The organism is Nocardiopsis sp. CC223A (assembly GCF_030766825.1).
Classification (GTDB): Bacteria; Actinomycetota; Actinomycetes; order Streptosporangiales; family Streptosporangiaceae; genus Nocardiopsis.
On record NZ_JASFDV010000001.1, the window covers coordinates 55,367 to 109,739 of the forward strand.

General features: G+C 72.5%; 54 protein-coding genes and 1 pseudogene (1 of these 55 only partly in view). 31 read left to right on the top strand and 24 right to left on the bottom strand.

Going from position 1 to position 54,373, the window contains the following annotated elements; translation table 11 throughout:
- The 7 genes from QJS33_RS00290 to QJS33_RS00315 form a co-directional block, all read left to right on the top strand.
- A protein-coding gene (locus tag QJS33_RS00290; RefSeq protein ID WP_306365755.1) for a tyrosine-type recombinase/integrase crosses the window boundary here: on the top strand, positions 1-88 show its 3' portion. It extends 935 nt beyond the left edge of the window; 88 of the gene's 1,023 nt are visible here — the last part of the coding sequence; its start codon lies off the left edge, out of view; the stop codon is at positions 86-88.
- A gap of 538 nt (positions 89-626) precedes the next feature.
- On the top strand, positions 627-1,205 hold the full coding sequence (locus tag QJS33_RS00295; RefSeq protein ID WP_306365756.1) for a hypothetical protein: 579 nt from the start codon (positions 627-629) through the stop codon (positions 1,203-1,205).
- A gap of 502 nt (positions 1,206-1,707) precedes the next feature.
- Positions 1,708-2,292, top strand: coding sequence for a transposase family protein (locus QJS33_RS00300; RefSeq protein ID WP_306365757.1), 585 nt, complete (start codon positions 1,708-1,710; stop codon positions 2,290-2,292).
- Complete coding sequence (locus QJS33_RS00305; RefSeq protein WP_306365758.1) at positions 2,289-2,477, top strand: hypothetical protein; 189 nt, start codon at positions 2,289-2,291, stop codon at positions 2,475-2,477. The genes QJS33_RS00300 and QJS33_RS00305 overlap by 4 nt, the downstream gene beginning before the upstream one ends.
- Before the next feature lie 18 nt (positions 2,478-2,495).
- Positions 2,496-3,164: a transposase gene (locus QJS33_RS31320; protein WP_372339553.1), complete on the top strand. Its 669-nt coding sequence runs from the start codon at positions 2,496-2,498 to the stop codon at positions 3,162-3,164.
- A 62-nt stretch (positions 3,165-3,226) separates the two neighbouring features.
- Positions 3,227-3,745 (top strand): topology modulation protein, encoded by a 519-nt coding sequence (locus tag QJS33_RS00310; protein ID WP_306365759.1) that lies wholly within the window; start codon positions 3,227-3,229, stop codon positions 3,743-3,745.
- A 323-nt stretch (positions 3,746-4,068) separates the two neighbouring features.
- A complete protein-coding gene (locus QJS33_RS00315; RefSeq protein ID WP_306365760.1) occupies positions 4,069-4,521 on the top strand; it encodes a CoA-binding protein in 453 nt (150 codons plus the stop codon).
- Between the two features lie 11 nt (positions 4,522-4,532).
- Here QJS33_RS00315 and QJS33_RS00320 read toward each other — a convergent pair whose 3' ends face one another.
- The 4 genes from QJS33_RS00320 to QJS33_RS00335 all read right to left on the bottom strand — a co-directional run bounded on the left by QJS33_RS00320 (position 4,533) and on the right by QJS33_RS00335 (position 8,495).
- Positions 4,533-5,213, bottom strand: coding sequence for a potassium channel family protein (locus QJS33_RS00320; protein ID WP_306365761.1), 681 nt, complete (start codon positions 5,211-5,213; stop codon positions 4,533-4,535).
- Between the two features lie 204 nt (positions 5,214-5,417).
- The gene (locus tag QJS33_RS00325) at positions 5,418-5,984 is read right to left on the bottom strand and encodes a dihydrofolate reductase family protein (protein ID WP_306365762.1); all 567 of its coding nucleotides are present in this window, start codon (positions 5,982-5,984) and stop codon (positions 5,418-5,420) included.
- A 232-nt stretch (positions 5,985-6,216) separates the two neighbouring features.
- Positions 6,217-7,089, bottom strand: coding sequence for a DMT family transporter (locus tag QJS33_RS00330; protein WP_306365763.1), 873 nt, complete (start codon positions 7,087-7,089; stop codon positions 6,217-6,219).
- Between the two features lie 539 nt (positions 7,090-7,628).
- The gene (locus QJS33_RS00335) at positions 7,629-8,495 is read right to left on the bottom strand and encodes an LLM class F420-dependent oxidoreductase (RefSeq protein ID WP_306365764.1); all 867 of its coding nucleotides are present in this window, start codon (positions 8,493-8,495) and stop codon (positions 7,629-7,631) included.
- Between the two features lie 350 nt (positions 8,496-8,845).
- Between QJS33_RS00335 and QJS33_RS00340 the strand changes: the two genes are divergently transcribed.
- Both QJS33_RS00340 and QJS33_RS00345 read left to right on the top strand, forming a co-directional pair.
- Positions 8,846-9,475 carry a TetR/AcrR family transcriptional regulator gene (locus QJS33_RS00340; RefSeq protein WP_306365765.1) on the top strand — a complete coding sequence of 210 codons (630 nt, stop codon included), beginning with the start codon at positions 8,846-8,848 and terminating at the stop codon, positions 9,473-9,475.
- Positions 9,472-10,170, top strand: a complete 699-nt coding sequence (locus QJS33_RS00345; protein WP_306365766.1) for a hypothetical protein — start codon at positions 9,472-9,474, stop codon at positions 10,168-10,170. Before QJS33_RS00340 ends, QJS33_RS00345 begins: the two co-directional genes overlap by 4 nt.
- Positions 10,171-10,237: 67 nt before the next feature.
- On the opposite strand, the gene fusA is transcribed toward QJS33_RS00345, so the two are convergent.
- Positions 10,238-12,343, bottom strand: a complete 2,106-nt coding sequence (fusA, locus tag QJS33_RS00350) for an elongation factor G (protein WP_306365767.1) — start codon at positions 12,341-12,343, stop codon at positions 10,238-10,240.
- A 189-nt stretch (positions 12,344-12,532) separates the two neighbouring features.
- Positions 12,533-12,727 (bottom strand): DUF1918 domain-containing protein, encoded by a 195-nt coding sequence (locus QJS33_RS00355; RefSeq protein WP_306365768.1) that lies wholly within the window; start codon positions 12,725-12,727, stop codon positions 12,533-12,535.
- A gap of 188 nt (positions 12,728-12,915) precedes the next feature.
- Here QJS33_RS00355 and QJS33_RS00360 point away from each other — a divergent pair, with 188 nt between their 5' ends.
- Complete coding sequence (locus QJS33_RS00360) at positions 12,916-13,179, top strand: ATP-binding cassette domain-containing protein (RefSeq protein ID WP_372339554.1); 264 nt, start codon at positions 12,916-12,918, stop codon at positions 13,177-13,179.
- 29 nt (positions 13,180-13,208) lie between these two features.
- The gene (locus tag QJS33_RS00365) at positions 13,209-13,682 is read left to right on the top strand and encodes a hypothetical protein (RefSeq protein ID WP_306365769.1); all 474 of its coding nucleotides are present in this window, start codon (positions 13,209-13,211) and stop codon (positions 13,680-13,682) included.
- 10 nt (positions 13,683-13,692) lie between these two features.
- Here the strand turns inward: QJS33_RS00365 and QJS33_RS00370 are convergent, their stop codons facing one another.
- Positions 13,693-14,277, bottom strand: a complete 585-nt coding sequence (locus QJS33_RS00370; protein WP_306365770.1) for a TetR/AcrR family transcriptional regulator — start codon at positions 14,275-14,277, stop codon at positions 13,693-13,695.
- 80 nt (positions 14,278-14,357) lie between these two features.
- Here QJS33_RS00370 and QJS33_RS00375 point away from each other — a divergent pair, with 80 nt between their 5' ends.
- Positions 14,358-15,242, top strand: a complete 885-nt coding sequence (locus QJS33_RS00375) for an oxidoreductase (RefSeq protein WP_306365771.1) — start codon at positions 14,358-14,360, stop codon at positions 15,240-15,242.
- A 74-nt stretch (positions 15,243-15,316) separates the two neighbouring features.
- On the opposite strand, the gene QJS33_RS00380 is transcribed toward QJS33_RS00375, so the two are convergent.
- Together QJS33_RS00380 and fepB are read right to left on the bottom strand one after the other, a co-directional pair.
- The gene (locus QJS33_RS00380) at positions 15,317-17,854 is read right to left on the bottom strand and encodes a penicillin acylase family protein (RefSeq protein ID WP_306365772.1); all 2,538 of its coding nucleotides are present in this window, start codon (positions 17,852-17,854) and stop codon (positions 15,317-15,319) included.
- A 708-nt stretch (positions 17,855-18,562) separates the two neighbouring features.
- Positions 18,563-19,552, bottom strand: a complete 990-nt coding sequence (fepB, locus tag QJS33_RS00385; protein WP_306365773.1) for a Fe2+-enterobactin ABC transporter substrate-binding protein — start codon at positions 19,550-19,552, stop codon at positions 18,563-18,565.
- Between the two features lie 17 nt (positions 19,553-19,569).
- Between fepB and QJS33_RS00390 the strand changes: the two genes are divergently transcribed.
- Positions 19,570-20,076 (top strand): MarR family winged helix-turn-helix transcriptional regulator, encoded by a 507-nt coding sequence (locus QJS33_RS00390; protein WP_306365774.1) that lies wholly within the window; start codon positions 19,570-19,572, stop codon positions 20,074-20,076.
- Positions 20,077-20,104: 28 nt separating this feature from the next.
- Positions 20,105-21,418 (top strand): enterochelin esterase, encoded by a 1,314-nt coding sequence (gene fes / locus QJS33_RS00395; protein ID WP_306365775.1) that lies wholly within the window; start codon positions 20,105-20,107, stop codon positions 21,416-21,418.
- 10 nt (positions 21,419-21,428) lie between these two features.
- Here the strand turns inward: fes and QJS33_RS00400 are convergent, their stop codons facing one another.
- The 4 genes from QJS33_RS00400 to QJS33_RS00415 all read right to left on the bottom strand — a co-directional run bounded on the left by QJS33_RS00400 (position 21,429) and on the right by QJS33_RS00415 (position 27,389).
- On the bottom strand, positions 21,429-22,466 hold the full coding sequence (locus tag QJS33_RS00400) for a nitronate monooxygenase (RefSeq protein ID WP_306365776.1): 1,038 nt from the start codon (positions 22,464-22,466) through the stop codon (positions 21,429-21,431).
- 327 nt (positions 22,467-22,793) lie between these two features.
- Complete coding sequence (locus tag QJS33_RS00405; RefSeq protein WP_306365777.1) at positions 22,794-23,411, bottom strand: TetR/AcrR family transcriptional regulator; 618 nt, start codon at positions 23,409-23,411, stop codon at positions 22,794-22,796.
- A 10-nt stretch (positions 23,412-23,421) separates the two neighbouring features.
- Complete coding sequence (locus tag QJS33_RS00410) at positions 23,422-25,911, bottom strand: PEP/pyruvate-binding domain-containing protein (RefSeq protein WP_306365778.1); 2,490 nt, start codon at positions 25,909-25,911, stop codon at positions 23,422-23,424.
- Positions 25,908-27,389 (bottom strand): MFS transporter, encoded by a 1,482-nt coding sequence (locus tag QJS33_RS00415; RefSeq protein ID WP_306365779.1) that lies wholly within the window; start codon positions 27,387-27,389, stop codon positions 25,908-25,910. Before QJS33_RS00415 ends, QJS33_RS00410 begins: the two co-directional genes overlap by 4 nt.
- A gap of 173 nt (positions 27,390-27,562) precedes the next feature.
- Here QJS33_RS00415 and QJS33_RS00420 point away from each other — a divergent pair, with 173 nt between their 5' ends.
- Positions 27,563-28,324 carry an SDR family oxidoreductase gene (locus QJS33_RS00420; protein WP_306365780.1) on the top strand — a complete coding sequence of 254 codons (762 nt, stop codon included), beginning with the start codon at positions 27,563-27,565 and terminating at the stop codon, positions 28,322-28,324.
- Between the two features lie 74 nt (positions 28,325-28,398).
- Here QJS33_RS00420 and QJS33_RS00425 read toward each other — a convergent pair whose 3' ends face one another.
- Both QJS33_RS00425 and pfkB read right to left on the bottom strand, forming a co-directional pair.
- Positions 28,399-28,665, bottom strand: coding sequence for an HPr family phosphocarrier protein (locus QJS33_RS00425; RefSeq protein ID WP_306365781.1), 267 nt, complete (start codon positions 28,663-28,665; stop codon positions 28,399-28,401).
- Positions 28,666-28,697: 32 nt separating this feature from the next.
- The gene (gene pfkB, locus QJS33_RS00430; RefSeq protein ID WP_306365782.1) at positions 28,698-29,651 is read right to left on the bottom strand and encodes a 1-phosphofructokinase; all 954 of its coding nucleotides are present in this window, start codon (positions 29,649-29,651) and stop codon (positions 28,698-28,700) included.
- Positions 29,652-29,972: 321 nt separating this feature from the next.
- Here pfkB and QJS33_RS00435 point away from each other — a divergent pair, with 321 nt between their 5' ends.
- The 6 genes from QJS33_RS00435 to ptsP all read left to right on the top strand — a co-directional run bounded on the left by QJS33_RS00435 (position 29,973) and on the right by ptsP (position 35,716).
- On the top strand, positions 29,973-30,734 hold the full coding sequence (locus tag QJS33_RS00435; RefSeq protein WP_306365783.1) for a DeoR/GlpR family DNA-binding transcription regulator: 762 nt from the start codon (positions 29,973-29,975) through the stop codon (positions 30,732-30,734).
- A gap of 136 nt (positions 30,735-30,870) precedes the next feature.
- The gene (gene mtlA, locus QJS33_RS00440) at positions 30,871-31,986 is read left to right on the top strand and encodes a PTS mannitol transporter subunit IICB (protein ID WP_306365784.1); all 1,116 of its coding nucleotides are present in this window, start codon (positions 30,871-30,873) and stop codon (positions 31,984-31,986) included.
- Positions 31,983-32,291 carry a PTS lactose transporter subunit IIB gene (locus QJS33_RS00445; RefSeq protein ID WP_306365785.1) on the top strand — a complete coding sequence of 103 codons (309 nt, stop codon included), beginning with the start codon at positions 31,983-31,985 and terminating at the stop codon, positions 32,289-32,291. Before mtlA ends, QJS33_RS00445 begins: the two co-directional genes overlap by 4 nt.
- Positions 32,281-32,745: a PTS sugar transporter subunit IIA gene (locus QJS33_RS00450; protein ID WP_306365786.1), complete on the top strand. Its 465-nt coding sequence runs from the start codon at positions 32,281-32,283 to the stop codon at positions 32,743-32,745. Before QJS33_RS00445 ends, QJS33_RS00450 begins: the two co-directional genes overlap by 11 nt.
- Before the next feature lie 137 nt (positions 32,746-32,882).
- Complete coding sequence (locus tag QJS33_RS00455; RefSeq protein WP_306365787.1) at positions 32,883-33,923, top strand: zinc-dependent dehydrogenase; 1,041 nt, start codon at positions 32,883-32,885, stop codon at positions 33,921-33,923.
- A 113-nt stretch (positions 33,924-34,036) separates the two neighbouring features.
- A complete protein-coding gene (gene ptsP, locus QJS33_RS00460) occupies positions 34,037-35,716 on the top strand; it encodes a phosphoenolpyruvate--protein phosphotransferase (RefSeq protein ID WP_306365788.1) in 1,680 nt (559 codons plus the stop codon).
- A 561-nt stretch (positions 35,717-36,277) separates the two neighbouring features.
- Here the strand turns inward: ptsP and QJS33_RS00465 are convergent.
- Entirely contained in the window at positions 36,278-36,772 is a 495-nt protein-coding gene (locus tag QJS33_RS00465) for a hypothetical protein (protein ID WP_306365789.1), read from the bottom strand.
- Positions 36,773-36,930: 158 nt separating this feature from the next.
- Here QJS33_RS00465 and QJS33_RS00470 point away from each other — a divergent pair, with 158 nt between their 5' ends.
- Positions 36,931-39,924 (top strand): glycoside hydrolase family 38 C-terminal domain-containing protein, encoded by a 2,994-nt coding sequence (locus QJS33_RS00470; RefSeq protein WP_306365790.1) that lies wholly within the window; start codon positions 36,931-36,933, stop codon positions 39,922-39,924.
- Between the two features lie 355 nt (positions 39,925-40,279).
- On the opposite strand, the gene QJS33_RS00475 is transcribed toward QJS33_RS00470, so the two are convergent.
- The 3 genes from QJS33_RS00475 to QJS33_RS00485 form a co-directional block, all read right to left on the bottom strand.
- Positions 40,280-41,176: a carbohydrate ABC transporter permease gene (locus QJS33_RS00475; RefSeq protein WP_306365791.1), complete on the bottom strand. Its 897-nt coding sequence runs from the start codon at positions 41,174-41,176 to the stop codon at positions 40,280-40,282.
- Positions 41,173-42,009: a carbohydrate ABC transporter permease gene (locus QJS33_RS00480; protein WP_306365900.1), complete on the bottom strand. Its 837-nt coding sequence runs from the start codon at positions 42,007-42,009 to the stop codon at positions 41,173-41,175. The genes QJS33_RS00475 and QJS33_RS00480 overlap by 4 nt, the downstream gene beginning before the upstream one ends.
- Before the next feature lie 129 nt (positions 42,010-42,138).
- Positions 42,139-43,509: an extracellular solute-binding protein gene (locus tag QJS33_RS00485; RefSeq protein ID WP_306365792.1), complete on the bottom strand. Its 1,371-nt coding sequence runs from the start codon at positions 43,507-43,509 to the stop codon at positions 42,139-42,141.
- 178 nt (positions 43,510-43,687) lie between these two features.
- On the opposite strand from QJS33_RS00485, the gene QJS33_RS00490 reads away from it, so the two are divergent.
- The 5 genes from QJS33_RS00490 (at position 43,688) to QJS33_RS00510 (ending at position 47,556) form a co-directional block, all read left to right on the top strand.
- Positions 43,688-44,887, top strand: a complete 1,200-nt coding sequence (locus tag QJS33_RS00490; protein WP_306365793.1) for an ROK family transcriptional regulator — start codon at positions 43,688-43,690, stop codon at positions 44,885-44,887.
- A gap of 118 nt (positions 44,888-45,005) precedes the next feature.
- A complete protein-coding gene (locus QJS33_RS00495; RefSeq protein ID WP_372339555.1) occupies positions 45,006-45,764 on the top strand; it encodes a class I SAM-dependent methyltransferase in 759 nt (252 codons plus the stop codon).
- A 422-nt stretch (positions 45,765-46,186) separates the two neighbouring features.
- Entirely contained in the window at positions 46,187-46,444 is a 258-nt protein-coding gene (locus QJS33_RS00500; protein WP_306365794.1) for a hypothetical protein, read from the top strand.
- A 261-nt stretch (positions 46,445-46,705) separates the two neighbouring features.
- Positions 46,706-47,128, top strand: a complete 423-nt coding sequence (locus QJS33_RS00505) for a hypothetical protein (RefSeq protein ID WP_306365795.1) — start codon at positions 46,706-46,708, stop codon at positions 47,126-47,128.
- Positions 47,125-47,556, top strand: coding sequence for an ATP-binding protein (locus tag QJS33_RS00510; protein WP_306365796.1), 432 nt, complete (start codon positions 47,125-47,127; stop codon positions 47,554-47,556). Before QJS33_RS00505 ends, QJS33_RS00510 begins: the two co-directional genes overlap by 4 nt.
- 95 nt (positions 47,557-47,651) lie before the next feature.
- Here the strand turns inward: QJS33_RS00510 and QJS33_RS00515 are convergent, their stop codons facing one another.
- Both QJS33_RS00515 and QJS33_RS00520 read right to left on the bottom strand, forming a co-directional pair.
- Entirely contained in the window at positions 47,652-47,831 is a 180-nt protein-coding gene (locus QJS33_RS00515; protein ID WP_306365797.1) for a DUF397 domain-containing protein, read from the bottom strand.
- Positions 47,828-48,745 (bottom strand): Scr1 family TA system antitoxin-like transcriptional regulator, encoded by a 918-nt coding sequence (locus QJS33_RS00520; RefSeq protein ID WP_306365798.1) that lies wholly within the window; start codon positions 48,743-48,745, stop codon positions 47,828-47,830. The genes QJS33_RS00515 and QJS33_RS00520 overlap by 4 nt, the downstream gene beginning before the upstream one ends.
- Between QJS33_RS00520 and QJS33_RS00525 the strand changes: the two genes are divergently transcribed.
- Together QJS33_RS00525 and QJS33_RS31325 are read left to right on the top strand one after the other, a co-directional pair.
- Positions 48,687-48,971 carry a hypothetical protein gene (locus QJS33_RS00525; protein ID WP_306365908.1) on the top strand — a complete coding sequence of 95 codons (285 nt, stop codon included), beginning with the start codon at positions 48,687-48,689 and terminating at the stop codon, positions 48,969-48,971. The genes QJS33_RS00520 and QJS33_RS00525 overlap by 59 nt on opposite strands.
- Before the next feature lie 239 nt (positions 48,972-49,210).
- Positions 49,211-49,477, top strand: a pseudogene (locus QJS33_RS31325) (hypothetical protein); the annotation flags it as partial.
- A gap of 71 nt (positions 49,478-49,548) precedes the next feature.
- Here QJS33_RS31325 and QJS33_RS00530 read toward each other — a convergent pair.
- A complete protein-coding gene (locus QJS33_RS00530; protein WP_306365799.1) occupies positions 49,549-49,686 on the bottom strand; it encodes an LPXTG cell wall anchor domain-containing protein in 138 nt (45 codons plus the stop codon).
- Between the two features lie 826 nt (positions 49,687-50,512).
- Here QJS33_RS00530 and QJS33_RS00535 point away from each other — a divergent pair.
- Positions 50,513-50,689: a hypothetical protein gene (locus QJS33_RS00535; RefSeq protein WP_306365800.1), complete on the top strand. Its 177-nt coding sequence runs from the start codon at positions 50,513-50,515 to the stop codon at positions 50,687-50,689.
- A gap of 329 nt (positions 50,690-51,018) precedes the next feature.
- The gene (locus tag QJS33_RS00540; RefSeq protein ID WP_306365801.1) at positions 51,019-52,149 is read left to right on the top strand and encodes a serine hydrolase; all 1,131 of its coding nucleotides are present in this window, start codon (positions 51,019-51,021) and stop codon (positions 52,147-52,149) included.
- A 60-nt stretch (positions 52,150-52,209) separates the two neighbouring features.
- On the opposite strand, the gene QJS33_RS00545 is transcribed toward QJS33_RS00540, so the two are convergent.
- A complete protein-coding gene (locus QJS33_RS00545) occupies positions 52,210-53,205 on the bottom strand; it encodes a hypothetical protein (protein ID WP_306365802.1) in 996 nt (331 codons plus the stop codon).
- Between the two features lie 127 nt (positions 53,206-53,332).
- The gene (locus QJS33_RS00550; protein WP_306365803.1) at positions 53,333-54,265 is read right to left on the bottom strand and encodes an NAD-dependent epimerase/dehydratase family protein; all 933 of its coding nucleotides are present in this window, start codon (positions 54,263-54,265) and stop codon (positions 53,333-53,335) included.
- Positions 54,266-54,373: the final 108 nt, after the last annotated feature.

A 54,373-nucleotide genomic window follows, 5' to 3' on the forward strand; every position in this document is an offset into this window, starting at 1 on the left:
GGACTCCCGCCAGATGCTCCGCCACTACGGCCGCTCCGCGGCCGCCTCCCGCGCGGCCCGCAACTACGACCGCGTCATGGGCGCCTGATGACCCACCGCCCGTGGTGAGGGCTCCGAGCCCTCACCACGGGCCCACCTCGGCGGGTTGCCGCTCCCGTGCGCCTTGTAGCGTCCGACCCGTTCATTTCAGCCCATGCTTCGGATGCCGAGGCCCCGTAATGCAGGAAGTCAGACGAGAATCGCGACTGTAGGCCTGCCGGGCTACGTCGGTGTTGTGGAGTTCTGGCACTGATCTTGTGGTGTGGTCACGGTCAGCCACTCACGTGGGAGATGGATCCACTTCTCCCAGACCGGTTCGGGTGGCATCTCCCGGTCGACGCCGGGTGGCCTAACACCGGCCGGTCCTCGTTGGTGGAGGCTCGCCTTCTCAAAGTTATTTCATCGTCACTCTGTGTGTCTTTTTGGCGAATGGCTTGTCTCGCTTGCGCAACTGGATCGCTTGAGTGTCTTCCTGTGCTTCTCTTGTGATCCTGTTTGGTTTACGGTGTTTTGCGCGCGTCTTGAGCCACGGGAAATTCTTGTCCCCGACGAAAAGTTGCGTCCGGAAAATTGATGGAGTCGTATTGATGGATTTTGTTGATCGAATCACCTCTCTGGTTGGCCCGAGTCGCGTCTTCGATAAGGAGCCGATAGATTGGGGGTCGGTTGAGGAGGGCGTTGGCATTAAACTGCCGAAAGATTATAAGCGCTTGCTGTCTCGGTATTTTCATTTCTCTTGGGGGGAATTCTTTGTTTTCACTCCGAGAGGTGGAACTCGTGGTCAATCGGGGCCGTTGGAGGCTACGGCGGACCTCGAAGCGATCATTCGGGATCGACCTTTGAGTGAGAAAGCGATTAAAAGGATTAACAGGATTGTTGATGTCGACAATCGCCCGCTGATTTCCGTGTCACCACCGTTGGTTTTCTATCCTTCTGTGCCGGGGCTGCTGCGGTGGGGTATGGATGCGAACGGGTGGGATTATTTTTGGGCTGTTGATGGTCCGGCTGAATCTTGGCCCGTGGTTTCTCGGTCGGATCGTGGCGAGTGGTGGGATGAACATTCGATGACTATGAGTGAATACCTGTATCGGTTGAATGTGGAGGGTCAGATTTGTCGCGGCTGTCCGCGTCCTCCGCTGGGAAGAATGGTTTTCGATGAAATGTGAGGGCGATTGGTAAATCGATGATCTTGGGAAATTTTGATCGAGTGATGAGATTTTTTGACGCCCGCGGGGCGGCTCAAGGTGGCGCGAGTGGCAACTTGGAATTTTGTCATACTTGCCCTCATTTGCTGTTTCTACAAGCGCTCGCGAAACTCGATTTGGGCGGTCCCGGAAGAGTGCTGTATCAGTGCCTCCGTCTGCTCCACTCCGCCTTCTTCGCGCTGTTATTCGTTCTCATTCATTTTTATCCAAGAAGCTGTCGGCGGACACTTTTTCGGTGAGATTCGGCTTCGCTGATGTCAGGTCAAATGGGAGAAGGGGTCGGTGTCCCAGCCAGGGCGGTTTCAAAGTTGATCTTCGGGCCGCTGCTCCGCCCGGCAGGGCATGGCCCCATGATCGATGCACCGCGGACCCACAACAGCGCATGAAGGCGGGCGCGGCCCCGTGACCTGTGATGATGGGAGTTCTCTACGCTTCCGTCACCACTCGCCGAGGTACCGCGCCCGTGCCCCCGGTCTCCCCTACCCTGGCCCTGCCCGACCACCCCGCAGCGGCACGCAAGGTCCTGCGCGGACAGGTCGACGACCTGCTCCAAGCGTTCGCCCCGGTGGCCGACCCCCGCCAACCCCGAGGCGTACGGTTCCCCCTGCCGGTCGTGCTCGGCCTGGCACTGCCGGCCGTGACCTGCGGCGCGATCGGCTTCGCCGAGATCGCAGCCGACCTGGACCCCGACCTCAAAGCCGGGTTCGGGCCGGCGCGCTCCGCCCCGTCGGCGGCGACGTTCCGCCGCGTGCTCAACGGCATCGATCCACTCGCTCTGGACGAAGCCCTGTGCCGGTGGGCCGAACCGACCACCACCGCCCCCGCCCCCACCCCGGCACCGGCACCGGCGCAGATCACGCGGGTGGTGAGCGCGGACGGCAAAACGATGCGGGCCGCCCGCCGCCCCGCCCCCGAGGGCGGGGCCGTCCAGGACCAGGTGGTCGAGGTGCTGGACCATGCCACTGACGCTGAAGTGGTGAAGTTACGAAATCCCGACCTTTCGTTCCTGGCCGCTTTGACCTTCCCGGCGGTATCGCGGGACACATGAGGTACGCACACGGCGGCGGCTTCACCGCCGCCCAACGCCATCAACGCGAACTCGTGCGCCTGAAGGCCGCGGACCTGTTCGCCCGCCAGATCCCGCCCACCGTCGTGGCACACCGCCTGCGCGTGAGCCGCATGGTGTGTCCTGCGTTCTTCGGAGTCGGTTTTCTGGATCCTGGGGCCACGTGACCCTTGAAGGAGGGCATCGTGGGACGTCGTGGATATCCCGCCGAGTTCCGCCGCAAAGTGCTGGACCTGGTCCGGTCCGGGCGCAGCGTCGCGGATGTGGCACGCGATCTGGGCATCAGCACCGAGACGGTCTACGCCTGGCGACGCCAGGACCGCATCGACCAAGGCCTGGCACCCGGCCTGACCAGCACCGAGAAGACCGAGTTGGCCGCGGCCAACAAGCGTATCGCCGAGCTGGAGGCCGAACTGGCCCGGCTCCATGCCATGTCGGCGGATTTCGATAGCTCCGGCCAGGACACGACTCAGCTGCTTCCGGCCACTGTCCAGGGTCACGTCCCCGGGAGTGGTGTGATTTTCGCGCGGGTGCGTCCTTGCGGGTCATCGCGATGGTCGGCCGAAGCCGGGCGGGCCAGCGCGTACCGGGGGCCCGCTGACCGGGATGAAGAAGCCGCCGGAGGCGGCGGCGCACCGATCCGCCCGACACCGCTGACGCGCATCCGTGGGAACAGGGCCGGAAAAGTCACACCACTCGATGGGACACCATCCTGTCCAGGTGCGCTCGGCCCGTGTCCGCGGCGACCTGCACGCCCTGTTCGACTCCACCATTCGGTTGCATATGTCGACGCGGGCGAGGAACGTATCTCACCTGGTCCGGGGAACACCCGGACACCTTTGGCAAGAGCATGAAACCGCTGGTCACCACGCGGTCGAAGTTCGCCACGACTTCGCCTGGAGTAGCGTCAGGGCCCATGAGGATCGCGATCATCGGCTGCGGAGGCAGCGGCAAGACCACCATCGGCCGCCGCCTGGCGGAAGCCCTGCATGCTCCGGTGACGCACCTGGACGCCGTGTACTACGACGATGAATGGAACGCGCTGCCCAAGGAGAAATTCGCCGCTCTCCAGGAGGAGCTGGTGGCCCGGGACCGTTGGGTGATCGACGGCAACTACGCCGCCACCCTGCCGATCCGGTTGCGGCGCGCCACGACGGTGATCTTCCTGGATCTCTCCCCGTTCACCTGCTTGGCCGGTATCGCCCAACGACGGCTCAGGTACGGCGGGGGCCAGAACGACGCGACCGGTGTCTACGACCGCGTCAACTGGGGCTTCATCAAGTACGTGTGGACTTTCCGCCGGACCATGGGGCCGCGGGTCCGCAGGCTCATCACCGAACACGCGACCCACGCGGACGTGCACATCGTCCGCTCGCGTCGCGCAGCCGATCTGCTGGTCGACGAGATCATCCGTGCAGCGGACAGCAGAGGCTGACCGAACAGGAGGTGCACCTGCCCCGGCTGGATCCGGGCAGATCCATCATGGAACAGTTCTTTGGCAGAGCAGTTCCTGGATACGCGGAAACAGTGGTGCCCGACAAGGTCGAGACCCCTGCCCGCTTGGAGAGTTACCGCTCATGGCCTGCGCCGCCTCGGCCGGGGCCCGCGCGACCTGGCCGCCGGACCGCTGAGGCCGCGCGTTGACTCCTTCGTTCTCCACCCGCTAGCCGGAGGACGGCTCGTCGGCCGTGATGGCGCCCCCGCGGAGCGGCCGGGGCGGACGCCCCGCCCGGTGCGGGAATCGGTGGGGCGGCGGGGATGTTGTCCACCGACATGACCGAGCCGTGGCTGGACCAGAAGACCATCGACCACCTCCTCGACGACACCGGGACCTGGGCCGTCGTCGGCCTGTCGGCCGATCCGCGGCGCCCCGCCCACGGGGTCGCCCGGGTGCTCCAGGCGAAGGGCAAGCGGATCGTCCCGATCCACCCCGGGGCGGCGGCCGCGGGTGAGGAGGTCCTGGGCGAGAAGGCCTACGCGACGCTCGCCGAGGCGGCCGACGCCGTCGGCGGCATCGACGTGGTGGACGTCTTCCGCCGGTCCGAAGCGGCCGGGGAGTTCGCCGACCAGGCCGTGGCGATCGGTGCCCGGGGGGTGTGGTTCCAGCTCGGGGTCGTCGACCGGGAGGCGTTCCGCCGGACGGCGGAGGCCGGTGTGCCGATGGTGATGGACACCTGCCCCGCCATCGAGTGGGGCAAGCGCGGCGCCTGACCGGAGGACTCCTACCGGGCGGACTCGGGGGAGTGCGCGACGCCCTTCAGGAACCATGAGGCGACCGCCGCCGTCACCACGCCCATCAGGCCGACGCCCATGATCATCAGCAGCACGGCCACCAGCCGTCCCTCCAGGGTGACGGGGTAGAGGTCCCCGTACCCGACCGTCGCGGCCGTCACGATCGACCACCACAGGGCGTCCCCGAACCCGGTGATGTTCGCGCCGGGGGCGTCCCGCTCCGCGTCGAGCACGGTCACCGCGCTCAGGAAGATCATGAGGACCGCCGCGCCGGTGACGTAGACGGAGGTCTTCTCGATCACCGAGTGGCCGATCGTGGAGCGGTTCAGCAGGCGCACGAGCGAGAACAGGCGCAGCAGGCGCAGTGTCCGGAACATGGGGATCAGGACCAGGATCACGTCGTACCAGTTGCGCAGGGCGTACGCCACGCGGTGGTCGCTCAGGTAGATCCGGATGGCGAAATCGAGCGTGAAGGCGAGCCAGATCGTCCAGGAGAGGGCCTGGAGGACGTTGTACAGGTCCGGTTCCAGCCCGGGGTCGATGACCGGCCACGCGTAGGCCACGAGGAAGGCCGCGGCCAGCAGCAGCATCGGGACCTCCGCCCTGCGCTCCCACCGGTTCACGCGGGCGTCGTGTTCGAGGGGCTGGGGTGACGTGTCCTGTTCCGCCATGGAGGCACCGATCTGCGTCCGGGAGTTGGGCCGAGGGCTGCCGGTGCGCGCGGAGTACGCGGCGGTGGGCCACCGGCATTCGGGGCGAAACTCGCAAGATCGACCCCGCTGACATGGGAGGATACGCCAACGGTCGGCCGGTGCCGCACACCGGGCGGCGGGTGCGGCCGGATGTCCGGCCGTGCCCGCCGCCCCGGACCGGGGTCAGCGGACCACGTCGAACACCTGCTTCTGCACACCGTTGGAGTACACCTCGTGCTCCACGAGCTTCAGCTTGGTCAGGTCCTTGTCGGTGTCGCTGAACAGCCGCTTGCCCGCGCCCAGGAGCAGCGGGAAGACCAACAGGTGGTAGCGGTCGACCAGGCCCGCGTCGGCGAGGCCCTGGGCCAGGGTGGAGCTGCCGTTGACGATGATCGGCCCGCCCTCGGTCTCCTTGAGCGCGGCCACGTCGTCGAGGGAGCGCAGGATGGTGGCGGGCCAGCGCTCGTCCTGCTCGGTGAGGGTGGTGGAGACCACGTAGCGGGGCATGGCGTTGTAGCCCGCGAACTCCTCGGTCATCGTCGGCCACACCGGGGCGAAGGCCTCGTAGCTGCGGCGGCCGATCAGCAGGGCGCCCGCCTCGTCCTGCTCGCGGCCCTTGATCTCGTAGGCGGCCTCGTCGAACTCGACGGCCTTGAAGGTCCAGCCGGTGTTGCGGTAGCCGGGCTCTCCGCCCGGGGCCTCCATGACGCCGTCGAGGGAGACGAAGGCAGTGACGATCAGCGTGCGCATGGTGTGCTCCTTGTTTCCTGTTCGCACCTACACCCTCTCGTCGAGCGGCATCCGCGGGGATCGACACCGCGCCGGAATTCTCCCGGGATTTTTTTCGCCGGGGACGGATGTTCCCTCGCGCCGCCGTCCCCCGGTGTCGGTGCTGTGGCCGATGCCCGTGGCTCCGCGTCGGTCAGGGCCGCCCCGGCCGTCGCCGGGGTGAGCCCGGCCCGCGCACGAACGTGCGGACCGCTCAGTCGAGGTGCGGGGCGGGGGCGGGCAGGCGGGCGGTGAGCAGGGAGATGCCGTAGGCGCACAGGCCGGCGGCCAGCACCGCCGGGATGAGGCCGAGGGGACCGCCGAGGAAGGACTCGCCCATGAAGGCGATGCCGACGACGGACGCCGCGACCGGGTTGGCGACCGTCGTCACACCCAGCGGTGCACCGAGTTCCATGCCCTGGTAGGCGGCCTGGGCCAGGAAGAGGCCGAAGACCGCGATGACGGCGGTGCCCGCGCTCGCCGGATGCAGGAGCGCGGCGCCGCCGTCGGTGCCGACGACCGTGATGGTCGTCTTGGCCAGGGCCGAGGAGACGCCGAAGGCGATGCCGGCCACCGCGGCCAGCAGGTGGCTGCGCCACGTGGCCGGGCACCGTCCCGCCGCCCAGGCGCCCGCGATGAGCAGGGCCAGGGTGCCGACGGTGACGGTGAGGCCCTCCGCGGCGGTCAGGGGTTCGCTGTGGCCGTCGGTCACGGCCAGGGCCAGGAGCGCCGCGACGGAGACGACGGCCAGCAGCGCCCCGAGGCGTTCGCGGGCGGTCAGCCTCCTACCGCCGAGGCGGGTCGCCCAGGGGATCGCCATGACCAGGGTCAGGACGCCCAGGGGCTGCACCACGGTGAGCGGGGCGAAGGTCAGGGCGCCCACCTGGAAGACGGCGCGGCCGCCGTTGAGGAGGATCGAGGCCCACCACAGGGGCCGGGACAGCAGGGCGGCGAGGGGGCGCCGACCGGTGAGCGGTTCGGGGACCAGGACCGCCAGTCGCCACTGCGCCACCGCGGCCGCCGCATAGGAGGTGCACGAACCGACGCTCAGGAGCACCCCGAGCCACACCAGGGAGTTCATGCTCATGGACCCTTCCGTACGGAAGGGGGCCCTGTCGTCATACCAAGGGATGTTCCCGCCGGTCTTCGGTCGCGGCGGGGCCTCGGGCCCCGGAGGCCGGTGGGCGGGTGGGCGCGGACACGGAGGCCTTCTCCGTTCAGGGTCGGGCCGCGTTCTCCGCGCCCCGGCGCACGGTGTCCGGAGCGGTGGTCGTCGTCGATCCCCCACCCGGTGGGGAAGGGCCGGACGGGAGGAGGCGGCAGGGGTGTGGGCGGCGTGGAACAGGTCCCGGTCACCCGGGCCCGCCTCGCCTCGGGGGCGGGGGCGAACGCGGTGGCGCCGCGGGAGATCGCGCGGCGTCGCGGTCCGGTGCCCCCGGACCGTGCGGCGGAAGCGGCCGGGGTGCCGGCGGGCACCTCTTCGGTGAGGTGGCCGCCGTCGGCGAACCCTACCCGGTGCGGTCGCACGCGGGGCCCCGGCCGCCCCGCAGGGGGCGGTGCCGGTGGTGCGGGGCGCCGCGGACGGGTTCCACCGGGGCGCCGGGGCCGCTCCGTGCGGGCGGTGTCTCAGGCGTCGGCCACCTCCGGCAGGGCCGACGCCACCAGGTCCGCCGCCGCGCGTGGGTCGGGGAACCCCTGCCCGAACACGTACACCGCGGTGATGCCCGCCCCGCGCAGCTCCAGCAGCCGCTTGACCAGGTCGTCGCGGCCGCTGCCGACATCGGCCGAGATCGTCGCGGTCTTCTCGACCTCGTCGTAGGGGCGCCCCACGTCATCGCAGTGGCGCCGGAGCACGTCGAGCTTGTGCGGCACCTCCGGGCCGCCGAAGAGGTTGCAGGCGTCCGCGTACTGCGCCACCAGCCGCAGGGTGCGCTTCTCGCCCATCCCGCCGACCATCAGGTACGGGTGCGGGTCGGACAGCCCGCGCGGGTTGTTGAGCATCCGCTCCAGGCGGTGGTGCTCGCTCTCGAAGGCGCCCTCCTTCCCGCTCCACATCCCCAGACAGATCAGCAGGGTCTCCTCCAGCCGGTCGAACCGCTCGGACACCGGCGGGAACGGCAGCCCCAGGCCGCGTGCCTCTGCCTCGTACCAGGCGGCGCCGATTCCCAGCCCGGCGCGGCCGCCGGAGAGCGTGTCCAGGGTGCTGATCTGCTTGGCCAGCACCCCGGGCGGGTGGTAGACGACCCCGGTGACCAGGGTGTGCAGCAGCACCCGCTCGGTGTGCGCGGCCAGGAACCCGAGGGTGGTGTAAGCCTCCAGCATGGCGTTCTCGGGCGGCCCGATGGCGCCGCCCAGCTGCCAGTAGTGGTCCATCACGGTGATCCGGGAGATCCCTGACGCCTCGGCGTGCCGGGCGGTGTCGGCCAGGCGGCGGCCGAGCTCGGGGACACCCCCGTCCCAGGTGAAGTCGGCGATGTGCAGCCCGAGTTCCATGTGTCCTCCAACGGGTGGCGGATACGGCCGGGAGCCCCGACCAGAACCCAGTTTCGCCGCCGGACCGGGTTCACGCCAGCACCTTTCCGGACCTGTGGACGACCCGCGGTCCCCGGGGACGCGGACCGGCCCGGGAGGCGGACCGGTCCGCGTCCCCGGCGCGTTCGAGCGGGCGCGGCCGGGGGAGGCCCGTCGCCGCCGACGGCCGTGCCGATGGCGTGCCGGTGGCACGGGAACGCCCGGCCGGGCCCTGCCCCATGCGTCTACCGAGTGCTCGGTAGGTAACGGAAAAGCCGCAGCACCAAGGGTTGTGGGTCTTTCCACGGCCGCGGGACCGTAGACTCCTGCGGGTGAGCAGAACGAGTCCGGGTCGGCGCCGGGCACCGCGGGGCGATCGCGACCGGCGGCGGGAGGAGATCCTGCGGACCGCGACGGAGGCCTTCGCGACGCGCGGCTACCACAAGGCGTCCCTCGCCGAGATCGCCGACCGGGCAGGACTCACCCAGGCGGGCGTCCTCCACTACTTCCCGTCCAAGGCCGACCTGCTCACCGGGGTCCTGGACCTGTGCGACGCCACCGCGGAGCACGGCGGCGCGGATCGGCCGCGCGGCCTGGCCTTCCTGCGCCACCTCGTGGACATGGCCCGGTGCAACGCCGGGGCCGAGGGCGTCGTCCGCCTCCACACGGTGCTGTCGGCGGAGAGCGTCACCGAGGGCCATCCCGCGCAGGAGTACTTCCGGTGCCGCTACGACGGGCTGCGCGAGACGGTCGCCGAGGCGCTGACCGAGGCCCGCGAGGACGGGGAGATCACCGCCGAACTCGACCCGGGGCCGGTTTCCGCCTCCATCGTCGCCGTCGTCGACGGCCTCCGGGTGCAGTGGTTGCTGTGCCCGGACGCCGTGGACATGGCGGCCGCCACAGCCCACACCATCGGCCGCCTGATCGGCGTCGATCCGTTCACCGGGGAGGAGGTGCGGTGAGGGAGGCGGTCGAGCGGCTGTACGCGGTGTTCGCGCGCCATCGCCTGGCGGCCCGCATCGACGGCTGCCCGCACTGTGTCACGGACGAGGACCAGGACCTGCTGCGCCGCTCGCCCCTGCGCGAACTCGGCGAGGACGACCTGCACCGGTTCGTGGCCAAGGTCCTCACGACCTGGGGCGGCGTCGACGACCTGCGCCACTTCCTGCCGCGTATCCTCGACCTCGCCCTGCCCGGCGGCGGGCTCATCGACATCGACACGGTGGCCGCCAAGCTGGATCTGGCCCGCTGGTGGCAGTGGCCCGCCGACGAGCGCGCCGCCGTCCGCGCCTGCTTCGTCGCCCTGTGGGTGCGCACCCTGGACCGCGAGCCCGAGGAGCGCCCGGCCGTCCTGATCCTGGACACGCTGGCCACCGCCTTCGACGACCTGTCCCCGTTCCTGGAGACCTGGACCCACCGGCTGCGGCACTGGGAGGACCACCCCCGGGCCCTGCGCCAGTTCGCCGACACGGCGGGAACCGTGGTGGCCACCTCGCCGACCGTGCGCCACCCCCAGGTGGTGATCTGGCTGCTCGACCTGATCCCCCTGATGGAGACCCTGTTCAAGGAGTTGGAGGACGTGGACATCGGTCTGGCCGAATCCGTCCTGGACACCCACGACCAGCTCGTCCTGCTGCGCGCCACCCCCCATCCCTGACGGCACGGCTCCCGGGCGGTCCCCGCACGGACCGGGCCCCGCCCCCGTGACGGGGACGGGGCCCGGCCTACCGGCCGATCACCGCCGCGGCCACCGCGTCGGGCGCCTGCGCGTAGGAGTCGAACTCCATGGCGAAGGACGCCCGGCCCGAGGTCCGGCCGCGCAGATCGCCCACGTAGCCGAACATCTCCGCCAGCGGCACCGCCGCCGAGACCACCCGGGCCCCGCGCCGCTCCGCCAGCGACCGCACCCGGCCGCGCCGGACGTTGAGGTCGCCGATGACGTCGCCCATGCAGTCCTCGGGCGTCGTCACCTCCACGGCCATCACCGGCTCCAGCAGCGCCGGGTCGGCCCGCACCAGGGCCTCCTTCATCGCGTCCAGCGCCACCGTCCGGAACGCAAGCTCAGAGGAGTCCTCGGTGTGGAACGCCCCGTCCAGCAGGCGCACCCGCACCCCGGTCACCTCGTACCCGGCCAGGACACCGAGCCGCAGCGCGTCCCGGCATCCCCTGTCCACCGCGGGGACGAACTCCCGCGGCACCCGGCCGCCGGTCACCTCGTCCACGAACTCGTACCCGCCCTCGAACGGCTCGACGGCGATCCGCACCCGGGCGAACCGGCCCCGGCCGCCGGTCTGCTTCCGGTGCGTGCGGTCCACCGCCGCGACCGCCCGCCGGATGGTCTCCCGGTAGGCGACGCGCGGCCGACCCACCCGGGCCTGGACGCCGAACTCGCGCAGCAGCCGGGCGACCTGGATCTCCAGGTGCAGCTCGCCCATGCCGCCCAGGATGGTCTGCCCGCTCTCGGCGTCGGTGTGCACCCGCAGGGACGGGTCCTCCTCCGACAGCCGGACGACCGCCGACGACAGCCGGTCCCGTTCGGACCGGGACCGCGGCTCCACCGCGACCTCGATGACGGGATCGGGGAAGTCCATGGCGTCCAGCACGATCGGGTCCGCCGCGTCGCACAGGGTCTCCCCGGTGCCGGTCCGGCGCAGCCCCATGACGGCGACGATGTCACCGGCGACCGCGGTGGGGATCTCCTCGCGGGTCGCGGCGTGCACACGGTAGATCTTGCCGATCCTCTCCTTCTCTCCCCGCAGCGGGTTGTACACCCGGTCGCCGGTGTTCAGCGAACCGGAGTACAGCCGGACGAACGTCAGGCGGCCCAGGTGCGGGTCGCCCGTGATCTTGAAGGCCAGCGCCGCCAGTGGCGCGTCCTCGGACGGAGGGTGCGCGACCGCCGTACCCGCGTCCCCGGGGCGGACCCCGGACACCTCGCCCGCGTCGAGCGGGGAGGGCAGGTAGCGGACCACGGCGTCCAGCAGCGGCTGCACCCCCTTGTTCTTGAACGCGGTGCCGCACAGCACCGGCGTCACCGTGACGGGGCCGTCCACCGATCCGACGGTCAACCGCCGGACCGCCGCGTGCAGCTCCGCCTCGCCGGGTTCCTCACTCCGGACGTACAGCTCCATCAGTGCTTCGTCGTGCTCGGCGACCGTCTCCAGCAGGCGGGCGCGCCACCGCCGCGCCTCCCCGACCAGTGCGTCGGGGACGGCGGTGACCCGGTACGCCTCGCCCAGGCCGGCGTCGGCCGACCACACCAGGGCGCGCATGCCGACCAGGTCGACCACGCCGCGGAAGCCCGCCTCCGCGCCGATCGGCAGGTGCAGTACCAGCGGCACCGCGCCCAGCCGGTCGCCGATCATCTCGACGCACCGCGCCATGTCCGCGCCGACCCGGTCCATCTTGTTGACGAAGCAGATGCGGGGAACGCCGTAGCGGTCCGCTTGGCGCCACACCGTCTCGGACTGGGGCTCCACCCCGGCGACCGCGTCGAACACCGCGACCGCGCCGTCCAGGACGCGCAGGCACCGCTCCACCTCGACGGTGAAGTCGATGTGGCCGGGGGTGTCGATGAGGTTCACGGTGTGGGTCGCGCCGTCGACCGTCCACCGGCAGGTGACCGCCGCCGAGGCGATGGTGATGCCGTGCTCGCGCTCTTCGGGCAGGAAGTCGGTGGCGGTGGTGCCGTCGTGCACCTCGCCGACCTTGTGGGAGGTGCCGGTGTAGTACAGGATGCGCTCGGTGGTGGTGGTCTTGCCCGCGTCGATGTGGGCCATGATCCCGATGTTGCGGACCGAGGCCCGTCCCATCCTTGTGGTGGTGGCCATGTGTCCGTTCCTCTCTGCTTCGTCGGGGCGACCATCGGGCGGTGCGCGCATGCCTGTGCGGCCGTGGGTACGGCCTGCCGCCTGCTGGGAGAGTAGGTGCGGGAACCCCTGGCGGGCCATCGGTTTTCGGACGCCCGTACACGGCGAAGGCGGCGGGTCCGTGACCCGCCGCCTTCGCCGTGCACCCGGTCAGTCCACCGGGCGCCGGGGCTCCACGACCGTGTTCGGCCCCGGGTAGATGAGCCGTTCCTCCCCGTCCGGGAAGCGCACCAGGTAGGGCGGGCCGTCCTCGGCCCCGCGCACCTCGACGATCTCCCCGGTGTGCTGCCCGTCGCTGCTGGTGACCCCGTGCGTGTGCACGTGGTCGCCGATCCTCGCCCGCATCGTCCCCCCGTTCCGGCCGGTCCCCCGCCCGGCCCGTACCGGGGATCTACCCGGCCCCGCTCCCGCCCGAACCGGACCCCGGTGCCCCCTACGCACACAGGGGTGCCCGGGTCCCGACGAACCTCCGATGCGCAGGCGGTCCGCCCGGCCTCGGGCTGGGCGGGACGGACGACACGAGGAGGTCGCACATGCCGACGGTGCGGGAACCGACCGAGCGCTACGGGGACAGGACGGTGGTGGACGGTTTCACCTTCACGGTGGAGGCCGGCCGCGTCACCGGTCTCCTGGGGCCCGACGGGGCGGGCAAGAGCACCACGATGCGGATGCTGCCGGGACCGGCCGCGCCCACGTCCGGCGAGGCGCCGGTCGACGGCCGCCCCTACCGGGACCTGCCCCGGCCCGCCCCGCCCGTGGGCGCACCGACTCCGGTCTTCGTCCCCGCGGGGCGTTAACCTGCGGCGCGGATCCACGACGTTCAGGAGTGCACCATGGCCCGACCGACCTGCCCCATCCCGAGACCGAATCCCTCCGGGAGCTCTCCGCCGCCCTGCGCGCCCTGGCCGCCGACCACGGCGGAGCGGTCACCTACACCGTGTCGATGGGGGAGCTGTCGGCCTCCCCGTCCCTGACCGCCGCGGACGGCTCCCGGCCGTACGTGCCCCTGCGCCTGCCGGGCTTCGAGCTGCGCCGCGCCGAGGCCCACCCCGAGCACGGGCGCTGGTTCTTCCTGCGCGCCCGCGCCACCCCGGAGGCGGTGGAGGTCGACCGCGCCTACGACCACTGGCCCGCGTGGGCCGGGGAGAGCTTCGCGATCGGCGGCGGTGTGCCCGTCGGGGACGTCGCCGCCGAGATGGACCGCCGGGACCCCGAATGGCGGCCCGACTGGGTGTGGCTGCTGGACGAGGAGGTCGTGTACGACCCGCCCGCCGACCCCTTCACCCGGCCGGAGCGCTGACGGCCCGGGGTCAGCGGGGGAGGAGGCCGGTGGCCAGGACGTCGATGACCCCGGGCAGCAGGGCGTCGGCCTCCTCCGGTGCGGTGGTGGAGTTGAGGGACGCGAACCCGTGCAGGGTCGCCGCCATCGTGAACGCGATGACCGAGGGGTCGCCCGCGGCGATCTCCCCGGTCCGCTGGCCCTCGGTGATGATCCCCATCATGGTGTCCAGCAGGCGTTCGACCGCCGCCGTCAACTCCTCGGAGGACTCGGGGTCGTGCTTGCGCGAGTACATGAGGTCGAGCAGGGCGGCGTTGCGCAGGGCGAACGCCACGTACACGCGTGCCATGGCGAGCAGGCCGCTGCGGGTGTCGCCCGGTGCGGCGGCGGCCGCGGTCAGCTGTGCGGTGAGGCGCTCGAAGCCGCTGAGGGCGAGCGCGTCGAGCAGGGCCCTCTTGTCCCGGAAGTGGCGGCTGGGCGCGGCGTGGCTCACCCCGGCCTCGCGTGCCAGCTCGCGCAGGGACAGCGCGGCCGGGCCCCGCGCCGCCAGGGCGCGTTCGGCCCCCGCGAGCAGGGCGGCCCGCAGGTCGCCGTGGTGGTAGGGACGATCGGTCATGGGTCCAGCATAAACGGATGTTTGCATCGACATCATTGTTGTCGTTGACAACTTCGCTGGTCGGCGCCTACCGTGGGGCCATGAACAGCACACCGGTCGCACTCCCCGACCTCACCGGCACCACGGCCGTCGTCACCGGGGCCAACAGCGGGTTGGGTCTGGAGACCGCCCGCGCGCTGGCCCGGATCGGGGCCCGCGTCGTCCTGGCCGTACGCGACGAGGACCGGGGGCGGGCCGCCGCCGCGGACATCCCCGGCGAGACCGAGGTACGCCGCCTGGACCTGGCCGACCTGTCCTCCGTACGCGCCTTCGCCGGGGGCTGGAGCGGTGACATCCACCTCCTGATCAACAACGCCGGGATCATGGCCGTCCCCCGGTCCCGTACCGCGGACGGGTTCGAGCTACAGTTCGGCACCAACCACCTGGGCCACTTCGCCCTCACCAACCTGCTGCTGGAGCACGTCACCGGGCGGGTGGTCACGCTCTCCTCCGGGCTGCACGCCTCGGTCCGGGGGATCCGCTTCGACGACGTGGACCTCGAACGCGGCTACACGCCCTACCGGGCCTACGGCCAGTCCAAGCTGGCCAACCTCCTGTTCACCCTGGAGCTCCAGCGCCGCCTCACCGAGGTCGGCTCGCCGGTGCTGTCCGTGGCCGCCCACCCCGGCTACGCCGCCACCAACCTCCAGAGCCACGGTGCCAGCGCGGTGTTCCGGACGCTGCTCACCGGCATCGGCAACCGGCTGTTCGCGCAGAGCGCCGCGGCCGGGGCCCTGCCCACGATCTACGCGGCCACCCAGGACATGCCCCCGGCCGGGTTCGCCGGACCCCGGGGCGCGGGCGGCATGCGGGGCGCCCCCGGCCTGTCCTGGCGCAGTTCGGCCGCCGAGGACGAGGACGCCGCCCGCCGCCTGTGGGAGCTGTCGGAGGAGCGCACCGGCGTCTCCTTCCCGCTCAAGGGCTGACCGGGAACGGCACGGGGCCCGCGCCGGGCCGCTCGGATGCGAGCGGCCCGGCGCGGGCCCCCGGTGCGTTCGGGCTACGGCGCGAGTGTCAGCTCGTCCACCGCCGCCGCGCGCACCGCTTCCTCGCCGAACACGAACGGCATCGTCCCCCCGCGGCTCCACGGCTCCAGCTGGTCGTCGTAGTTCGGGTGGAACGCGTGCCCGGAGTTGCCGGTCAGGTGCACCCAGGTGGAGGCGTCCCGGTCCGACAGGTCGACCACCATCCTCATCGACGGCACCGCCGTGATCGCGTACCCCTCCTTGTCGTCCCAGCCGGTGGCGTTGACGATCGCCGCCCCGCCGGAGCTCTCCACCGGGCCCCGGTTGAACAGCCACTCCACCACCCCGATGCCCGAGGTGCCGAACGACTGGTGCGTCGCGGTCAGGGTGTGCAGGTCGCCCCAGCGCCAGTCGGCGGGGTCGTCGCCCAGCAGCTCCGTCAGCTCCTCGGCGGCGGCCTCCATCGCGGCGGCCAGCACCGCGTCGCGGCCGTCCGCCTCCTCACCCGCCCACCAGGTGGAGTCGGGGTCCTCCAGCAGGGCGCCCACCACGTACATGCCGCGCGAGTTGCCGGTCATCGCGACCGGGTCCAGCTCGTCGAACAGCACCGGCAGCAGGTGCCGCCAGGTGGCCTGGTAGAACGCCGCCCCGGCGGAGTCGGGCTCGGTGTACAGGTCCCAGTCGCGCAGCAGCTCCCGGGCCTGCGCCGCGGTGCCCGAGAGCTCGACGTCCAGCAGGTGGGGGACGATCGCCTCGGCGCCCAGGTGGTAGGAGTCCATGTGGATCGCCGACATGTCCTCGCCGGTCACCGGCCCCTCGGCGATCGCCTCCTCCAGCAGGTCGTTGATGCGCTGGGAGCGGTAGCCGTAGTCCCAGTCGTCGGTGAGCAGGTGCGGGTAGTCGGCGTCCACACCGGACTGGTTGGCGGTGACGACGAACCCCGACTCCGGGTTGTGGACGCTGGGCAGCTCCTCGAAGGGGATGTACCCCTCCCAGTCGTAGGCCGAGTCCCAGCCGGGCGCCGGGTAACGGCCGTCGCCCTCGCCCCGGACCGGGACCGTTCCGGGCGCCTGGTAGCCGATGTTGCCCTCGTTGTCGGCGTAGACGAGGTTCTGCGCGGGCACCGAGAACCCGCTCGCGGCCCGCCGGAAGTCCTCCCAGTCACGTGCGCGGTTCATGACGAACAGGGCGTCGGCGGTGGTCCCGGGCGACAGCGCGGTCCACTGGAGGGAGACCGCGTACTCGGCGCCCTCCTCGGCGCCCTCCACCGGCGGGGCCTCGGCGATCCCGGCCAGGTTCTCACCCGAGGCGGTGTCGGACAGCAGCGGGCCGTGGTGGGTGGAACGGACGGTGAACTCCACGTCCTCGCCGCCGGCGACCTTCACCGTCTCGGTGCGGGTCACGAGGGGGCGCTCCTCGCCGTCGACGATGTAGGAGTCGCCCTCGATCCGCTCGACGAACAGGTCCATGACGTCGGGGTTGAGGTTGGTGAAGCCCCAGGCGATCGACTCGTTCTGGCCGATGACCACACCGGGCATTCCGGAGAACCCGAACCCGGCGACGTCGAACGGGCAGGCCTCGCTCAGCTCGGTGCAGTGCAGGCCCACCTGGTGCCAGGTGGAGGGCATGGCCGCACCCAGGTGGGGGTCGTTGGCCAGCAGCGGCAGGCCCGACTCGGTGTGCTCGCCGCCCACGACCCACGAGTTGGAGCCCAGGTCGGGGCTGTTCCGCGGACCGAGCATCTCGGGCAGGGCCAGCGCGCGGTCGTACACGGCGCCGACGGCGGCCGCGGCCTCCTCGGGCAGTTCGGGGGCGCGCCGCGCGTCGGCGGGGTCGCTCTCGGGCCCGGTGGTCAGCAGCTCGTCGGTGTCGGTGATCGGCAGGTGCTCCTCGTAGGGGTACTCCGGGTACAGCTCGGCGATCTGCTCCTCGGTGAACCCGAGGCCGAGCAGCCGGGCGCGCTCGGTCTCCTCGCGCATGTTGCCGCCCAGGTCCCAGGCCATGGCCTTGAGCCAGGCCAGGCTGTCGACCGGGTCCCAGGGCTCGATGGTGTGGCCGCCGTTGAGCACGCCCAGCAGCGCGTACTCCAGGCTCGCCTCGGCCCCGTCGTGCTCCGCCAGCCAGGCGTTGACCCCGGCGGCGTAGGCGTCGAGGTAGCCCTTGGTGTCGGGGGCGAGCAGGTCGTACTCCTGCTCGGCGACGCGCCGCCAGCCCATGGTGCGCAGGTACACGTCGGTGTCCACCTGGGCCTCGCCGAAGAGCTCGGCGGTGCGCCCGGACGTCACGTGGCGGCGGAAGTCCATCTCCCAGAACCGGTCCTGGGCGTGCACGAAGCCCTGGGCCATGAAGAGGTCGTGTGCGTCGTCGGCGTACACGTGGGGGACGCCGTACTCATCGCGCAGCACCGTGACCTCGGCGTTCAGCCCGGGGAGGGCGATCTCGCCGGAGGTCTGCGGGAACGACCTGCGCACGGTCCACACGCCCAGCAGCGCGCCGACCAGTGCGAGCACCACGATGGTCGATAGAACGCCCAGAAGAACACGAATAAGGACACGCTTCCGCAATACACCCATGGCGGAACCTTAGGGTGTTGCAGGTCACAGGCTCTAGGGCAAGACGGCCGGGGAACCCAATTGTTACCTGCGGGTAAACAGATCTGGCCCCGACGGGCCCGCGCCGACAGCGCCACCGCCGGGAACACCGCCGCCGCCATGAACCCGAAGTGGAGCGGAGCGGACGCCTCCGGCAGCCGCCCGCCCGGCACCGGCCCGACAAAGAACCCCAGGTGGCGCAGCTCCGACAGGCCGAAGTAGGTGCCCTTGCGGTCGTCGGACGCCGGTGTGTGCACCGCGATGCCGGGCGGCGGCGGCAGGACCGCGCCACCCCGGGTCCGGAACGCCACCGCCGCGAACGGCGGTGGCGCGTGTACGGATGAGTACCGGAATGAGTACCGGAAGAGGACGAACGCCACCGCGAAATTCGTGCAGTCCGCAACCGTCGGTGCCCCGGCCAGGTCCGACGGCCGGATCACCGCCGGGCGGTGGCGGCAGGACCGCGCCACCCCGGGTCCAGAACGCCACCGCCGCGAACGGCGGTGGCGCGTGTACGGATGAGTACCGGAAGAGGACGAACGCCACCGCGAAATTCGTGCAGTCCGCAACCGTCGGTGCCCCGGCCAGGTCCGACGGCCGGATCACCGATCGCCGCCCTCAGCCCGGACCCGGGGCCGGATCATGGCACGGGCCGGTGGCGTTCTCGGGCGGGTGCGGCGGTCGGGCCGCTCAGGCCGTGGTGACCTCGACCAGCCGCTCGGCCAGCAGGGGAACGCTGTAGTAGTCCATCCGGAACGACGACGGGCCCAGGGTGAAGGCCCGGTCCTCCTCCCAGCCGGCCAGGCTCTCCAGGATGGGGGCCGTCTCCAGGTAGGAGTCGAGCTCGTCGCCCTGCGGGTTCACGAACAGCAGGGTCGCGTCGCCCAGGGCGTCGGCGTTCTCGGGGGCCACGCCGACGATGTCGGTGCGCGCGCCCTGCGTGCTGTCGGCCGCCGCGCCCTCGGGCAGCTCCTGGAGGGTCAGTCCCAGGTCGGTGGCGAGGCGGCCTTGGGCGGACTCGGCGGTGAACACGTTGAACCCGTTGGGCGTGACGCTGAGGATCACCACCGGGTGCTCGGCGGAGACCGCCGCCGAGGACTCCGCCACCAGGGCGTCGTACTCCTCGGTGACCTCCTGGAACCGGTCGGCGCGGTCCAGGGCCTCGGCGTACTGCTCGGTCAGGTCCACCCAGGAGACGTCGCCCTCGCCGTAGACGACGGTGGGTGCGATCTCGGAGAGCTTCTCGTAGGTCGCCTCGTCGATGGCGTCGGCCCCGAAGCCGTTGCCGACGATGAGGTCGGGTCCGGCGGCGGCGACCGCCTCCAGCGAGATCTCCGGGCCGGGCAGCGGTTCGACACCGCGCTCCTGGGCCACCGGGGCCCACTGGGCGAAGAAGCCGTTGTCGTCGGTGAGGGCGCTGGGGCTGGTGGTGCCCGCGGCGACCACCGGGACGTCCAGGCTGAGTAGGACGGGGGTGGCGGTGACGCTGGCGGCGACCACGTTCCGGGGGGCGGCGGGGATCTCGGACTCGCCGTAGAGGTGGGTGACGGTGCGGGTCTCCTCGGCACCGGCGTCCTGCGCCCCGGCGGCGTCGGTGGCGCCCCCGGTTCCACAGGCGGTGAGGGCGATGACCAGGGCGGAGCCGACGGCTAGGCTGTGCAGGAGCTTTGCTTGCTTCATGACAAGCATATTTAGGTATGGCTATCCTAAATGTCAACTTCACCGGAGGTGAGGAACGGATGACGGCGACGCCGTCGGCCGGTCCGGGGGCACCCGGACGGCCCGACCCCCGTACGCCCTCGACGCGGGACGCGGGTGAGGCGCTGCTGCGCGTCTCCCACCGGGTGGAGGGCCTGCTGTCCGAACTGGCCGCGGAACACGGACTCACCGCGTTCCAGGCCCGCGCCCTGCGCGCGCTGCACGACGTCTCCTCCCAGGGGGCGCTGGCCCGGCAGCTGGGCTGCACCGCCTCGCGGATCTCGGTCATCACCCGGGAGCTGGAGGAACGCGGCCTGGTGAGGAAGACCGCCTCGATCAGCGACCGGCGCATGCGCATGGCGCGGCCCACGGCCGAGGGCACCCGGATCGTCGAGGCCATCGGCGCGGGACTCACCGCCCGGTCCCCGCTCAGCGCCCTGTCCGAGGACCGGATCGTCGCGCTGTTCGACCTGATGTCCGAGATCGAGGGTGTTCCCGAGACCTGAACCGGAGTACGACCGAGGAAGGGGCCGCATGCGGACCCACACGATCCCCCCGCGCCTCAAGCGCACCGTCCGTCCCGAGCGCGTGCCCACACCCTGCGTGGCGCAGGCCGCCCGGGACACCGCGGGGTTCTGGGAGTCCGTCCGGCGCACCGGCACCCCGCTGGTGGGGGAGGCCGACGCCGAGGGCCGCCGCACCGTCACCTTCCTGTGGCGGGGCGGCGACGAGTACGCCGACGTCCTGCTGGTGGCCGACAAGGTCGCCGACGCCGACTCCTACGACCACAACCGCATGGAGCGCGTCCCCGGCACCGACGTCCGGCACCTCACCTACCGGATGCGCGGCGACTGGCGGGCCTCCTACACCATCGCGCCGATCCCCGCCGGCGCCGGGCCGGACGACCCCGCCGCCCTGCCCGAGATGCTGCGCATCCGCCGCGAACGCGCCCTCGCCGTCTCCGCACCCGAGGACCGCCCGGCCGTCGCCCGCTGGTTCGCCGCCCTGGCCCACGCCGTCCCCGACCCGCTGGCCCGCGAGCAGCCGGACGGCCGCCACTCCGTGGTGTCCCTGCCCGAGGCGCCCGCCCCACTGGTCGGCGACCCCGACGCCCCTGCGGGCCGGGTGGAGGAACAGGGGTTCGCCAGCGCCGTCCTCGGCGACGACCGCCCCGTGTGGGTGCACGAACCCGCCCGTCGGCCCCCCGGCGGCCGACCCTGGCCCGTCGCCCTGCTGCTGGACGGCCGGGACTGGTACGCGGACCTGCCCCGGGCCCTGGACGGGCTCGTCCACGCCGGGACCCTGCCGCCGATGCTCACCGTCATGGTGGACTCCCTGGGCTTCGCCTCCCGCAGCGAACAGCTGGCCTGCTCCGACGACTTCGTCCGCGCCCTGGGCGGCGAACTCCTGCCCTGGCTGGGCGAGCGGTACCGGATCACCGCCGACCCCCGGCGCACCCTCGTCGCCGGGCAGAGCCTGGGCGGGCTCAGCGCGATGCACGCCGCCCTCACCGACCCCGACCGGTTCGGCCGGGTGGTCTCCCAGTCCGGCTCGTTCTGGTGGCCCAACGTGGCGGTGACCGGCGGGGAGAGCGAGCGCACCACCGGCCGGGTCGCCGTCGCCGACCGCCTCCCCGACCGCGTCCACCTCTCCGCGGGCACCCACGAGTGGTCCCTGCTCGACCCCAACCGGCGGCTGCGCGACGCCCTGGCCGCCCGCGCCGCCGACCTGGGCGGCGACCCGGGCGCAGTGCTGCTGGAGGAGTACCACGGCGGCCACGACCGCGCCTGCTGGCGGGTCGGACTGCCGGCCGCCCTGGCCTTCGCCACCGACGACTGGGAACGCTGACCGGCGGGGGTCAGAGGCGGGCGCCCGCCTGCGCGGCCTCGCGGCGCAGGCGCTCCACCACCTCGGCGGCCGGGTCGTCGGTGGCACTCCGGAACCCCGTCCCGGCCCACAGCGCCATCCCGCCGGTGTCGGCGGCCCGCGCCGCGGCCGCGCGCAGCGGCCGGGTCATGTGGTGCAGCTCCGGGTACGCGTACGGCGCCTTGGGGTGCTCGGTGACGAACCGGTTGACCAGGCCGCGTGCCGGACGCCCGGTGAAAGCCCAGGTCAGGGTGGTCTCGGTGAAGCCGGGGTCGGTCAGCGCCAGCTTGTGCGCGGGCTGGGCCCCGCTCTCGGGGCAGCGCAGGAACGCCGTGCCCAGCTGTACCGCCGCCGCGCCCGCGCCCAGCACCGCCGCGGCCTCGCCGCCCGTCATGATCCCGCCCGCGCCGATCACCGGCACCTCGACGGCCTCGGCCAGCGCGGCCACCAGCTCCACCGTCGGCAGTTCCCCACCGAGCGTCGGGTCGAACGCGGCCCGGTGCCCGCCCGCCTCCACACCCTGGGCGCACAGGCCGTCGGCGCCCCGGGCCACCGCCAGCAGCGCCTCGTCCACCGAGGTGACCGTGACGACCACCGCGGCCCCGGCCTCCTGGAGGCGGCGCAGCACGTTGCCGTCGGGGCAGCCGAACGTGAAGCCGACGACCGGGACCTCCAGCCGCTCCAACAGGTCGATCTTGGCGTCCCAGGCGTCGTCGTCGTGGACCGGCGCGCCCGGGGCCGTGCCGTACCGCTCGGCCTCGGCGTCCAGCTCCCCGCGGTAGTCCCGCACCGCGGCGGGGTCACCGGCCGGGCCGGGCACGAACACGTTCACCCCGAACGCCGTCACCCCGCGCCCGCGCACCAGGGCGACCTGTTCCTCCACCCGCTCCGGCGCCAGGTACCCGGCGGCCAGGAACCCCAGGCCCCCGGCCCGCGCCACCGCGGCCACCAGCTCCGGGGTGGAGGCCCCGCCCGCCATGGGCGCCTGGACGAGAGGCCGCTCCCGCAGCAGATCCGACAGATGACTCATGATCCCCCCGCTCTCCGCCGACACGTGCAGGGTAGCGGACCCGGGTACGGCGCCCCGTGTCACTCCGCAGCCGAGCAGAACGGTGATGAACACCGCGCCGCAAGCGAGGTCCGCAGCGGTCGCGCCCGGTGGGAAAAGGGCGTACCCGAGGATCAGGGGCGGCCGCGGGGAGGTCGTCCGGCCTCCACTGCGGGCCTTCCGGAAAAGGCGGGTTCCGGAAAGCCCCGCGCGTCATACGCATCGGTTCCGGAAGGGGGGTCCCACGCCGGCACCGCCACCTTCTCCGGGGCCATCGGATTTCCCGGCCGCTCCGTCCGCCCGGCGCCGTCAGCCGATCTTCGGGGGCGCGTGGAACAGCGGCAGCAGGACCGTGTCCACGATCTCCTCGATCGCCCCGTCCTCGATCCGGCCCTGGTGGAACAGGAAGTGGTCGCGCAGCAGCGCCTGCCCCGTGCCCAGACGCCACGGCGAGACCGGACCGGGGGCGATCTCCCCGCGCCGCGCCGCGCGCTCGACCACCTCGGCCATCATCATGCGCCCCCGCCCCTGCGAGTGCTCGCGCAGGGCCGCGATGCGCTCCGGCTCGGGCAGCGCCTCCGCCATCAGCCCGCGCAGGGCCTCGCCCGCCGGACCGGCCAGGTGGTCGGCCACCATTCGCAGCAGCCCGAGGAGGTCCTCGCGCAGCGAACCGTGGTCGGGCAGGGCCGCGGGGTCGGGCAGCAGCGCGTACACGGCGTCCATGACCAGCTCGCCGCGCGTACTCCAGCGGCGGTACAGGGACGCCTTGCCCGCCCCGGCGCGTTCGGCGACGCCCTCCATGGTCAGCGCGGCATAGCCGTGCTCCCGCAGTTCGGCGACGGTCGCCGCGAGGATCGCCGCGACCAGTGAGTCGCCCCGGCGCCGGGAGCGCTTGCGGTGGTCGTCGGTGTCGGCGTCGGCGGTCATGCCGGGCATTCTAGGGCTCCTCCGTGATCAGACCGGTGTCCCCGTCCACGGTGACCCGGGCACCGTCGGCCAGGATCGAGGTCCCGTTCCCGGTGCCCATCACCGCCGGGATGCCGTACTCGCGGGCGACGATCGCGGCGTGCGATCCCATCGACCCGGTGTCGGCCACCACCGCGGCGGCGCGCCGGAACAGCGGCGTCCACGACGGGTTGGTGGTGGGGCAGACCAGGATCTCGCCCGCGCCCAGCCGGTGGAAGTCGTCCGGGCCGCGGACCACGCGCACCGTCCCGGTGGCCCGACCCGACCCGGCCGGCGCGCCGGCGGCCAGCGCGTTCCCGTCCGAGCGGCGCGGGTACACCCGGGCCAGGTCGAGCAGGCGCACCCCGGTCAGCTCCTCGCGCCGGGCGGAGCGGGCGCGCGCCAGCGACCGGAGTCGGTCGGCGGTCTCCACGGGGATCGACCCGGGGTCCCGCACCTGCGCCACCTCGGCCATGCGCAGGTGGAACACCTGGGACTCCTCCTCCAGCACCCCGGCGCGGGTGAGCCTGCGGCCCATTTCCAGCAGGGCGCGGCGCAGCGCGGGCAGCGGGGCGGTGAAGAAGAAGTGCGAGTCCTCGCGGAACGCCATCCCGTACTGCGCGGCGCGCACCCACCGGGTCATCCGCGCCCGGGCCCGGCGCCCGCGCAGCAGCGGGTGCCCCAGCAGCGTCGCCAGCGCCCGCTCCGAACGCGACCCGGGGTCCTCCTCGCGGGGTTCGTCGACCATGACCCGGACCAGGCCGATCACGCTCTCGGGCACCTCGCCCAGAGTGGGCGGGCTGACGAGCAGCGGGCTCACGGTCTCGCGGCGACCGAACTCGCGCAGGAAGGCGTCCAGCGCCCCGGCGAACCCGGTGCCCGCCCCGACCCGGCCGCCGCGCACCTCGGCCAGGACCTCCTCGGGGGAGGCCCCGGCGAACAGCTCCAGCAGTCCCGCGTCGCCGCGCACCAGGTCTGCCAGGTCCTGGAGGGCGCGGTTGGCGTCCTCGGTGCGGGTGTGCGCCCCGCCGGTCAGGTCGCCCAGCAGCCCGCGGCGGCCCAGCAGGGTGAGGGCCGCGGTGAGCCGGGCCAGCGAGACGGCCATCCCCGGCAGGTAGTCCAGCCGCAGCTCACGGCAGGGGTCCAGCAGGCCGATCGCCTCGTCGGGCACCGCCAGCAGCTCCGGCCAGGTCAGCGCGGCCGGGTCGCGGGCGTCCAGCTCCTCCACCCGGCGCAGGAAGTCCAGGAACCGGGGGTCCTCGCGCCAGGCGGTGATCTTGCGGGTGCGGGCCTTGTGCACGAGCCGGAACGGGGTGAGCAGGGCCCGCGGCACCGGGTGCGGCGCGGGCGGGACGAGTTCGACGACCACCCCGTCCTCCTCGCGCAGGAAGCCGTCGAACGCGCCGACGATCCCGTACTCGTGCGTGATGTCGCGCATCATCGCGGCCGGTCCCCGCCCCAGCCAGGTGTCGACGTCCATGGGGTAGGGCCGGACGGGTACGTATTCGCTGAGGGCGGTGGCCATCAGCCGCTGCCGCCGGTTCAGCGGCACCGACTCCGGGGGCAGGGCGGTCATCGGGCGCGACTGCACGATGCTGACCCGGCCCGCCGCCAGCGCCCACTCCATGTCCTGGGGGCGCCCGAAGTGCTCGGCGGCGGCCCGCCCGTACCGGGCCAGCTCGCGCAGGACGCCGTCCGGCAGCGGGCTCCGGCCCTCGTCCCCACCGGGGCGCTCGTGCACGATCCCGCCACCGGGGACGGGGCGTACGACCACCTCGGCGCGGCCGGGCCGGTGCTCCAGCACCCGCCCCTGCCGGTCCAGGGCGTAATGGTCCGGGGTGACCAGGCCCGACACCACGGCCTCGCCGAGTCCCCGCCCGGACTCCACGACGATTCGTCCGCGCTCGCCCGACACCGGGTCCGCGGTGAACATGACCCCGGCGGCCTCGGACTCCACCATGGCCTGCACGACCACCGCGATCCGCACCCCGGCCGCGTCGACCGAGCGGGCGCGGCGGTAGGCCACCGCCCGATCGGTCCACAGCGACGCCCAGCAGCGGCGGACCGCGTCGACGACCCCGTCCGCGCCGACCACGTTGAGGTAGGTGTCCTGCTGCCCCGCGAACGCCGCCCCGGGCAGGTCCTCGGCGGTGGCACTGGAGCGGACCGCCACCGGCACGCCGCCGAGCCGGGCGTGCGCGTCGGTGATGGCGGCGCGGATCCCCTCGGGAACGGGGGCGGACTCCACCGCGGCACGCAGCCGCGCCGGATCGGGGTCCCCGCCCGCGAACAGGTCGGCGAGGCCTGCGCCGTCCACCGCGGCCGCGTAGGCGTCGGTGGTCACCACGAACCCCGGCGGCACCGGCAGTCCGGCGCGCAGTAGCTCGCCCAGGTTGGCGGCCTTGCCGCCGACGGCGGGCAGGTCGTCGGCCCCGAAGGCGTCCAGCGGGGCGACCATCGGGGTCGCGGCGGTCGGGATCATCGTTTCTCCAGGAGGGTGTCGGTTTCGGTGCGCAGCGGGGTGCGGGGCAGCGCCAGCGCCAGCAGGGAGGCGGCGCCCAGCAGCGGCGCCATGAACAGCAGGGAGTCGGCGACGGCCCCGCCGAAGGCGGACGCCACGGAGTCGCGGACCGCCGGGGGCAGCGCGGCCAGCGCCTCCGGGGTCGGGGTGCCGACGTCGATCCCCGCCGGGACGCGGGCGGCGAAGGCACCGGTGACCAGGGCGCCGGTCACCGCGACCCCGGCGCTCGCGCCGATCTGGCGCAGGAACAGCACGGTGGAGGTGGCCGCGCCCAGGTCGGCGCGGTCCACCGAGTTCTGGGCGGCCAGCAGGACCACCTGCATGACCGCGCCCACGCCGACGCCGATCACGAGCAGGACGCCCACCAGGGCGACCGGGCCCAGGCCGGCGCCGAACAGCCCGAACAGGGCCAGCCCCAGCCCGGCCAGGGCCGTGCCCAGCACGGGGTAGCGGCGGTAGCGTCCGGTCCGGGTGATCAGCCGCCCGGACACGACCATGGTGGTCAGGGCGCCCGCCATCAGCGCGGTCACCGAAAGCCCGGCCGCGGTCGCGGTCAGACCCAGGGTGATCTGCGCGAACGCGGGCAGGTAGGTGAGGGTCCCGAACAGCCCGAACCCGACGACCAGGCTCAGCGCGGCGGGCACGGCGAACCCGCGCAGGCGCAGCAGCCGCGGCGGCAGCACCGGGTCGCGGGCCAGCCGCGCGGACACCGCCCACCCGGCCGCCCCGACCGTGGCGACCCCGGCCCAGACCGGCACCGCCCAGCCGGGGCGGGCGACGGGGGACAGCAGGGCGTCGCAGAGCAGGATCGCCCCGACCACGGTCGCGGCCAGGGCGCCCGCCCCGGCCAGGTCGAGCGGCGGCCGGTCGGCGGCGGGCCGGGTGCGCAGGCCCAGGGCGATCGCGATGAACGCCGCCGTCGCCGCGGGCGGGTGGACCAGGAAGATCCACCGCCAGGACAGCAGGTCGACCACGACCCCGCCGAACAGCGGGCCGCCCACCGCCGCCAGGACGTAGACCGCCCCGAACAGCCCCAGGTAGCGGCCGCGTTCGCGCGGGGGGACGAGCTCGCCCAGCGCGGCCTGGGCGCCGACCACGAGGCCGCCGCCGCCCACCCCCTGGACGACCCGGGAGGCCAGGAACGCGGCAGGGGACCCGGCGAGGGCGCAGCCCAGCGCGCCGACGCCGAACAGCACGACGGAGACGAGCAGCAGCGGTCCGCGCCCGTAGCGGTCGCCGAGGCGGCCGTGCAGGGGCATCGCCGCCGTCGCCGCGGCCACGTAGGCGGTGACGATCGCGGGCATCCACGCCAGACCGCCCAGGTCGGCGGCGATGGCCGGGAGCGCGGGGGTCAGGGCGGTCTGGTCCAGGGCGCCGAGCAGCATCGCGGCGAGCAGCCCGGGCAGGGCGCGTGCCACGGGGGTCGATGGCCCGGCCATGCTCTCACCTCCTTTAGAGAACGGTGCGTTCACTCAAGGCTAGGCCCATGAGTTAAGAAACGCAACGTCTCTTAGGAGGGAATGTGCCGGAGGACACCCGGGGGCACCCGGGACCCCGTCCGGCGGGCCCGGATACGCTCGGCGCGACAGCGACCTTGCAGGAGGATGACCACATGACAGCGACCGCCGTCGTCACCGGTGCCAGCAGCGGTATCGGCGCCGCCACCGCCCGGGGCCTGGCCGCCGAGGGGTACGACGTGGTCCTCGTGGCCCGCCGTGCCGACCGGATCGAGGAACTGGCCGCCGAGCTGGTCAAGGACGGGCACAGCGCCCGCGCGCACGTCCTCGACGTCACCGACCGCGACGCCGTGGACGCCTTCGCCGCGGAGCTGCCCTCCTGCGATGTGCTGGTGAACAACGCGGGCGGCGCCATCGGCACCGAGACCGTCGCCGCCGGCGACCCCGCCGACTGGCGCGCCATGTACGAGGTCAACGTGCTGGGCGTGCTCAACGTGACCCAGGCCCTGCTGCCCAAGCTCATCGACAGCGGCGCGGGCACCGTCCTGGTGGTCAGCTCCGTGGCCGGGCACGTCGTCTACGAGGGCGGCGGCGGGTACGTGGCCGCCAAGCACGGCGCCCACACCCTGGCCGCCACCCTGCGGCTGGAGCTGTGCGGGCAGCCCGTCCGGGTCCTGGAGATCGCCCCCGGCATGGTCAAGACCGAGGAGTTCACCCTCAACCGGCTGCGCGGCGACGCCGAGGCCGCCGAGAACGTCTACGCGGGCGTGCCCGACCCGCTCAGCGCCGAGGACGTCGCCGACACCATCGTGTGGGCGGTCACCCGGCCCCCGCACGTCAACATCGACCTGATGGTGGTCCGCCCCCGCGCCCAGGCGGCCCAGCACAAGATCCACCGGGTGAAGCAGGAGGGCTGAGACCCGCCCCCGGACACGCGGACGCCCGCCCCGCACGGCTCTGCGGGACGGGCGTCCGGGTGTGCTCGGGTCGCTCAGGCGTCCAGTTCGGAGGCCAGCAGCTCGGCCAGGGACTCCAGGGCGGCGTCGGCGCCCTCGCCCTCGGCGGCGATGGTCACCTCCTCGCCGTGCTTGACCCCCAGGGTCATCACGGCGAGCAGGCTGCCCGCGTTCACCGGGTCCTTGCCCTTGGCGGCGACGGTCACGGACAGGCCGGTGGCGGTGGCCGCCTGGACGAAGAGTGTGGCGGGTCGCGCGTGCAGTCCCTGGGAGGAACCGACGGCTACGGTGCGCTGGGGCATCTGGTGCTCCTTGTGAGGGGCCGGTGGGCCGGTCAGGGCCGGTCGACGAGCGAGTCGAGGGGCCAGGAGGGGTCGGGTTCGGTCACCACCTCGACGGCGTCCGGCTCGACGTCGTCGGGTGCGGGGATGGTCGTTCCGGGCAGGGACACCGCCGCGGTCCCCCAGGCCACCGCGTTGCGCAGGCGGTCCACCGGGGAGTCGGCGGGGGTGAGGAACCCGGCGAGGGCGCAGTCGCCCGCGCCCACGGTGCTGCGGGTGCGGACCCGGGGGCCGCGCGCCCACCAGGCGTGCTCGGGCCCCACGAGTATGGCACCGTGGCCGCCCAGCGTCACGAGGGCGGAGCCGTTGCCCCGGGAGAGGAGTCCGCGGGCGGCGGCGACGACCTCGCCGACGGTCGCGGGGGTGCGCCCGGTCAGCTCCGACAGCTCTTCCAGGTTGGGCTTGGCCAGGCCGATCGACCCGGCGCTCACCGCCGCCTCCAGGGGTTTGCCGGAGGTGTCCAGGGCCAGGGACACCCCGTACTCGGCGGCCAGTCCGGCCACCCGGACGTAGAAGTCCTCGCCGGCGCCCGCGGGCAGGCTGCCGCTGGCCACGATCCATTCCGGACGCCGGGACAGCTCGTCCTCCAGGGCGGCCAGCAGGGCATCGGTCTCGGCGGGGGAGAGCGTGGGCCCCGGGGCGTTGATCTTGGTGGTGGTGCCGTCGGCCTCGGTGATCGCGATGTTGGCGCGGGTCTCGCCGGTGATGGGGACGGTGAGCCGGGGCAGGTCGCCGAGCAGGGCGGTGAGCTCGGCGCCGCCGCCCCCGCCGACCGGGAGGATCGCGCGCGTGTCCACCCCGGCCAGGTGCAGGGCCCGGGCGACGTTGACGCCCTTGCCGCCCGCCTGGGCGCGCGTGGCGTCGACCCGCAGGACTTCGCCCCGGACGAGGCGGTCCACCTCCAGGGTGTGGTCCACGCTCGGGTTGGGGGTGAGGGTCAGGATCATGGGAGCTCTTTTCGCGGTCGCTGCGCCCGGCCCGGTCCGGATGTTGGACTGCCTTTGATTATGTGTGTTCATCTGCGCGTGTCAACACTGTTGTCCGATGGTTTCCGATTCTGCGGGTTGTCGTTGGGGTGTGCGCGAGGGGGGTGCGAGAGGGTCTGCGAGGCGTGCGGCCAGTGTCGACAGGAGATGCCCGCGCCGATGGCGGTGGTTCGGGTGTGGTCGCGGGGCCTTGCTGGGATATTGGAGGAAGGTACCCCTTGTGTGTCCCAGACAACACGATTAAACTCACCGAAAACCACACCGAAACACAGGTGATCCAACATGTACGCGGAAGAGCGCCAGCAGGCGATCCTCGAACGCGCCCGCCGGGACGGCCGGGTCGACGTGACGGGGCTCGCCGCGGAGTTCGACGTCACCTACGAGACCATCCGACGGGACCTCACGGCGCTGGAGCGCCACGGGGTCCTGCGGCGGGTCCACGGCGGCGCGATCCCCGTCGAGCGGCTGGGCTTCGAGCCCGCGCTCAATGTGCGCGACTCCGTGATGACCCAGGAGAAGGAGCGGATCGCCAAGGCGGCGATCGAGGAACTCCCCGAAGAAGGGGCGATCCTCCTCGACGCGGGGTCCACCACCGGACGCCTCGCCGAGCAGCTGCCCGCCGACCGGGAGCTCACCGTCGTCACCAATTCCCTCTCCATCGCCCTCACACTCACCACGCGCACCAACGTCAACCTGATGTTCCTCGGCGGCCGCCTGCGCACCCGGACCCAGGCCACCGTCGACGCGTGGGCCCTGAGGTCGCTGGCCGAATCCTTCGTGGACGTCGCCTTCATGGCCACCAACGGCATCTCCGTCGAACGCGGGCTCACCACGCCCGACCCGGCGGAGGCCGAGGTGAAGCGCTCCATGATCGCCTCGGCCCGGCGAGCCGTCCTCCTCGCCGACCACACCAAGGTCGGCAACGACCACTTCGCCCGATTCGCCTCCGTCGAGGACCTGGACCTGGTCATCACCGACCAGGGACTCGCCGGGGGACTCGCCGACGAACTGGAGGCCGCCGGACCCACGGTCCGGGTGGTCTGACCAGGCCCGGCGCCCGTCCGACCGAGGTGCGTGACCCGTCCGATCGCACCTTCCCGTCCAGTCGGCCGGGCGCCCCACCCACCACACCACCGGCGGCGCGGCCCAGGCCCGCCGCACCTCCCAGGAGGTCCCCCACATGTCCACCGAACAGCGGCAGAGCACAGCGCTCGCCTCGGCCAGGTCCGGAATCCAGCGCTTCGGCGGGTTCCTCTCCGGCATGGTCATGCCCAACATCGGCGCGTTCATCGCCTGGGGTCTGATCACCGCCCTGTTCATCCCCACCGGCTGGTGGCCCAACGAGTACCTCGCGGAACTCGTCGGACCGATGATCACCTACCTGCTGCCCCTGCTCATCGCCTACACCGGCGGCACCATGGTGCACGGGGCCCGCGGCGGTGTGGTCGGCGCGGCCGCCACCATGGGTGTGATCGCCTCCGTGGACATCCCGATGTTCCTGGGCGCGATGATCATGGGTCCGCTCGCCGCGTACCTCATGAAGCAGGTCGACAACCTGATCCAGCCGCGCGTCAAGGCCGGCTTCGAGATGCTCGTCAACAACTTCAGCGCGGGCATCCTCGCCGGCCTGCTGGCCGTCGTGGGCGCCTACGCCGTCGGCCCCGTCGTGGGCCGCATCGCCGACGCGCTCGGCGCCGGGGTGCAGTTCCTCATCGACAACAGCCTGCTGCCGCTCGTCTCCCTGATCGTCGAGCCCGCCAAGGTGCTGTTCCTCAACAACGCCATCAACCACGGCGTGTTCACCCCGCTGGGCACCGCCCGGTCCGCCGCCGAGGGCAGCGCGATCGAGTTCCTCATCGAGACCAACCCCGGCCCCGGCCTGGGCATCCTGCTCGCCTGCATGTTCTTCGGCCCGCGGATCAGCCGCGCGACCGCGCCCGGTGCGATCATCATCCACTTCTTCGGCGGAATTCACGAGATCTACTTCCCGTACATCCTCGCGCAGCCGAAGCTGATCCTGGCCGCCGTCGCCGGCGGCATGTCGGGCGTGGCCACCTTCATGGTGATGGACGCGGGCCTGATCTCCGCGGCCTCCCCGGGCAGCATCATCGCCCTGATGGCCGTCACCCCGCCCGGCGGGCACCTGTCCGTCCTGGCCGGTGTCACCGTGGCCACGGCGGTGTCCTTCGCGGTCGCCTCGCTCCTGCTCGGCTTCGGCCGGGCCGAGCGCAAGGCCGCCCGCGAGGAGGCCGCCGCCGAGCAGAACTCCGCAAGCAGCGAGGAGAGCGTCGCATGAGCAGCATCCAAGGTTCCGATGTCAAGAAGGTCGTGGTGGCCTGTGACGCCGGGATGGGCAGCAGCGTCCTGCTGACCACCCAGCTCAAGGGCAGCCTGGGCAAGTACGGGGTGTCCGTCGAGCACGCCCCCGTGGACCGCATCCCCGAGGACGCCGACCTGGTCCTGACCCAGGAGGGCCTGGCCGCCCGCGCCCGCAGCCGGGTTCCGGGCACCGTGGTCAAGGGGTTCCGGATGTTCCTGGGCGACCCCGTCTTCACCGAGGTCGAAAGCGCCATCAGGGACGGTGGCACCCTTGCCGACTGAACCCGCCCGGCTGGTCCTGGCCGAGGACGCCGTCCGCCTGGGCCGCACGGCGAAGGACCGGGCCGACGTCATCGACCAGTGCGGGGAGCTGCTCCTGGAGCTCGGGGCGGTCGACCCCGGCTACCTGCCCGCCATGCACGAGCGGGAGGCGTCGGTGTCCACCTTCCTCGGGGAGGGGGTCGCCATCCCGCACGGGACCGACCCGTCCCGGGTGCACGTCAGGAGGACCGGGCTGGCCGTGATCCAGTTCCCCGAAGGGGTCGACTGGGGCGGGCCCACCGTCCACATCGCCATCGGCATCGCGGCCACCGGTGAGGAGCACCTGGGCATCCTCACCGCCCTGGCCGGGGTCCTCACCGACCCCGACAAGGCCGCGCGACTGCGCGGGGCCGCCGAGCCAGCCGACGTGGTCGCACTCCTCGATCCGACCGCCGCGGACGGCCGATCCCGGTAGGCCGTCCAGGCCGAGCCGTCCTCCCCGCCCCCGCCCGTCCCTCCGCTCACTCCCCGGAGCGGCGGGCGGGGGCCGCCCACCGCCCACCCGTAGCGCTCAACAGGCGCCTCCGGCGCAGTTTCCCTGAAAGGCCCAACATGCTCGTCGCCCGTTTCTACGCACCCGGTGACCTCCGCCTGGAACAGGCACCCGAGCCCACCGCCGGGCCCGGGCAGCTCAAGATCGCCGTCGTCAACTGCTCCACCTGCGGAACCGACGTCAAGATCTTCCGCCACGGACACCACCACATCGACCCGCCCCGGGTCATCGGCCACGAGATCGCCGGCCGCGTCGTCGAGGTCGGCGACGGAGTGGAGGGCTGGTCCGAGGGCGACCGGGTCCAGATCATCGCCGCGATCCCCTGCGGCACCTGCCCCGAATGCCGCGACGGTCGGTTCACCGTCTGCTCGCGCCAGCAGTCCATGGGCTACCACTACGACGGCGGCTTCGCCGAGTACATGGTCGTCCCCGAGGCCGTGCTGGCCGTCGACGGCGTCAACCGCATCCCCGAGGGCCTGGACTACGCCGAGGCGTCCGTCGCCGAACCGCTCGCCTGCGTCCTCAACGGCCAGGAGATCGCCGGGGTCGGCGAGGGCGACACCGTCGTGGTGATGGGCGCCGGGCCCATCGGCTGCCTGCACGTCCGCCTGGCCCGCGCCAAGGGCGCGAAGAAGGTCTACCTGGTGGACGTCAACCGCGGCCGCCTGGACATGTCCGCGCGGATCGTCGGGCCCGACGCCGCCATCTGCGGCGAGGAGGTCGACGCCGTGGAGGAGGTGCTGCGCCTGACCGACGGGCGCGGGGCCGACGTGGTCATCACCGCCGCCGCCTCCGGCCGCGCCCAGGAGGACGCTTTGAAGATGGTCGCCCGCAGCGGCCGGATCAGCTTCTTCGGCGGGCTGCCCAAGGACAACCCGATCATCTCCCTGGACTCCAACCTCGTCCACTACCGGGAGATCTCCATCTTCGGCGCCAACGGCTCCAGCCCCGAGCACAACAAGCGCGCCCTGGAGCTCATCGCCTCCGGCGCGGTGCCCGTCGCGGACCTGATCACCGAGCGGATGGCGCTGTCCGACGTGCACAAGGCCATCGAGACCGTGGCCGCGGGGACCGCCATCAAGGTGACCATCCAGCCCTGAGTTCTCCACAGACGGGGGAAGGGGCTACCGAGATCGGCCCCGTTGGGGTTCCCTGATAGGGAACCCACTCCCGGCCCTCCCCGGACCAGCCACCCACCATCCACGGAGCGACCATGGCGCAGACCCGAACCCTCTCCTCCCTCGGCGGCATCCCGGCGGCGCCGGGTGCGGCGGTCGGCCCGGTGGCGCGCATGGCACCGCCGCCGCGGCTGCCCGACCACCGCCCGGCGGCGGGGGACCCAGCCGCCGAGGCGGAGGCCGCCCGCGCGTCCCTGGAGGAGGTGGCCGCCGGGCTCGACGCCCAGGCCGCCGAACTCGACGGGGAGGCCGCCTCGGTGCTCGGCGCCCAGGCCCTGATGGCCCGCGACCCCGAGCTGGCCCGCCGGATCGGCGAGCGGGCCGCCGCGGGCGACCCGGCCGCCTGGGCGGTGCACTCCGCCTGCGAGACCTACCGCGAACTGCTCAAGGCCGCCGGGGGCTACCTCGCCGAACGCGCCGCCGACCTCGCCGACATCCGCGACCGGGCGGTGGCCCTGCTGCTGGGTCTGCCCATGCCGGGGCTGCCCGACCCGGGCGTCCCGCACGTGCTGGTCGCCGACGACCTCGCCCCCGCCGACACCGTCCACCTGGACCCGGCCAAGGTCCTGGGGATCGTCACCCGGTACGGCGGGCCCACCAGCCACACCGTCATCCTCTCCCGCTCGCTGGGCATCCCGGCGGTGGTCGGCTGCGGGGGCGCCGACACCCTCGCCGACGGGACGGTGGTGGCGATCGACGGCGACGACGGCTCCGTGGTCGCCGACCCGGACGCGGTCACCGTGCAGCGGGTGCGCAGACGCGCCGAGCAGAGACGCTCCCTGGCGGAGTCGGCCACCGGGCCGGGCATCACCGCCGACGGGGTGTCCGTCCCGCTGCTGCTCAACGTCGGGGAGGGGGACCCGGAGGCGGCCGCCGCCCACGACAGCGAGGGCGTGGGGCTGCTGCGCACCGAGTTCCTGTTCCTGGACCGCACCGAGCCGCCCACGCGCGAGGAGCAGACCGCCTCCTACATCCGGCTGTTCGCGGCGTTCGCCGGCCGCCCGCTCACCGTGCGCACCCTGGACGCGGGCTCGGACAAGCCGCTGGCCTTCGTCCCGGTGGGCGCGGAGGACAACCCCGCCCTGGGGGTGCGCGGCTACCGCACCGCCCGGCTGCACCGCGAGCTGCTGGTGGACCAGCTCGCCGCCATCGCGGCGGCGACCAAGGAGACCGGGGCCGACGTGCGGGTGATGGCGCCGATGGTGTCCACACCCAAGGAGGCGGGGGAGTTCGCCGACCTGGCCCGCGCCCAGGGGGTGACCCGGGTGGGGGTGATGATCGAGGTCCCCGCCGCGGCGCTGCTCGCCGACCGGCTGCTGTACGAGGTGGACTTCGTGTCCATCGGCACCAACGACCTGGCCCAGTACACGATGGCCGTCGACCGCACCCTGGGCGCGCTGCCGGACCTGCTGGACCCGTGGCAGCCGGCGCTGCTGTCCCTGATCGGCACCGTGGGCAAGGCGGGCGACCACCTGGGCGTCCCGGTGGGCGTGTGCGGGGAGGCCGCCGCCGACCCGCTGCTGGCCCTGGTCCTGGTGGGCCTGGGGGCGACGAGCCTGTCGATGTCCGCCCCGGCGCTGCCGGGGGTGCGCCACGCCCTGTCCCGCCACAGCCTGGACGAGTGCCGCCGCCTGGCCCACCTCGCCCTGGCGGCCGCGGGCGCGAACCAGGCCCGCGAGGCCGTCCGCTCCGCCGCCCGCACCGAAACCCCCTGATCGCCGCTGCGGTGGGGGAGCGGGCCCCGTCGCAGCGGCCCGAGCGCCGTGGCCGTGCCCCCGCCACGGCCCGACCTCCGCGGCCGGGACGCCGAATCTCCGGGGCCCCGTCCCGACCGCGGACCACGCCGCCGCTCGCGAGCGGCGGACCCTTCGCCGCCCTCTTTCCGGGCGGCGGACCCCGATCGTCGCGGTGGTGCGACCCGGCCGTGGGACCGGCCCGGCGCACCGGCCGCGACCCGGGGCGCCGTTCGCCTGACCGCACGGCGCCCCCGCGGCGGGGGCGGCCTGGAACCCGCCCCCGCCGCTATGTGTTCGCCCGGCCCGGCAACCCGTGGAGCGTCTGGACCAGGTGGGCCTCGATGCCGATGGTCCCCCGGGTGGTGTGGACGCGGGATCGGCGGAAGGTCGGTCCCCGCCGCTATGTGTTCGCCCGGCCCGGCAACCCGTGGAGCGCCTGGACCAGGTGGGCCTCGACGCCGATGGTCCCCCGGGTGCTGTGGACGCGGGATCGGCGGAAGGCGGGCACCCGCCGCAGCGGTGTCACATCCGGCAGGAACCTCACCGCGGTGGTGCGGCGCCGGTGAGGGACACCCACCGCAGGGCGCAGCCGACCAGGCCGCCGAGCACCGGCACGGCCCCCGCCGCCACCCAGACCCACGCGCCGTACGCCCCCCGTACGCCCCCCGACCCGTCGGTCGCCGCCTGGAGGTCCCCGGCCACGGTGCCGCCGACGGGCGGCCTCCGGCCACTGGACACCCGCAGCACCCCCCACCAGCCCAGGGCGACCCCGAAGGCGGGCGGGAGCAGCAGCGGGAGCACGGCCACGGGGGACAGTTCACCGAACCGGACGACGACCTGGTTGCAGTGGTTCGCGGCCACATCCTCCGAGGTCAGTGCGCAGGAGAACGGTTCGGCTGCGGTCAGGGCGATGACGGCCGCCCACGCGGCGGCGGCCAGGGCCACCAGCGTGACGGCGCCCATGGCGAGCCGCGGCGCGGAACGCGGCCGCTCGCCGGTGCCGGTACGGCCAGGAGGGAGCAGGGGGGAGGGCATGCGCTCCATCGTAGGAGCCCCATCCCCTTCCGGGCAGCCCCCGGAAGGGGGCTCCCCGGGCGGATTTCTCAAACCTCTTTATCCAGAGTGTTGACGAAGTCGTGTGACGTGGGCAACGTTGAGCACGTCGGCCAGGGACGTGACCGAGGAGGTCCACCGTGCACGATGACCGCAAGCTGACCGAGGCGCGCCTGGAGAGGGTCCTGCGCGAACGCGTATGGCCCGCCGTCCACGGCCCGTCCGTCCCCCTGGAGGTGTCCCGCTGGGACGCCCCCGGGGAACCCGTCCCCGCTCTCGAAGGCATCAACGCCCCCCACACCCCCGCCGCCACGGGCGACGCCTGGGGCCCGGCCTGGGGCACCACCTGGTTCCGGTTCCACGGCCGGGTGCCGCAGGAGTGGGCGGACCGCACCGTCGAGGCCGTCATCGACCTCGGCTTCGACGCGAACATGCCCGGTTTCCAGGCCGAGGGCCTGGTCCACCGCTCCGACGGGACGGTGGTCAAGGGCCTCAACCCGCGCAACGCCTGGGTGCGCCTGCCCGGCACCGAGGCAGAGGTCGACCTCCACGTGGAGGCCGCCGCCAACCCCGTCATCCTCGGCGACCCCCCCTTCCTGCCCACCGACCTGGGCACCGCCCCCGCCGGTCCGGACGGCGCCCCCCTGTACCGGCTGGCCCGCGCCGACCTGGCGGTCTTCCAGGAGCAGGTGTGGGAACTGGCCATGGACCTGGACGTGGTCGGCGGTGTCATGCGCGAACTGGACACGGGCGACCCCCGCCGCTGGGAACTGCTGCGGGCCGCCGAACGCGCCCTGGACCTGATCGACCTCCAGGACGTGCCCGGTACCGCCGGGCGCGCCCGCCGGGCCCTGGCCGGGGCGCTGTCCTCCCCGGCGGCGGCCGCCGCCCACCGGGTCTCGGCGGTGGGCCACGCCCACATCGACTCCGCCTGGCTGTGGCCGCTGCGCGAGACCCGGCGTAAGGTCGCCCGCACCTCCGCCAACGTGGTCGACCTCCTGGACCGCCACCCCGAGCTGGTCTTCGCCATGTCGCAGGCCCAGCAGTGGGCGTGGCTCCAGGAGCACCGCCCCGACGTGTTCGCGCGGGCGGCGCAGGCCGCCAAGGAGGGCCGGTTCGTGCCGGTGGGCGGTATGTGGGTGGAGTCCGACACCAACATGCCGGGCGCGGAGGCCCTGGCCCGCCAGTTCGTGTACGGCAAGCGGTTCTTCCGCGACGAGCTGGGCATCGACACCCGGGAGGTGTGGCTGCCCGACTCGTTCGGCTACTCTGCGGCGCTGCCCCAGCTCATCCGCCTGTCGGGTTCGCGCTGGTTCCTCACCCAGAAGATCTCCTGGAGCCGGACCAACACCTTCCCGCACCACACGTTCCGCTGGGAGGGCCTGGACGGCACCCGGGTGTTCACCCACTTCCCGCCGGTGGACACCTACAACTCCGAGCTGACCGGCCACGAGCTCGCCCACGCCGCCCGCAACTTCCGGGAGAAGGGCCGCGCCACCCGCTCCATGGTCCCGTTCGGGCACGGCGACGGCGGTGGCGGCCCCACCCGCGAGATGCTGGGCCGGGCCGCCCGGCTGGCCGACCTGGAGGGTTCGCCCCGGGTGGAGATCCAGCGCCCGGAGGTGTTCTTCGCGGAGGCGGAGGCCGAGTACCCGGACGCCCCGGTGTGGTGGGGCGAGCTGTACCTGGAGTTCCACCGCGGCACCTACACCAGCCAGGCCCGCACCAAGCGGGGCAACCGCCGGTGTGAGCACCTGCTGCGCGAGGCCGAGCTGTGGTGGACCACCGCGGCGGTGCGCCGCGGCGCGGACTACCCGCACGAGGCGCTGGACCGGCTCTGGCGCACCGTGCTGCTCAACCAGTTCCACGACATCCTGCCGGGGAGTTCCATCGCCTGGGTGCACCGGGAGGCCGCCGAGACCTACGCGGAGGCGGAGGCCGAACTCGGCGCGCTCATCGACCGGGCCCAGCGGCTGCTGGTCGGCCCGGGCGACGGGGTGATCGAGTTCAACGCCGCCCCGCACGACCGCGACGGCGTTCCGGCGCTGGGCGCCGCACCCCGGGTGCCCCCCGAGGGGGAGACCGTCACCACGGGCTCTGAAGGCGGGTACCTGCTGGACAACGGCCTGCTCACCGTCCAGGTGGACGCCTGCGGCCTGGTCACCTCCGTGGTGGACGCGCAGACCGGCCGGGAGGCGCTGGCCGGCCCGGCCAACCTGCTCCAGCTCCACCAGGACCTGCCCAACCAGTGGGACGCCTGGGACGTGGACTTCTTCTACCGCAACACCGTCACCGACCTCACCGGCGTGGACGGCATCGAGACCATCGACGACGGCCTGCGCGTCACCCGCTCCTTCGGCGACTCCACGGTCGTGCAGACCCTCACCCTGGCCCCCGGCTCCCGGCGGCTGGACGTGGACACGGTCGTGGACTGGCACGAACGGGAGAAGTTCCTCAAGGCCGCCTTCCCCCTGGACGTACGTGCGGAGTCCTCCGCCTCGGAGATCCAGTTCGGGCACGTGCACCGCCCGACGCACACCAACACCTCCTGGGACGCCGCCCGGTTCGAGATCTGCGCCCACCGCTGGGTGCACGTGGCCGAGCCCGGCTACGGGGCGGCGCTGGTCAACGACTCCACCTACGGCCACGACGTCACCCGCGACGTGCGCGAGGACGGCGGCACCACCACGACGGTCCGCCTGTCGCTGCTGCGCGCGCCCCGCTTCCCCGACCCCGACACCGACCAGGGCGAGCACCGGTTCCGGTACGCGCTGGTGCCGGGGGCGACGGTGGCGGACGCGGTCCGCGAGGGGTACCGGCTGAACCTGCCGCCGCGCGAGGTCGGCGGTTCCGGCGCGGTGGACCCCCTGGTGCGGGTGGCGGGGGCCGGGGTGGCCGTGGAGTCGGTCAAGCCCGCCGACGACCGCTCCGGCGACGTGGTGGTGCGCCTGTACGAGTCGCTGGGCGCCCGCACCCGCGCGAACGTGCGCTTCGGGTTCCCGGTGTCGCGGGTGCGCGCGGTGAACCTGCTGGAGGAGGAGTACGAGGGCGCCCCGGACCTGGAGCCGGGGGAGGAGGAGGTGGCGTTCTCCCTGCGCCCCTTCCAGGTCGTCACCCTGCGGCTCGTCCGCTGAGCCCGCCGCACGCGCGCGGGGCGCCCCCGCCTGGGGCTCGGGCCCCTCGGCCGGGCCCGGAGCCTCCCCGCGCGCGGGGTGCCCCCGGCCCGACCTGCCCGCCGAGGAGCAGGCCGAGGAGCCTCCCCGCGCGGGGGGTGCCCGAGGCGGGCGGCAAGGTCGCCGCCGGGGGCACCGAGCCTCCCCGCGTGCGCGGGGCGCCCGCCGGGGGTGCGGACCACGCACCCGATCCCGTTGAGCCTCCCCGCGCGGGGCGCCCCGCGGCTTGACGGCGACCGATCCTCTGATCGCTGAGCCTCCCCGCGCGCGGGGCGCCCCGGGAGGTCCCGGGGCGCCCCGCCTCGCTGGTGCGGGTTCAGCCCTTCATGGCACCGCCCAGGGTGAACCGGCCGCCCATGGCCCGCGACACCGCCACGTACAACGCCACCACCGGCAGCGTGTACAGCAGTGAGTACGCCGCCAGCTCGCCGTAGCGCACCGACCCGTACTGCCCGAAGAACGTGAACACCCGCACCGCCGCGGGCATCTTGTCCGGGCTGGTCAGCAGGATGAACGGCACGAAGAAGTTCCCCCACGTGCTCACCAGCGTGAAGATCCCCACCACCGCCAGCCCCGGGGCGAGCAGCGGCGCCACCAGGTAGCGGATGGACTGCCAGGTGGACGCCCCGTCCACCCAGGCCGCCTCCTCCAGCGCTATGGGGATGCCGTCGATGAAGTTCTTGGTCAGCCAGATCCCGAACGGCAGCGTGCTCGCCGCCAGGAACAGGGTGGTGGCCCACAGCGAGTTCAGCAGCCCCGCGTTCACGAACAGCCCGTACACCGGCACCATGATCGCCGTGATCGGCAGCCCGGTAGCGAACAGCACCGTGTACAGGAACGGCCGTTTGAACCGCAGCGTGTACCGCGACAGCGGGTACGCCGCCAGCATCGAGCAGAACGCGGTGATGACCGCCGCCCCGCCGCAGGTCAGCACGCTGTTCCAGAGCGGCCGGTAGACGATCTCGGGCGTGAGGATCGTCCGGAAGTTGTCCAGCGTGAGCGAACCCGGCAGCCCGGCCCGCAGCGTGGCCTCCCCGTCCACCGACGCGAACAGCATCCACAGCAGCGGCAGCAGGAACAGCAGCGCCAGCACCGCCAGGATCAGGTGCACCAGCACCGCCCCGGCGGCCCTGCCGGGTGAGGCGACGGAGGCGGTGGCCGACCGGCGCGGCCGCCGCCCCGAGGTGTCCGAACGCGGTCCCAGAGCGGTCATGCCTGCTCCTCCTTGCTGAGCATCCGCACGTAGACGACCGAGAACAGCCCCGCGATCACCAGCAGCGCCAGCGCGATCGCCGTCCCGTACCCCAGGTCGCCCAGGGACAGGGCCTCCCGGTACATCAGCAGCGGCAGCGTCGTGCTGCGCGAACCGGGGCCGCCCGCGGTCATCACGTAGATGAGCGTGAACACCTGCACGGTCTGGAGGGTGATGAGCAGCAGCGTGGTCGCGATGGTGCGCCGCAGCAGCGGCAGCACCACGTACCAGAGCACCTGGAGGCCCGACGCCCCGTCCACCCGGGCCGCCTCCTCCAGGTCGCCCGGCACCTCCGACAGCCCGGCCCCGTAGGTCATCATCGAGAAGGCGGTGCCCTTCCAGACGTTGGCCAGGACCACCGCCAGCAGCGGTGCGGTGAACAGCCAGTTCTGCGCCCCGACCCCGACGGAGCCGAGCAGCGCGTTGAGGGTGCCCTCGCGTTCCAGGAACGCGTACCACACGAACCCCGCCACCACCTCGGGCACCACCCAGGCGCCCACCACCACCGTGCCCACGGCGCCGCGCACGGCCCCGTGGCGGTGGCGCAGCAGCAGCGCCAGCGCCAGGCCCAGCACGGTCTGGCCCAGGATCGAACCCAGCAGGAACAGCGCGGTGAGCACCGCCGCCGTCCGGAACCGGCGGTCCCCCGCCAACTGCTCGAAGTTGTCCAGCCCCACGAACTCGGTGTCGGCGGCCTGTGCCCCGGTCAGCGCCTCGTTGGTGAACGAGGCCCACACCGTCCACAGGATCGGCCCGGCGAAGAACGCCAGCAGCAGGAACAGCGCGGGGGCCATCGGGACCACCCAGCGGGCGGCCCCGGCCCGGGCGCGACGGGAGCCGCGCGTCCGGGCCGGGGCCTGCGGCGCCCGGCCGGGGGTTCCGGGGTTCCCGGGGGCGCGGGTCATCGGCACGGTCCCCACGGCTCAGGAACCGCCCGTGACGTTGTCGGGCCCGACGATGCCCTCCACCTCCTGGGCGTACAGGTCGGCGGCCTCCTCCGGGGTGGCCTCGCCCAGCATCACCGCCTCCATGGCCTCCTGGACCGCGATGGAGACGCGCGGGTACTCGCTGTAGGCCGGGCGGAACCCGGTGATGTCCACCAGTGCCGCGAACTCCTCCGCCATGGGCGCCTCGTTCAGGAACGCCGGGTCCTCGGCGACGTCGGCGCGCACCGGGATCTGGCCGCCCTCGATCGCGAACTTGATCGCGTTCTCCCTGGACAGGGCGTAGGTCATGACCTCCCAGGCCAGCTCCGGGTTCGTGGCCTGGCCGCCCATCGACAGCGCCCAGCCGCCGGACATGCTGGTCGCCCCGGCACCCTGCCCGTCCCGCGTGGGCATGGGGGTGAACTCCATGACCTCCTCCCAGCCGTCCCAGGGCCGGTTGGCCCCGGGGATCCACGACTGGGTGACCCACGAGCCGTCGAGGCTGATGGCCAGCTCGCCGGAGGGGAACCGCTCCTCGTTGTTGACGGTGCCGACGTTGGTGTCCAGGGCGTCCTGCACGTCCAGGCCCAGGCCCTCGTCGAACACGGTCCGCACGAACCCCAGGGAGTCGGTGAACCCCCGGCCGCCGGTGATCCACTTCTGCGAGTCGTCGTCGAAGAGGGCGTCCCCGGTGCCGGAGAGCAGCATCTGGAAGCCCTGGAGGGACGCGGCCTCCCCGGCGGGCGTGCCGGAGTAGACGTTGAGCGGGGTGACCTCATCGCCGAACTCGGCCTGGACCGCGCGGGCGGCGTCCAGGACCTCGTCCCAGGTGGCGGGCTCCCAGGGGGTCCCGACGCCGGCCTGCTCCAGGAGTTCGGTGTTGTACCAGAGGCCGCGGACGTCGGTGCCGAGCATGACGCCGTACCGCTGCCCGTCCAGGGAGGTGACGGCCTGCGCCTCCTGGACGCTGAACTCGTCGGCGTCCTCCCAGGCGTCGAAGTACTCGTCCAGGGGCATCAGGTAGCCGGCGTCGGCGTCCTGGTTGATGGTGAAGCTGTCCTGGTAGATGAGGTCCGGGGCCTGGCTCGCGGAGCCGTTCATGAGGTTGACCTGGGTCTGGTAGTCCTCGGCGGGCGCCTCGATGGCCTGGAGTTCGACGGTGACACCGGGGTTGTCCGCCTCGAACTCCTCCTTCACCTTCCGCATCAGCGAATCCATCGCGATGAAGGTGCCGAACTTCTGGTAGGCGATGCGGACGGTGTTCTCGTCCCGGTCGGCGGCGCCGCCTCCGCATCCGGTGGCGGCGAGCGCCAGCGTGAGGGCCGCGGCGGCCGTGAGTCGTGTGGTGTGGGGGCCGGTTCCTTTCATCGTGCACTCCTGGCGATGAGGTTGGGGAGCGGTGGACCTGCCTTGAGGTGAAGTGACGTGTGACACATCATTACTCAAAAGCTTGGATAAAGACAATGGGGTAAGTCGGTGCTTCCAGGGCGGTTAGGCTCGGGTGGGACCACGACTGCGACCACGGAAGCGGAGGGGGAGAGGCCTTATGGGCACCAACCTGGCCTGGCTCGGCGGGCTCAACCAGAGCCGGGTGCTCGACGCCGTGCGCTCCGCCGACGGGATCAGCCGCGTCGAGTTGGCCGAACAGACCGGGCTGACCGCCCAGACCGTCTCCAACATCGTCCGCCGCCTGCTGGAGGACGGCCTGGTCCGCGAGGACGGCCGGGCCACCTCGCGCGGCGGCAAACGCGCCACCGTGCTGCGCCTCAACGCCGACGCCTACTACGCCGTCGGCATGCACATCGACCCCGCCTCCACCACCCTCGTCGTCACCGACCTGGCCGGACACGTGGTCGCCCGCACCCGGCGGCGCACCCCCTCGGCGCAGGGCCCGCGGCGGGTCATCGACGCCCTGTGCCGGTCGGTGCGCGCCATCGTCGAGGAGGCCCCCGCGCCCGACCGCATCCTCGGCCTGGGTGTGGCCACCCCGGGTCCGATCGACACCTCGGGTGCGGTCACCCCGCCCCACCTGCCCGGATGGCGGTCGGTGCCGCTGCGGGAGGTGCTGGAGGAGGGGACCGGGCTCGCCACCGTCCTGGACAACGACGCCACCGCCGCCACCATCGGCGAGCGGTGGGCGGGCGGCGAACGGCGCTCGTCCGACATGGCGTTCGTGTACGTGGGCACCGGCGTGGGCGGCGGGTTCATCCTGGGCGGTCGCGTTTACCGGGGCGGCAGCGGCAACGCCGCCGAGATCGGGCACGTGGTGGTCGACCCGCGCGGACCGAGGTGTCCGTGCGGGAGCCGTGGGTGTCTGGAGACGTATCTGGCCCCGCACGCCGTCGCCGCCGAGGCCGCCCGGAGGCGGGGGGAGACGACCGACGTCCACGAGCGCGGGCAGGCGCGCACCGTGGCGGCCTACCGGCGGGTGTGCCGGGAGGCGCGATCGGGCGACCCGGTCGCGCTGGAGGTCATCGCGGAGGCGGGGCGGCGGCTGGGCGACGCGGGAACGGCTCTGCTCAACATCATCGACGTACCGCTGGTGGTGCTGGGCGGGTGGGGGGTCCCGCACGTGGGCGACCTGTACGCGGAGGCGCTGACGACGGCGATCGCGGAGCGGACGTTGGCCCGGGGGGTGCGCCGGGTGCGGGTGGAGACCTCCCTCATCGGCGAGGACGCGGGCGCGATCGGCGCGGCCTCGCTGGTCCTGCACTCGTCGTACTCGCCGACGGTCGGGGGTGTGTGAGCGGAAGCGGGGGAGCGGGGTGCCCGAGCGGGCGCGTACCGCCCTTCGCGGTCCTCCCGCCGGGGCGGAGGGGAAAACCCGGTGCGCGGCGGCGGGGGCGCGGGTTAGCGTCGCGGCCATGAGCGATGCGAACGAAGCGCAGCCCAAGCCGAACCACTTCGACACCGACGTCGCCGAACACTACGACACCCCCGGCGAGGGCATGTTCGCCCCCGAGAAGGTCGGCCCGGCGGTCGACCTGCTGGCCGGACTGGCGGGGGAGGGGCGGGCCCTGGAGTTCGCCATCGGAACCGGGCGCATCGCGCTGCCGCTGGCCGCGCGCGGCGTTCAGGTGCACGGCATCGACCTGTCCCCGGCGATGGTCGAGCGGATGCGCGCCAAACCGGGCGGCGCGGACATCGACGTGGCCATCGGGGACTTCACCACCACCCGGGTGCCGGGGGAGTTCTCGGTGGCCTACCTGGTCTACAACACCATCAACAACGTGACCACGCAGGACGAGCAGGTGGAGTGCTTCGTCAACGCCGCCGCGCACCTGGAGCGGGGCGGGCGGTTCGTGGTGGAGGTGGGGGTGCCGGAACTGCGCAGGCTCCCCAAGGGGCAGAGCCTGGTGCCGTTCCATGTGGGCGAGGACGACTGGGCGTTCGACGTCTACGAGCCCGCGACGCAGCGATTCAGCTCCAACTACGTCCGGGTCGTGGAGGGCAAGGGGAGCGCGCGGTCCATCCCGTTCCGGTACGTGTGGCCGTCGGAGCTGGACCTGATGGCCCGCATCGCGGGGATGCGGCTGGTGGACCGCTGGCAGGACTGGGACCGGACGCCGTTCGGGAACGAGAGCGAGAAACACGTCTCGGTCTGGGAGAAGGTGCTGGACTGACGCGGGGCGGGGTGGCGGTTCTCCCTTCTCCGACCCCCCTGTGCCCGGGCGGGGCAGGTGCGCGCCCTGCACCCCCCCGTGGGTCCGGGGCGGCGGGGGATGCCTCCCCCGACCCCTCCGGGGAGGAGGTCGCGGTTCTCCCTCCGGGGCGTGGCCGGAGCCGCGGGTATCCGCGGCTTTCACCTCTGGACGGCCGTGGTGTCCGGACGCCCTACCCCGGCACTGAAGAACATGTCGGAGCGGCACCCCCTTTGCAGGCGGACCCCGCCTCCCGCCCCACCCGGTCGGGTGGACGACCCCTGCGGCGGAGGCGGCGGTCACCTGCACGCCTATGGGCCGGGACCGGAAGAGCCGCACCACTCGGTGGGGACATCATCGACACCGTGTCCTCGTTCACGGACGGATCTGTCGGAGGTGTCGGAATGCCGGGCAAGCGCGCGCGACGCGAACGCGAGCGGAGCCGTGCGCGCGAGCGCGCGGAGCGGCACGCCGCGGGGCGGTGGGAGGTGCTGTTCGAGACGGCGGACCCGGGGGAGATGCGGGCGTTCCGGGAGCGAGAGCGGGAGCTGTTGGCGGGGTACCGGGATGACGACCTACGGCACGACATCCTGTGCGGACGGTTGCGGCAGGAGACGTGGTATCGCCTGAGCGCATTCGTTCCGAACTCTGCCGCAGAATGATACGACCGCATATTTTATAAATGGTAAATATGTCTGCTTCGCGACGAAGGTGTCGTATGTGTGAAAGCCTGCTGTTGTCCTGAGCTGGGAAGACGAGGACCGGGCGATCTTCTTCGGCGCTCTGGCCGAAAAGTGTTCCCACTGTGGCCGGGCGTGCCCTATCGTGGCGCCATAACCCAATAACCGCGTGACCCCGCGACGCTCTGTCAGCGCCCGGGGTCGTGGCCAGCAATTCACCCCTTGAACCTAAGGATTGCCAGCGTGCACCAGTTTAGTGCCACGCTCCTCGGGGCTGCTTTCGCCCTGCTGCGAGCGCTGTTCACCGCTCCCTCCGGCCGCCACCACCGCCGCCGCGCCTCCCGCGTGCGCCGCTACGCCGACCCCCGGCCCGCGACCAGGCCCCTGCCTCCCGCGGCCCCGCGCCTGTCCGCGCCGCGCGAGGTGTTCCCGGCCGACGACCTCCCGCTCGTGCGGCCCTACTACACCGCCCACGAACAGAGCCGCCGCCAGGCGGCGGCGACCGCCCGCCTCCGGCAGTGGACCGCCCCGCGTATCCCGGAGCCCCGCCCGTATGAGGGCGACCTGCTCGCACCGGCCCCGGCGACCTTCGAGGATCTCGCCCGGGCCACCCGCGTCTGGCTCGCCCAGCAGGAGAAGAAGCAGGCTGCGGGGGTGGGCGCATGACCCCCACCCGCCTCTGGCAGCACCACCTCTACCCCGGTGACCTGGCCCGGCTCTCCCAGGTGCGCCGCGACCTGCGCACCGACCTCGCGGGCTTCGACGAGGACCTCGCGGACACGCTGGTCCTCTGCGGCAGCGAGCTGTTCGCGAATTGTGTGAAGTACACGGCCTCCGGATGGGACGGGCGGGTCGTGCGGACCCTGTGGTCGACGAGCGACCGTTCGCTGACCTTGGGATTCACCGACGACGGCCTGTCCGGCGGCGTCCCCGAGATCCCCCGTTCCCGTAGCTCCGACGAGTGGGGCGAGGCCGAAGGCCAGCGCGGTCTGCTCATGGTCGAGAAGTTGTCCACAGCCTGGGGATATTCGCCGCTCTGCCCGTTCGGTGACCTCGGCGCCCACACCTGGGCCACGTTCACGCTCACGAGGTGACAGCGGTGTGCATGTGTAGGGATTCGGAGAAGCGGGCAGCCCGCTGAAATGCGCGAAGGCCCCGGAATTCGTTTCCGGGGCCTTCGTCGTAGGGGCTACTTCGTGAGGGTCGCGGCGAGGGCGGCGAGCCACTCCGTGCGGCCGAAGCTGAGGTGCCCGGCCTCGCGGTTCTGGGTGTCGCGCACGTCCGCGCCGTGGACACCCTCGCGCGTCTCAACGCAGTTGTGCCCGTTGGCGCTGTAGCTGCTCTTGTGCCACTCGGCGGGGGTGCTCATGTGAGGGTCTCCAAGTATTCCAGTGATGACGCGGCGGGCAGGGCATGGGTCAGAACTACCGTGACCACAGCGTCTACGCGGTCCGCCACGTCAGCGGATAGCACCACCGTACCCTCCGCGTGATCGCTGGCGATGACGCGTTCACCGGATCGTAGTCGGTAGATCATCAGGGGGGCGACGGGCAGCGGCATTGCAGCCCCGGCGGGGGTGAGCGTGATCGTGACGCGGCCGGTCGCCGCCCATTGGAGTAGGTGTTCGGCCTGAGCGCGCCGCAAGTCAGGAGGCAGTCCGCCGACAGCAGTTGCGGGGAACGTAGCCGCGACTCGCAGGTCCGGTAGCTCCGCCAGGCGTTCGCACCTCAGGGCGACAAGGGAGGCTATGGCGTCCTCGCTGGCCGTAGGGCGCCCCGCTAAGAATACGGATCGTGCGTATTCCGGAGCCTGCAACATCCCTGGCACTCCGGCTGCGCTGACCAACGTCGCGTGTCGGGATGCGGGTTCGATTGCGGCAAGGTCTCGTGCCCACTCCGGCAGTCCGGACCGCGACGTGTGTGCTTGCCACGCAGTGAGGATTTTTCCGCCTGCATTGCACGCTTCGTCCAGTTTTTCAGCATTGTCGCGCTTTGGAGGGGAATGACCATGCTCCCAGCGGTTCACAGAGGAAACAGACACACCAACACGCTTGGCTAGCTGTGTTTGCGTGAGCCCTGCAAGTTCACGGTATTCGATGAGGGTCTCCGCGAAGGGGTTTAGCGGCATGTGCACAGGATGCCCAAGGCGTTCCTCGGACACACCGCTATTCCCGGAATTTTCTGAACACTGGGAAAGCAGGCCATGCGTGCCCACGATGGGTGACATGAGCAACACAGCGCAAACTCCCGTTTCCTCTGACGCCGAGACCTCCCTGCTGGCCATGCTCTCCGCGTGCCGCCGCCGTGGCCTGCGAGCGGAGCGTGACCCTGGTACGGACGGCGGCGTGGTGATCTCGCACGACCCGCGGGTGATCACCCTCCGCCTGATGGCGAACCGCTGGTACCGGCCGGCCCCCGACCAGACGGTTCGTTCCGTCGCCGTGGGCTATCGCGGGGCGGAAGACGCGATCGCCCGGAATCTGGTCACCGAACTCATGGGGCGGTTGTGAACGGTGAGGGGCTCACGTTCGCGGAGTTCGAGCGTCTCACCCGCCCCCGCCGAAGGCAGGTCCCGAAGCCCCGGACCGGTGAGCCGCCCCCACTGCCCCGCCGGAACCCGCCCGCGACGTCGTGTCCGCCGCACGACTGGCAGCGCGCCACCGGTTCGCGCGCACAGCGCTGCCGCTGGTGCGGCGTCACACAGCAAGTTCCTTAGCCGTTCCGGCCTCGGGGCCCGGAACGCCGGAAGGTCCGACACTTCATTCGTCTCATCGTCAACACGCCCGCGCTGTCGGCGCGGCACCGGGAGAAGAACGCGCGCTGGCACGAGCTCCTGCGGTCCGAGATCGCGCGTCGGCTCGGCGGCGACCCGTCCGATCCGGGCGACCCCCGCCCCAGCGCCGTGATCGCCGCGGCCCTGGTATGCGTCGAAGTCGCACCGGACGACTGGACCTCGAACGACCGGCCGGAGCCGCTCTCCGACATCTTGGACCACGAGATGGGGGCGTTCGGCTGATGATCCGACCGACACACGGCGGGCCCGCACCACAGGGTGCGGGCCCGGACGTTGATCAGATCACGGATTTGTTAGTCGCGTTCCTCGGTGGTGCGACGGCGACGGCCCAGGATCATGGCTCCGGCACCGACCAGTGAGGCCAGCAGGCCGCCGATGACCGGAACGGCGATCGACGCGCCGGTCTGCGCCAGCTCCGGCTGCTCGGGCACGGGCTTGGGCTGGGGCTTCGGCTGAGGTTCGGGTTTCGGCTCCGGCTTCCCCGGCTTCCCCGGTTCCCCAGGCTTTCCGGGCTTTCCGGGTTCCCCAGGCTTCCCAGGCTTGCCCGGTTCCCCAGGCTTGCCCGGCTTTCCGGGCTTCCCGGGTTCTCCCGGCTTTCCGGGCTTGCCGGGCTTCCCGGGTTCTCCCGGCTTTCCGGGCTTGCCGGGCTTCCCGGGTTCCCCGGGCTTCCCCGGTTCCCCGGGCTTGCCGGGCTTCCCGGGCTCTCCGGGCTTGCCCGGCTTCCCAGGCTTCCCCGGTTCCCCAGGCTTCCCCGGTTCCCCAGGCTTCCCGGGCTTGCCCGGCTTGCCGGGCTTCCCCGGTTCCCCAGGCTTCCCGGGTTTACCGGGTTCTCCCGGTTTGCCGGGCTCTCCGGGCTTCCCGGGCTTCCCGGGCTTCCCCGGTTCCCCGGGCTTGCCCGGCTTGCCGGGTTCCCCGGGCTTGCCCGGCTTCCCCGGTTCCCCAGGCTTACCCGGCTTTCCGGGCTTCCCCGGCTCCCCCGGTTCCCCAGGCTTCCCGGGCTTCCCCGGCTTGCCGGGTTCTCCCGGGTACTCCGGAGGCTCGGGCTCGGGGTGCATCCCCTGCAACTCCGAGGCCCTGTCGGCCTGGTCCACGGTGATCTCCGGGACGACGGGCAGGGGCCGACTGTTCAGCGCCTCCTCGACCGCCCGCTCGACCGCCGTGCCGACCGGTTCCTGCGGGGCGGAAGCGGCGGACGCCTCCCGGTGATCCGTTGTCTCGTCGGCGAGAACAGGGGCCGCGCCCCACAGGAACGGTGTGATGAGCGCGGCGCCGGTGAAGGTGGTGGCCACGCGGATGAGGTTGCGAGCACTGATGGCGTTGGAAGCCTTCGGTGCCGTCTTCGAGCAATGGTCCATATCCGAAATCGTCGGCAATCCGTCGCTTAAAGTCACTTCTGACTACTATGAGTCATGGCAAAACAATGACAAAGCTTAGGCGGGTCGCCGGGGGCGCATAGCGTTCACTCTTCATCTGTTGCAACGTTCTGCGGATGTTCGTTGCGTTAGATTCACAGCCGTTGCAACAGTTTTCGGGTAACTGCCTGCTTTTATGGGGCTTCTTCGCTGCAAGAGTGTTGCCTAATTTATGAATGCAACGTAGCGTTTCCAGTATCAGAAAGTTGAAAGGGCGCACCGTGCACCGCCGCACTCCGCAGTGTGGGACGCCTCGGCGAGGTCGCTCACGACAGCGCACACCGCCCTCCGGGGCGGCGACATCACCGCCCGCCACCACATCACCCTCCCGACCCCCTGAAAGGGGCCACGATGTCCACTACTCCGATCACCCGCGACGAGACCACCACCCAGACCGCCTCCGGGCCGGACCGCCCGGAGCTCCAGCAGACCATCGAGGAGATCGTCGACCTCGGTTTCGCCGGATTCCAGATGCGCGTGCACGACGAGCGGGGCGCGTGGGTCGGCAGCGCCGGGGTGCGCGAACCGGGCGGGACCGAGAAGCCGCCGACCGACGGTCACTTCTGGGTGGGCAGCACCACCAAGACCTTCGTCGCGACCCTGGTCCTGCTCCTGGTGGCCGACGGCCTGCTCGGGCTGGACGACCCGGTGTCGGACCGGCTGCCCGACCTCGGGTTGGACGGGCGGATCACCGTGCGGATGCTGCTCCAGCACACCAGTGGCCTGTACAACCACACCGGCGAGATCGACCCCGACGGGACGTTCGTGCCGGGGATCGACGCGACCGGCAAGGCATGGGCGCAGAACCGGTTCCGCTCCTACCGGCCGGAGGAACTCGTGCGGTTCGCGCAGTCCGAGCCCGCGCGGTTCGAGCCGGGGACGGACTGGAGCTACTCCAACACCAACTACACGCTGGCCGTGTTACTGATCGAAGACGTCACCGGCCACTCCTACGCCGAGGAGATGCGGCGGCGGATCCTGGACCCGCTCGGACTGTCGGGCACCGGGGTGCCGGGCGACTCCCCGGACCTGCCCGAACCCCACGCCCGCGGCCACTACCGGTACGAGGACGACGGCGGGTGGACGACGGTCGACGTCACCCGCCAGAACCTCTCCCTGCTGACCGGGGCCGGGGACATGTTCTCGACGACCCGGGACCTCCACCGGTTCTTCTCCGCGCTGCTCGGCGGCGACCTCCTGCCGGAACCGCTGCTGGCCCGGATGCGCGACCCGCACCCGAAGGTCGGCTACGGCCTGGGGCTGTTCGTGCAGGACCTGGGCCCGGGCCGTGGCACGGTCCTGCACCACAACGGCAGCCCGCCCGGCGGCTACGGGGCGCTGATGATCGCCTCGCCCGACGGGAGCACTACCCTGACCGCCTCGCTGACCACGGGCGACGCCGACATCGACCCGGCGCAGGTGTTCCCCGGCGTGCTGGACCGGCTCCTCACGCAGGTGTTCCCCGCCGAGCGGGCCGGATAGCGCGTGAACCGGGCCGCGCCGGACCCGCCGGGTCCGGCGCGGCCCGCGCGTGCACCGCCGTCACCACGGCATGACGAGGTCCCTGGTCCTGGTGTCCATGAAGTCCTCCAGGTCCTGGTTGGCGATCGCCAGGTTGACCACCATGATCCCGACGTCCGCGGCGGGAACCCGGAAGGCGCACCCGGGGTGGTCCTCCAGCGGCACCACGAGAACGGGGCGGTCGGGATCGCTCAGGGTGACCCCGTCCGCGATCAGCACCACTTCCGCGGTCATCTGCTCGGAGTCCTCCGGGACGGGGAGGACCACCGCCATCAGCTGCTCCGGGGAGGCGCCGTCGAACGCGGGGTCGGCCACGAAGTCGATGTGGAGGCCGAAGTCGTCGACCACGTCGCCGAAACCGTCCGGTCCCGGGTGGCGCACCGTCTCCACGAGCGAGGACCAGGCGTCGTCGTCGGTGAAGTCCGTGCGCACGAACAACCCGTCGTTGGCCTGTGTGAGCAGGGGCAGCGGCCGGGCCGGGGGCTCGTACCGCGGGGCCGGGTCCAGCTCCTCCAGATAGGCGCCGACGGGTACGGGGACCACGTACTCCTCGTCCTCCTCCGCCCCCTCGGGGTCGACGGGGGCGTGCTGTTCGTAGTCCTCCAGGGTCATGTCCAGGTCCGGGCGGTGCAGCACCAGGTGGACGAGGGCGGCCTGCCGGGGCGAGATGGCGAACAGGTCCCCGACGGAAGGGCGGAAGGCGAGCAGCGGGCGAGGCCCGGGTTCGGCCTCCGTCGCCCCGGTGGCCACCAGGACCAGGTCGGGGACCCACGTTCCGCCGTCCCCCAGGGCCTCCCGCACCTGCTCGGGGGAGGCGTCCCGCCACACGGGGTCGTCCACCACGAGCAGGAGCCGCCGGGGTGATTCCACGGACGGCTCACCCAGCCCGGGCAGCGGGCCCATGCGGGAGAGCACGTCGGCCCAGGTGCCAGCGTCGCGGCAGGCGCGGACCAGCAGCGTTCCGGACACCCGCGGGCCGTCATCGGCCGGGGGCAGGCGGAGGGAGGGACGGGTCATCGGGGGGTACCTCGCCGGGATCTCGGAGAACGGACCCTCCCCGTTCTACCGGTGGCGGACGACAGGGGAGAGGACGCGGGAAGAACCCCCGGCGCGCTCTCCGCGGAGAGCACCGGCCCGCGGGAGGTCAGGCCGCGAGACGCTCGCGCCACCAGGCCACCGTCTCCTCCACGGCGGTCTCCAGCGGGGTCGGGGTCATGCCGAACGTGTTCTCGAAGTCGGAGGAGTCGGCCACGAACGGTCGGGTGAACTGGTAGCGGACGTCCTCCAGTTCGCGCAGCATCGGCGAGAAGAGGCCGAGCGTCCGTATCAGCCAGCCCGGAAGGACGTCGACCCGCGCCGAGTCCAGGCCCGCGACCTTCCCGGCCACCTCGGCGATGTGGCGGGCGCTGACCGGGGGGTGGGAGGGCGCGTGCCAGGCGCGTCCGAAGGCCCTTTCGTCGGTGGCCGCCACGCTCAGCGCCTCGGCCACGTCGCGGTTGTAGGTCCAGGTGTGCGGCTGGTCCGCGTCGTAGACGAAGCTCGCCGCCTTGCCCCGGAGCAGGCGGGGGAAGAACCGTTCGCCGAAGTGCGTCTGGTCCACACATCCCGGACCGAAGAAGTCCCCGGCCCGGACCTCCGTCACGCGGACCCGGCCGGCCTCGTGCGCCGCGAGCGCGTCCTGCCACATCCGTGCCCGGGTGCGGGCCTTGGCACTGGGCGGGTCCAGCGGGTCGGACTCGCGCATCGGACGGGTGGGCGGCGCGTAGACGTAGAGGTTGCCGAGCAGGACGTAGTCCGCTCCGGTGTCCTGCGCCGCTCCCAGCAGGGAGGCGGCCAGGGGCGGCCAGTCCGTGGGCCACCGGTGGTAGGCCGGGTTCGCGCAGTTGTACAGGACGTCGGCCCCCCGGACGATCTCGGTGAGGCGCGTCCGGTCGGAGGCGTCGGCCGCGATCCGTTCGACCTCCTCGGGGCCGCGCCCGGAACGGCTGACGAGGACGACCTCGTGCCCCTTGCGGTGCAGGGTGTCGGCCAGCGGGGATCCGATCTGCCCCGCTCCGACGACGACGTGACGTCCCATGGACGTGGGTCCTTCCGCTCTCACGCGACGAGATCAGTGATCTCCTTCGAGATCGATGCTCTCGCTTTTGGCGCACCGAGTCAAGAGCAGTGCTCTCGAATATGATCG

Coding starts and splice junctions, on each gene's coding strand:
- QJS33_RS00540 (WP_306365801.1), top strand. CDS start 51,019: ATGTCCACTACTCCGATCACCCGCGACGAGACCACCACCCAGACCGCC.
- QJS33_RS00435 (WP_306365783.1), top strand. CDS start 29,973: ATGTACGCGGAAGAGCGCCAGCAGGCGATCCTCGAACGCGCCCGCCGG.
- QJS33_RS00295 (WP_306365756.1), top strand. CDS start 627: ATGGATTTTGTTGATCGAATCACCTCTCTGGTTGGCCCGAGTCGCGTC.
- QJS33_RS00425 (WP_306365781.1), bottom strand. CDS start 28,665: ATGCCCCAGCGCACCGTAGCCGTCGGTTCCTCCCAGGGACTGCACGCG.
- QJS33_RS00515 (WP_306365797.1), bottom strand. CDS start 47,831: ATGAGCACCCCCGCCGAGTGGCACAAGAGCAGCTACAGCGCCAACGGG.
- QJS33_RS00545 (WP_306365802.1), bottom strand. CDS start 53,205: ATGACCCGTCCCTCCCTCCGCCTGCCCCCGGCCGATGACGGCCCGCGG.
- QJS33_RS00325 (WP_306365762.1), bottom strand. CDS start 5,984: ATGCGCACGCTGATCGTCACTGCCTTCGTCTCCCTCGACGGCGTCATG.
- fes (WP_306365775.1), top strand. CDS start 20,105: ATGCGGACCCACACGATCCCCCCGCGCCTCAAGCGCACCGTCCGTCCC.
- QJS33_RS00390 (WP_306365774.1), top strand. CDS start 19,570: ATGGCTATCCTAAATGTCAACTTCACCGGAGGTGAGGAACGGATGACG.
- QJS33_RS00420 (WP_306365780.1), top strand. CDS start 27,563: ATGACAGCGACCGCCGTCGTCACCGGTGCCAGCAGCGGTATCGGCGCC.
- QJS33_RS00445 (WP_306365785.1), top strand. CDS start 31,983: ATGAGCAGCATCCAAGGTTCCGATGTCAAGAAGGTCGTGGTGGCCTGT.
- QJS33_RS00455 (WP_306365787.1), top strand. CDS start 32,883: ATGCTCGTCGCCCGTTTCTACGCACCCGGTGACCTCCGCCTGGAACAG.
- QJS33_RS00465 (WP_306365789.1), bottom strand. CDS start 36,772: ATGCCCTCCCCCCTGCTCCCTCCTGGCCGTACCGGCACCGGCGAGCGG.
- QJS33_RS00355 (WP_306365768.1), bottom strand. CDS start 12,727: ATGCGGGCGAGGATCGGCGACCACGTGCACACGCACGGGGTCACCAGC.
- QJS33_RS00485 (WP_306365792.1), bottom strand. CDS start 43,509: ATGAAAGGAACCGGCCCCCACACCACACGACTCACGGCCGCCGCGGCC.
- mtlA (WP_306365784.1), top strand. CDS start 30,871: ATGTCCACCGAACAGCGGCAGAGCACAGCGCTCGCCTCGGCCAGGTCC.
- QJS33_RS00305 (WP_306365758.1), top strand. CDS start 2,289: ATGAGGTACGCACACGGCGGCGGCTTCACCGCCGCCCAACGCCATCAA.
- QJS33_RS00405 (WP_306365777.1), bottom strand. CDS start 23,411: ATGACCGCCGACGCCGACACCGACGACCACCGCAAGCGCTCCCGGCGC.
- QJS33_RS00410 (WP_306365778.1), bottom strand. CDS start 25,911: ATGATCCCGACCGCCGCGACCCCGATGGTCGCCCCGCTGGACGCCTTC.
- QJS33_RS00320 (WP_306365761.1), bottom strand. CDS start 5,213: ATGGCGGAACAGGACACGTCACCCCAGCCCCTCGAACACGACGCCCGC.
- QJS33_RS00370 (WP_306365770.1), bottom strand. CDS start 14,277: ATGACCGATCGTCCCTACCACCACGGCGACCTGCGGGCCGCCCTGCTC.
- pfkB (WP_306365782.1), bottom strand. CDS start 29,651: ATGATCCTGACCCTCACCCCCAACCCGAGCGTGGACCACACCCTGGAG.
- QJS33_RS00360 (WP_372339554.1), top strand. CDS start 12,916: ATGCCGACGGTGCGGGAACCGACCGAGCGCTACGGGGACAGGACGGTG.
- ptsP (WP_306365788.1), top strand. CDS start 34,037: ATGGCGCAGACCCGAACCCTCTCCTCCCTCGGCGGCATCCCGGCGGCG.
- QJS33_RS00495 (WP_372339555.1), top strand. CDS start 45,006: ATGAGCGATGCGAACGAAGCGCAGCCCAAGCCGAACCACTTCGACACC.
- QJS33_RS00520 (WP_306365798.1), bottom strand. CDS start 48,745: ATGGCCAGCAGGGAGGTCTCGGCGTCAGAGGAAACGGGAGTTTGCGCT.
- QJS33_RS00400 (WP_306365776.1), bottom strand. CDS start 22,466: ATGAGTCATCTGTCGGATCTGCTGCGGGAGCGGCCTCTCGTCCAGGCG.
- QJS33_RS00480 (WP_306365900.1), bottom strand. CDS start 42,009: ATGGCCCCCGCGCTGTTCCTGCTGCTGGCGTTCTTCGCCGGGCCGATC.
- QJS33_RS00500 (WP_306365794.1), top strand. CDS start 46,187: ATGCCGGGCAAGCGCGCGCGACGCGAACGCGAGCGGAGCCGTGCGCGC.
- QJS33_RS00475 (WP_306365791.1), bottom strand. CDS start 41,176: ATGACCGCTCTGGGACCGCGTTCGGACACCTCGGGGCGGCGGCCGCGC.
- QJS33_RS00535 (WP_306365800.1), top strand. CDS start 50,513: ATGAGCGCGGCGCCGGTGAAGGTGGTGGCCACGCGGATGAGGTTGCGA.
- QJS33_RS00550 (WP_306365803.1), bottom strand. CDS start 54,265: ATGGGACGTCACGTCGTCGTCGGAGCGGGGCAGATCGGATCCCCGCTG.
- QJS33_RS00415 (WP_306365779.1), bottom strand. CDS start 27,389: ATGGCCGGGCCATCGACCCCCGTGGCACGCGCCCTGCCCGGGCTGCTC.
- QJS33_RS00310 (WP_306365759.1), top strand. CDS start 3,227: ATGAGGATCGCGATCATCGGCTGCGGAGGCAGCGGCAAGACCACCATC.
- fusA (WP_306365767.1), bottom strand. CDS start 12,343: ATGGCCACCACCACAAGGATGGGACGGGCCTCGGTCCGCAACATCGGG.
- QJS33_RS00375 (WP_306365771.1), top strand. CDS start 14,358: ATGAACAGCACACCGGTCGCACTCCCCGACCTCACCGGCACCACGGCC.
- QJS33_RS00335 (WP_306365764.1), bottom strand. CDS start 8,495: ATGGAACTCGGGCTGCACATCGCCGACTTCACCTGGGACGGGGGTGTC.
- QJS33_RS00490 (WP_306365793.1), top strand. CDS start 43,688: ATGGGCACCAACCTGGCCTGGCTCGGCGGGCTCAACCAGAGCCGGGTG.
- fepB (WP_306365773.1), bottom strand. CDS start 19,552: ATGAAGCAAGCAAAGCTCCTGCACAGCCTAGCCGTCGGCTCCGCCCTG.
- QJS33_RS00525 (WP_306365908.1), top strand. CDS start 48,687: ATGAGCAACACAGCGCAAACTCCCGTTTCCTCTGACGCCGAGACCTCC.
- QJS33_RS00315 (WP_306365760.1), top strand. CDS start 4,069: ATGTTGTCCACCGACATGACCGAGCCGTGGCTGGACCAGAAGACCATC.
- QJS33_RS00510 (WP_306365796.1), top strand. CDS start 47,125: ATGACCCCCACCCGCCTCTGGCAGCACCACCTCTACCCCGGTGACCTG.
- QJS33_RS00380 (WP_306365772.1), bottom strand. CDS start 17,854: ATGGGTGTATTGCGGAAGCGTGTCCTTATTCGTGTTCTTCTGGGCGTT.
- QJS33_RS00330 (WP_306365763.1), bottom strand. CDS start 7,089: ATGAGCATGAACTCCCTGGTGTGGCTCGGGGTGCTCCTGAGCGTCGGT.